Here is a 57,671-nt window from a genome sequence, read left to right as displayed (position 1 = left end):
GCGCCCGTCTCCCACTCGACCGTGCCGTCCGGGTCCTTCTTGACGTACTTGTACTGGAACGCGGTGTCGGCGGGCAGGGAGACCGTCGCGGACCACACCGGGTAGGACGCGGACGAGAGCGGCACCGCCGCGGCCGTGTTCCAGCTGCCCAGCGCCGGCAACGAGCCGACGACGTAGACGTTCTGGCCGTACCAGGTGGTGGCGTTGGCGTCGAAGGTCTCCGTGACGGTGGCGGCCGTGCCGTTGTAGCCGTCCGTCAGCGAGGCGCCGGCGCCTGAGCCGGTCGTCGCGGTGTGGTTGGGGCCGGGCTCCCAGGTGACGTTGCCCGAGGAGTCCTTCTCGACGTACTTGTACTGGATGGCGGTGGACGTCGGGAGGTTCACCGTGGTGGTCCAGGTCGAGCCGGACTGCGTCATCGGCAGCGCGGAGGCGGGGGCCCAGCTGCCCAGGCCGCTGATCGAGCCCACCAGGTAGACGGGGGCGCTGGTCGGCGCGCCGTTGACGGTGAAGGTCTCGGCCACGGTGCCCGACGGCTGCGTCGAGGTGGCTGTCGGGGTCGGGCTGGCCGTGGGGCCGGCCGTCGAGGTCGAGGTCGCCGTCGGGGTCGGCGAGGGGGACGTGGTGGAGGAGGTGGTCGCGTACAGCGCGACCGCGTCCTTGGCGGCGACCGAGACGGTCGCGTCGCCGCTCGCGTCCACGGTGACCGTCGGACCGGAGCAACTGCCCGTCGCCGCCGTGTAGTCGCCGTGGATGACATCGCAGTAGGTCCCGGCGGCCAGGCCCGTCTGGAAGGTCCTGGTCTGCGTGGCCGACTCGTTGTTGATGGCGATCCAGGCCTTGCTGCCGCGCGAGAAGGCGATCAGGTTGGAGCCGTCGTCGTACCAGTCGGCCACCGCCGCGCCCTGTGCGGCGTTGTGCCAGCCGACCATGTTGGCGACGCCCCGGATCCGGTCGGTGCAGGACCAGCCGTTCGCGCAGTCGGTGTTGGTGACGTAGCCGTTCGCGTCGGCCGGCGGCGAGTCGTCGGTGCTGTTCCAGGTGAAGCCGGAGTAGACCGAGGGCTGCACGCCGTAACCCCAGGCCAGCATGAACTCGTTGGCCAGGGTGAAGGTGGCGCCGTTCTTGTAGCTGAGGGTGCTGCCGTTGCGCTCGGTGTCGTGGTTGGTCACCATGGCGCCGTCGGCGGCGCTCGGCTCCAGGCCCCAGGACTGCCCGAAGGTCTTGAGGTTGGCGATGCTGCCGGTGAACTGGCTCTTCAGGTTGTCGGCGTAGTCGAAGCCGATGACGCTGCCGTTGCTCTCGAACGCGGCGGGCGCGAGGTTGCCGCTTCCGCCCGGGTAGACCTCCTGCAGCACGTAGGGGCGCTGGCCCCACAGCGTGTTGTTCAGGCGGGACTCGATGTTGGCCATGTCGGCCTGGTTGATGTGCTTGGCGGAGTCGACCCGGAAGCCGTCGACGCCGTAGCCGATCAGCTTGTTGAGGTAGCCGGCCTCCTTGCCGCGCACGTCGTCGGTCTCGGTGTAGAGGTCGGCCAGGTTCTCCAGGTCGCACTCCTGCACCTGGGTCTGGCTGTTCCAGTCGTTGATGGTCAGACCGGAGTTGGGGCAGTTGGCCGGGTAGCTGTGGAAGTCGGCAGAGGTGTAGGGGACTTCGGCGTAGCTGCGGGAGGAGACGTTGAAGCTGTCGCCTCCGTAGGAGTCGGTGCTGGTCTGGTCGGTGCCGGACATGTGGTTGAGCACCACGTCCGCGTAGACCTTGACCCCGGCGTTGTGACAGGTCGTCACCATGGCCTGGAACTGGGCCTCGGTGCCCATCCGGCTGTCCAGGTCGTAGCCGACGGGCTGGTAGATCTCCCACCAGGGGTGGGATCCGGAGAGGCGGATCGAGTCCTGCGGCGGCGCCACCTGGACCGCGCCGTAGCCCTTGGGGCCGAGGGTGCTCGTGCATTCGGCGGCCACCGAGGGCCAGTTCCACATGAACAGGTTGGCGATCACGTCGCCGCCGTCGGGCGCGCTGGCGTGGGCGGTGCCGCTGGTCAGTGCGAGCGGCGTCAGCGTCCCCGCGGCGAGCAGGACACTGGAGGCGAACAGGGTGCGCAAACGTCGGGATTGACGCGGCATCGGCGTCTCCGTGGGGGAGGGATGGGTGGGTGATGGTGCGGAGATGGTGCCGACGAGAGACTGTGCGCCCTTCAATTACTGACCGCCAAGACATCTGTGGAAACATTTTCAGCATCTTGCTGAAACATCTTGCGGACGTTTGCGGGCGCCAGTAGGTTCTGGCTCGCCCCACCGACGAGCCGCCCCTGGGAGGGACACGCGTGGCCATCAGACCTGAGCGATCACGATGGAGAGTCCTGCTCGTCACGGCAGCGCTGCTCAGCCCAGCCGTCGTCGGGTTCGGCCCGGCGGCCGTGGCCGCGGGTCCCGCCCTCGCCGCGGCCTTGCCGCCCGCTCCCTCGGACGCGTCCCTTGCCGCGACGCGGGACCGGCACGGGCTGAACAAGGAGCAGTTCTACTTCCTGCTGCCTGACCGCTTCGCCAACGGCGACCCGTCCAACGACACCGGCGGCATCACCGGCACGCGGCTGCAGAACGGCTACGACCCCACCGACTCGGGCTTCTACCACGGCGGTGACCTGGCCGGGATCATCCAGAAGCTGTCCTACATCAAGAAGCTGGGCACCACCGCGATCTGGATGGCGCCGATCTTCAAGAACAAGCCGGTGCAGGGCACCGGCAGCAACGCCTCGGCCGGCTACCACGGTTACTGGATCACCGACTTCACCCAGGTCGACCCGCACTTCGGAACCAACGCGCAGCTCAAGGAGCTGATCCAGAAGGCCCACGCGATGGGCATGAAGGTCTTCTTCGACGTCATCACCAACCACACCGCCGACGTCATCGACTACGCCGAGAAGACCTACGACTACCGCTCCACCGGCGCCTATCCGACGCTTGACGCGAACGGCCGCCCCGTCGACACCACGGCGATCGCGAACGCCAACGCCGCCGACGGGACGGCGAACTACCCCAGGCTGACCAAGGACTCGTTCCCCTACACGCCCGTCTTCGACCAGCCCGGCGACGCGACCGCCAAGACGCCCGCCTGGCTCAACGACGTGACGCTCTATCACAACCGCGGCAACACCACCTTCGCGGGCGAGAGCGCCACCGAGGGCGACTTCTCCGGTCTCGACGACCTCGACACCCAGGACCCGCGCGTCATCCAGGGGTTCGAGAAGATCTACGAGAACTGGGTCAAGCAGGACGACGTCGACGGCTTCCGGATCGACACGGTCAAGAACGTCAACATGGCGTTCTGGCAGCAGTGGGCGCCGGCGCTGCAGCAGTACGCCGAGCAGCAGGGCAACAAGAAGTTCTTCATGTTCGGCGAGGTCTACGACGCCGACACGACCGTCAACTCCTCCTACGTGACCCAGGGCAAGCTCGACGCGGCCCTCGGCTTCCCGTTCCAGAGCGCGGCCCGCGCCTACGCCTCCCAGGGCGGCTCCGCCCAGGCACTCTCGGCGCTCTACGCGGACGACTACAAGTACGCCTCCGCGAGCACCGACGCCTACGAGCAGCCGACCTTCCTCGGCAACCACGACATGGGCCGGATCGGGTACTTCCTCAAGACCGACAACCCGAACGCGAGCGACACCGAGCTGCTGAAGAAGGACCTGCTCGCCCAGCAGCTGCTCTTCCTGACGCGTGGTCAGCCGATCGTCTACTACGGCGACGAGCAGGGCTTCACCGGCGTCGGCGGCGACAAGGCGGCTCGGCAGGACATGTTCGCCTCCAAGGTCGCCGAGTACAACAGCGACACCGTCCTCGGCGGCACCAGCGGCCCGGCCGACCGCTACGGCACGAACGGGCCGGTCTACCAGGCGATCGAGCAGCTCGCCGCGCTGCGCAAGGCCAACCCGGCGCTGGCGAACGGCGCGCAGGTCGAGCGCTACGCGGCCGACGGCCCTGGGGTGTACGCCTTCTCCCGGATCGACGCCAAGCAGCAGGTCGAGTACCTGGTCGCGGTCAACAACGCGACCACCGACCAGAGCGTGAGCCTGCCGACGTACTCGGCGAACATGGGCTTCACGCCGATCTACGGCGCCGGTCAGGCCCACGCCGTCACCGGCGCGGACAGCAGGCTCAGCGTGACCGTCCCGGCCGAGTCGACGGTCGTTTACCAGGCGGACGCGCGCCTCGGTACGCCCGCGGCCGCGCCCACCGTCGCGCTGACCGCGCCTGCCGACGGCTCCTCCGGCACCGTCACCGTCAAGGCGGACGTCTCCGGTGGCGGCTTCGACCGGGTCGTCTTCGCCGCCTCCGTCGGCACCGGTGCCTGGAAGGTGCTGGGCGGCGCCGACCACGCGCCCTACGCCGTCACCCAGGACCTGAGCCGCGTCCCGGCCGGGACGACCGTCCGCTACAAGGCGGTCGTCGTCGACAACGCGGGCCGCACCGCCGACGCGACCGGCAGCACGCTCGTGGCCGCCGTCCCGCCGACGCCCAAGCCGACCGCGGTCTCGCGCGGCTACGCCGTCGTCCACTACCACCGCGCCGACGGGAACTACGCCGGCTGGAACCTGTACGCCTGGGGCGACATCGCCGACGGCGAAGGCACCACCTGGCCGGCCGGGCACCCGTTCGTCGGCCGTGACGCCTTCGGCGCCTTCGCCTACGTCAAGTTGAAGCAGGGCGCGACCAGCGTCGGCTTCATCGTGGAGAACAACGGCACCAAGGACACCCCCGCCGACCGGTCCATCGACATCTCGCAGACCGGCGAGGTGTGGGTCAACTCCGGTGACACCACGACCTACACCAGCAACCCCGGCGCCTCGGACACCGTGCCGGCCGGTCAGGTGGTCGTGCACTACCACCGCGCCGACGGGAACTACGCCGGCTGGGGCATGCACGTGTGGACCGGCGCCGCGAACCCCACCGGCTGGACCTCCCCGCTGCAGCCCTCGGGCACGGACGCCTTCGGCGATGTCTTCACCGTGCCGCTGGCGGCCGGCGCCACCTCGCTCAGCTACATCCTCCACAACGGCGACACCAAGGACCTGCCCGACGACCAGTCCCTGGTCTTCGGCCAGAACGGGCGCGAGGTCTGGATCCTGAACGCCACCCCCGGCTACCTGCTGCCCGAACCCACCGCCAACGCCGCCGACCTCGACCTGACCAAGGCCAAGGCGCAGTTCGTCGACGGCACCACCGTGGCGGTGCCCGCGAGTTGGGGCTTCGGCGCGAGCGTCCCGAACGGCTCCTCGGCGGAGCTGGTCTACTCGCCGACCGGCGCCATCGCCGTCAAGAACGGAGACACCACCGACCCCGGCTACTGGCTGCGCCTGCTGCCCGTCAGCGGCGGCCTGACGCCGGCCCAACTCGCCAAGCACCCGGAGCTCAAGGGATACGCCGCCTTCACCGTCGACCCGCGCGACGTCAAGCGCATCCCGCTCGCCCTGCGCTCGCAGCTGGTCATGACCGAACGAGAGGCCAACGGCGCCCTGCTGGCCGCGACGGGCGTGCAGCTGCCCGGCGCGCTCGACGCGATCTACGGCGCGGCGGCGGCGAAAGCCCCGCTCGGGCCCGTCTACGGACACGACGGCACCCCGTCGCTGTCCGTCTGGGCTCCGACGGCGCGTCAGGTCAGCCTGGAGCTCTACGACTCCGCGACGGCCACGACCGGGCGCGTCGTCCCGATGCGGCGTCAGGACGCCAGCGGCGTTTGGACCGTGCGCGGTGACAAGAGCTGGACCGGCAGGTTCTACCTCTACCGGGTCACCGTCTGGGCGCCCAGCGTCCAGCAGGTCGTGACCAACCACGTCACCGACCCCTACTCGGTCTCGCTCTCCACCGACGCCAAGCGCAGCCAGCTCGTCGACCTGAGCGACCCGTCGCTCGCGCCGAAGGGCTGGCGGCAGGACCGCTCGCCGAAGGCGATCAGCGCCGGACAGCAGGAGATCCAGGAGCTGCACGTCCGCGACTTCTCCGTCGCCGACGCCACCGTCCCGGCGGCCGAGCGCGGCACGTACCTGGCCTTCACCGACCTGAACTCGGCGGCCATGAAGCACCTGGCCCAGCTCGCCCGGCAGGGGCTGACCACCGTGCACATCCTGCCGGCCTTCGACTTCGCCTCCGTGCCGGACGCGAAGAGCGAACAGACCACCCCCGCCTGCGACCTGGCATCCTTCGCCGCCGACTCCGACCAGCAGCAGGCCTGCGTCGCGAAGCAGGCGGCCAGCGACGCCTACAACTGGGGCTACGACCCGCGCCACTACGACGTCCCCGAGGGCGCGTACAGCACCGACCCCAACGGCACCGCCCGCATCGAGCAGTTCCGCGCGATGGTCGCCGCACTGCACCGGATCGGCCTGCGCGTCGTCATGGACGTCGTCTACAACCACACCGCCGCGTCCGGCGAGAACGCCGACAGCGTGCTGGACCAGATCGTCCCCGGCTACTACCAGCGGCTCTCCGCCGACGGTGCCGTGACGACCGACTCCTGCTGCGCCGACACCGCGCCCGAACACGCCCTGATGAACCGGATCGTGGTCGACTCCACGCGGCTCTGGGCCACCCAGTACCACGTCGACGGCTTCCGCTTCGACCTGATGGGACTGGACCCGAAGGCCACCATGCTCGACGTCAAGGCGGGCCTCGCGGCCACCGGGCGGCACGAGTTCCTCTACGGCGAGGGCTGGAACTTCGGCGTCGTCGCCAACGACGCCCGGTTCGTGCAGGCCACCCAGGCCAACATGGCCGGCACCGGTATCGCCACCTTCAACGACCGGCTCCGCGACGCGGCGCGCGGCGGCGGTCCCTTCGACACCAACCCGCACCTGCAGGGCTTCGCCTCGGGACTGTTCACCGACCCGAACGGGGACGCGGTCAACGGCAGCGCGGCGGACCAGAAGGCGCGGCTGCTGAACCAGATGGACCAGATCAAGGTCGGCCTGACCGGCGACCTGGCCGCCTACTCGTTCACGGACAGCGCCGGAAAGACCGTCACCGGCTCGGAGATCGACTACAACGGCTCCCCGACCGGCTACACGGCCGCGCCCGGCGAGGCGATCACCTACGTCGACGCCCACGACAACCTGGACCTCTACGACGCGCTCGCCTACAAGCTCCCGGCCGGGACGTCCATGGCCGACCGGGTCCGTATGCAGGCGCTGGCCCTCGCCACCACCGAGCTCTCCCAGGGTCCCGGCTTCTCCGTGGCCGGCTCGGACCTGCTGCGCAGCAAGTCGCTCGACGCCAACTCCTACGACAGCGGCGACTGGTTCAACGCGATCCAGTGGCAGTGCGCCAACGGCAACGGTTTCGGGCGCGGACTGCCCGCGGCGGGCTCCAACTCCGCGTTCTGGCCCTTTGCCAAGCCGTTGCTGGCCCAGCCGTCGCTGGTCGCGGACTGCTCGGCCCAGCAGCAGGCCTCCGCGCTCTACCAGCAGTTCCTGAAGATCAAGGCCTCCACGCCGCTGTTCTCGCTGGGCACGGCGGCCGCGGTCCAGCAGCGGCTGAGCTTCCCGCTCTCCGGCACGGCGGGCGAGACGCCCGGCGTGATCACCCTGCACCTGGACGGCAGCGGCCTGTCCACCTACCGGTCCGTCACGGTCGTCTTCAACGCGACCCCGAGCGCACAGCAGCAGACGCTGACCGGCCTGGTCGGCACCGCCCAGCGGTTGGCCCCGGCCCAGGCCGACGGCGCCGACCCGGTCGTCAAGACGTCCACCTTCGACTCCGCCACGGGTACTTTCACCATCCCCGCGAGGACCGTGGCGGTCTACGTCCAGCAGTGAGGGCGTAGCCCGCAGGGGCGGCCCCGGAACCTGACTCCGGAGGCCGCCCCTCAGGCATGCCGGCTCACCAGGTGGGCGAAGACCACCACGTTGCCCAGGTACCCCTGGCCGGCGCGGTAGCCGCCGCCGCAGGTGATCAGGCGGAGCGCGGCGATGGGGGTGGGCCCGTAGACGTCGTTGTCCGGGAACGCGGCCTTGGGGTAGACCTGCACCCGGTCGACCAGGAACACCGCCGTGCGGCGGTCGGCGCGCTCCACGTCCACGGTGTCGCCCTGCGACAGCGCGCCGAGGCCGTAGAAGACGGCGGGGCCGTGGCCGTTGTCGACATGGCCCGCGATGATCGCGGGCCCGGCGCTGCCGGGCACGGTGCCGTCCGCGTACCATCCCGCCAGGTTCCGGCGGGACTCCGGCGGCGGGACGAGGTGCCCGCTGCGGTCCAGGGCAAGCGCGGTGAGCGGCGCGTCCACGCCGATGGACGGGATGCGCACGCGCAACGGCAGTGCCGCCGGCAGCGGGGGAGCGGGACGGTCCTGATCCGCGTACCAGTAGACGCCGTTGGCGCTCACGGCGGCGCTCTCGTCGGGCTGCGGCGGGCCGCCGCCGAGGCCCCGGCCGGCGATCACCAGGCCGAGCACCAGCACGGCCTTGGCGGCGAGCCGGATGCTACCGCCCATGCACCGCTCCTCCCCGCGCCGGTCTCAGCCCGCGTTGCCGCGGCGGCGACTGAGGAAGAGCGCGCCGCCCGCGAGTCCGGCCAGGCCCAGCCCGACCGCCACCTGCGTGGTGCTGCCCGGGTCGATGCTGCCGCCGACGCCGGTGTGCACCGGCCCGTGCGGGTGGTGGTCGTCCTCGTGCCGGCCGTGCACCTCGACGGTGCTGCGGAAGGTGGACAGCGAGGTGTTGGACTGCAGGCAGGCGCCCGAGACGCTGTAGGTGCCGGGCCTCACGTCCTGACTGATCGTCGCCGCCCCGGAGAAGAAGCCCGGCTGACCCGGCATGGGGTGCACGTGGACCGCTGTCACGAAGGCCATGGACGAGACCATGGTCGGGTTGGGCGTGCCGAAGAACGAGGCGCTGCAGTTGACCACCAGCCCGACGGTCCGGCCCGGGGTGACCTCCTCCGGGCTGACCGAGATGTCCGCGCCGTTCACACCGCCGGCCGGCGCGGCGGGGCGGGCCGCCGCGACTGCGGGCGGGGCGAGCACGAGCAGCGGACCGCAGCCGAGCGCGAGCGCGGCACCGAGCGTGACGGCGGCCGTCCGTGGGGTCCTGTGCGGCATGCGGGGCATCCGGCACCTCCGGGGCGTCGGGTGCGGACCTCGGGCAACGTGCCCGGGTACGGGGGACACACCGCGACTGTCTCGGCTGGGAGTCTCACCGTCCGTGTGCGACTTGTAGCGTTCCGGTCATACAATTAATTCGAAAGCAGTAGCGGGGCGCCGTCACCCGGGAACAACCGCTGCGGCCTGCGGGTTCGTCCCGGCATGAAGGCAATCGTGTACGAGCGCAGCGGTGGTTCCGAGGTCCTCTCCCTGACCGAGCGTCCGGTGCCCGAGCCCGGGCCGGGCGAGGTGCGGGTTCGGGTGGCGTTCTCGGGCGTCAACCCGACGGACTGGAAGTCCCGCGCCAACGCCCAGCCGGCCACCGGCGTGCGGCAGGTGCCCAACCAGGACGGGTCCGGCGTCGTGGACGCGGTCGGCGCGGGCGTGGACGCCGCGCGCGTCGGCGAGCGGGTGTGGATCTGGGAGGCCGCGTGGCAGCGCGCGGACGGTACGGCACAGGAGTACGTCGTGCTGCCGGCCCGTCAGGCCGTCCCGCTGCCCGAGCACGCCTCGCTGGAGCTCGGCGCGAGCCTCGGCATCCCCGCGATGACCGCGCACCGCGCCCTCACCCTCGCCGAGGACAGCCCCGGGCGCCTCGCCCCGGGCGCGCTGGCCGGCCGCACCGTCCTGGTCGCCGGCGGCGCGGGCGCGGTCGGCAACGCCGCGATCCAGCTCGGGCGCTGGGCCGGCGCGACGGTGCTCACCACCGTCAGCAGCGCGGAGAAGGCCAAGCTCGCCCAGGCCGCGGGCGCGCACCACGTCGTCGACTACCGCGCACAGGACGCCGCGTCGGTTATCCGCGAGCTCGCCCCGCAGGGCGTCGACCTCGTGGTCGAGGTCGCCCCCACGGCCAATGTCGCCCTGGACCTCGCGGTCCTGGCCACCGGCGGCACGGTCGCCTTCTACGCGGACGGCAGCGGCCCTGAACTGACCGTCCCGGTCCGGGACTCCATGGCCCGCAACCTGCGGTGGCTGGGCGTCCTCGTCTACACCATCCCCGACGCGGCCAAGCTGGCCGCGGTCGCGGCGATCACCGCCGCGGTGGCGGACGGCGCGCTCCGCAGCGGCGCCGACGCGGGCCTCCCCTGGCACCGCTACCCGCTGACGCGGACGGCCGAGGCCCACGACGCCGTCGAGGGCGGCGCGGTCGGCAAGGTCCTGATCGAGCTGTAGTTCCCCGCGCCCTACGCGCGCTCCGCCGCGCTGCGTTCGACGCAGAACTCGTTGCCCTCCGGGTCGGCGAGGACGGCCCAGCCGGTGCCGTCGGGGTTGCGGAGGTCGGAGACGAGGGTCGCGCCGAGGGCGAGGAGGCGGGTGACCTCCTCGTCCCGGAGGCGGTCCTGGGGCTGGAGGTCGAAGTGGAGCCGGTTCTTGCCGGACTTCACCTCCGGCACCGTGACGAAGAGCAGCCCCGCCCCCTCGATGAGGGCCATCGGGTCGCCCGGATGATCATCCTCGTGCAGGGGCAGGCTCAGCACCTGGGACCAGAAGGTCGCGAGGGCGTAGGGGTCGAGGCTGTCGATCGTCACATGGCGCACCACAGAGGTCATGTAAGCGATTGTGGGCCAGCGGCTCCGCCGTCTCAGCTGAATTCCGCGTTGAAGCGGGACAGCAGTCGCGCCAGCGACGACAGGTCCTGCTCCTCCCAGGTCGACAGCCGGGTCAGGAAGGTCTCCCGGCGCTGGGTCCGCGCCGCGTGCATCCGGGCCTGGCCCTCCGGGGTGAGCTGCAGCAGGTGCGCTCGGCCGTCCTCGGGGTCGGGGCGGCGGGTGACCAGACCGAGGCTCTCCAGGCAGGTCAGCTGGCGTCCCGCCGTGGCCTTGCCGATGTGGAAGTACGCGGCCAGCTCGCTGGGACGGCCCGCGCCGACCTCCTCGAGCCGCGCCAGGAAGGCGTAGTGGCCCGGCTCCAGGCCCGGGTGGACGGTCTCGGCGAGCTCGTGGGAGAGCGCCCGCCCGCGGCGGAACAGCACACCGAGCTCCTGCTCGATCTCCTCGATCGCCTTGCTCACCGCGCCGACCGCCCTTCGCCCGTCATTCCAGTGTGGTGCGGCGTGCTTCAGTTCGCCGCGCTGACAGTATCGTCCGCCGTCGCGGGCGTGTTCGACGCCACGGGGGTGCTGGCCCCGGTGCGCAGCGGGACCTCCTTGATGAACAGGATCGCCAGGGTGGCCAGCGCCGCGAACGGCGCGGCGTAGAGGAACACGTCGCCGATCCCGTGACCGAAGGACTCCTCGACCACGCCCCGGACCGGCGCGGGCAGCGCCGAGAGCTTCGGGACGCCGCCGTCGGACGCGGCGCCGCGGACGCCGAGCCGGGCCAGGCCGTCGCCGGTGTAGCGGGCGACCTTGGTGGCCATCACCGAGCCGAGCGCGGAGACGCCGACCGCACCGCCGAGGGTCCGCATGAAGGCCACGACCGCGCTGGCCGCGCCCATCTCCTCGGGGCGGACCTGGTTCTGCACGGACAGGACGAGGTTCTGCATCGTCATGCCGAGGCCGGAGCCGACCAGGAACATGTACAGCGCCAGCAGCCAGTAGTCGGTGTGCGCGCGGGCGGTGCCCAGCAGCGCCACACCGGTGACGGTCAGTACGCCGCCCAGGACCAGGATCGCCTTCCAGCGGCCGGTCCGGGTGATGATCCGGCCGGAGAGCATCGAGACGAGGGCCAGGCCGAGGATCATCGGCAGCGTCATGATGCCCGCCTTCGTGGGCGAGTTGTCGCGGGCCAGCTGGAAGAACTGGCTGAGGAAGGTGGTGCCGGAGTACATCGCGACGCCGATCAGCAGTGAGCCGGTGACGGCCAGCGAGACGGTGCGCGTGCGGAACAGGTGCAGCGGGATGATCGGCTCGCTCGCCCGCGTCTCCGCGAAGAGGAACACCGCGCTCAGGAGCACGGAGCCGCCGACCATGACGCCGGTCTGCCAGGAGAGCCAGTGGTACTTGTCGCCGGCGAAGGAGACCCAGACCAGCAGGAGCGAGACCGCGGCGGTGACCAGTGCGGCGCCCAGCCAGTCGACCTTGACCCGGCGCTTGACCACCGGCAGGTGCAGCGTCTTCTGCAGCACGACCAGCGCGGCGACGGCGAACGGCACGCCGACGTAGAAGCACCAGCGCCAGCCGAGCCAGGAGGTGTCCACGATCGCGCCGCCGATCAACGGGCCGCCGATGGTGCCGAGGGCGAAGACGCCGCCCATGTAGCCGGAGTACCGGCCGCGCTCGCGCGGCGGGACCATGATCGCCAGGATGGTCTGGGTCAGCGCGGTGAGCGCGCCCGCGCCGACGCCCTGCACCGCTCGGGCGGCGATCAGCATGCCGGCGTTCTGGGAGAGCCCGGCGACGGCCGAGCCGACGACGTAGATGACCAGGCCGATCTGGATGAGCAGCTTCTTGCTCATCAGGTCGGCGAGCTTGCCCCAGATCGGGGTGGAGACCGTCATCGCGAGCAGCGTCGCGGTGATCACCCAGGTGTAGGCGGTCTGACTGGCGTGCAGGTCGGAGATGATGGTCGGCAGTGCGTTGGAGACGATCGTCGACGACAGGATCGCGACGAACAGGCCCAGGAGCAGGCCGGTGAGCGCCTCCATGATCTGCCGGTGACTCATTGGCTCGCCCGTTGCCACGGGGTGGCGGGTTGCCGCGTGCTTGCCCACGGTGTCCTGCTCCTTTCCTTTGATTGCCTGAGGCAACTATATGCCTGTTGCTTGCTCAATGCAACCAGTTGTCGGGAAGGAGGGCCGGCCTACTGGCCGAGCTGCAGGTAGGCGCGCTTGACGGCGTGTTCGAGCTGGGCCGGGTCGTAGGGCCAGTCACCGGACTTGAGGGCCTCGTCGACGGGGACCCCGGCGGCGTGCAGGGAGCGGCACCGGTCGGCCAGGGCGGCGATGGCGTCCCGCTGGGCGCGGACGAAGGAGGCGTCCGAGGCGTCGCCGTGGCCGGGGACGAAGCGCGTGTCGGGACCGGCCAGGGCGAGCGCCGCGTCCAGGGTGGGGGCCCACTCGAGCGGGAAGGAGTCCGGGCCGAAGGCCGGATCGCCGCTCTGCTCCAGCAGGTCGCCCATCAGCAGGACGTCCGCGTCCGGGACGTGCAGGACGAGGTCGCCGTCGGTGTGGCCGCGACCGATCCGGCGCATCCGGACCACGCGCCCGTCGCCGAGGTCCAGGTCGTGCGCGCCCCGGACGGCGTTCTCCGGGACGTACTCCTCCAGCTCGGCCATCTTGGCCGCCCACACCTCGTTCCGGGCGGCGAGGCGCTGCTTGAACGCCGCCGCCTCCGGGTCGTCCTTGGCGCGGCGCGTCTCGGCGACCATCTCCGCGCTGCCCCAGAACTCGGCCGGCGGCACCTGCCGGGGCGCGGCGAACTCCGCGTTGCCCCAGACGTGGTCCCAGTGGATGTGGGTGTTGACCACCCAGCGCACCGGGGCCGAGGAGATCTCCCGCAGGTGCTCACGCAGCTCGCGGGCCTCCGCGAGGCTGCAGCGGGTGTCGACGACCATCAGGCCCTCGCGGCCCGCGACGACCGTCACGGTCACGTCGACCGGCTGGTAGCGGCGCTGGAAGACGCGGTCGCCGACCTCGACCCAGCCCTTGCCCGTGCCTGTCATCCCGTCAGTCCCCCTCGACGATCGGAAAGCGCTTCGGCGTCACTGTAGCGAGGAAGATCACGGCGAGGGCGGCGGCCGCCGCCGCGCCCAGGTAGACATGGCCGACGGCGCTCGCGAGGGCGTGGCGCAGGTAGTCCGTGGCCGCACCGTTCAGGCCGCCGCCGTGCAGCAGCGCGGACGCGGTCTTGTCGAGGCCCTGCGGCAGCTCTCCGCGCAGCGCGGGCGGTGCGGAGTGGAGCCGGCTCGTCAGCGTCGCGTTGGCGATGACGGCGAAGAGCACCCCGCCGACGCTCTGGCCGACCTGGCGACAGAACAGCACCGAGGCCGTCGCCGTGCCGCGTTCGTGCCACGGGACGCTGCTCTGCACGCCGATGATCAGCGGCAGCTGGAACAGCCCGAGGCCCGCGCCGAGCAGCAGCATCAGCAGTGCAGGCTCCCAGGCCGGGCCCCGGTAGGGGAGGAACGGGAAGGCGGCCAGCAGCAGCGTCCCGATGCAGGAACCGATCAGCGCGGTGTCGCGGAAGCCGATGCGGCGGTAGATCCGGTTGGACAGCGCGGCCGAGGTCGGCCAGCTCAACGTCCAGACCGAGAGCACGAAGCCGGCCATGACGGGGGAGAGGCCGAGCACCGACTGCGCGTACGTCGGCAGGAACACCATCGGGGCGATCATCAGCACGCCCAGGCAGCCCAGGGTGAGGTTGACCCCGGCGATGACCCGCCGCCGCCAAACCCAGCCGGGCATGATCGGCTCCTCGGCGCGGCGCTCCAGCAGGAAGGTGACCACGCCCGCGACGAGCGAGCCCGCGAACAGCGCGACGCTCGGCGCGGAGAGCCACGGCCAGGCCACCCCGCCCTGGACCAGCGCGAAGAGCAGCAGGCCGGTGGTGACGAAGAGGCCGACCGCGCCCGCCCAGTCGATCCGCGTCCGGCCGCGCTCCTCGACCTGCGCCTCGCGCAGATGCCGCTTGAGCAGCACCAGCGCGACCACGCCGACGGGCAGGTTGATCAGGAAGATCCAGCGCCAGCTCGCGTAGCCCGCGAGCAGCCCACCGAGGGCGGGGCCGAGCACGGCCGAGGACGCCCACACCGTGGAGAGCGCCGCCTGGATCTTCGGCCGCCGCTCCAGCGGGTAGAGGTCGGCGGCCAGGGTCTGCACCGTCCCCTGGATCGCACCCCCGCCCAGGCCCTGCACCACCCGGAACGCGATCAGCGCGCCCATGGACCACGCCCCGGCGCAGAGCAGCGAGCCGAGCAGGAACACGGCGGAGCCGATCAGCAGCACCGGCTTGCGCCCGCGCGAGTCGGCCAGCTTGCCGTAGATGGGCAGGGTGACGGTCACCGCGAGCAGGTAGCCGGAGAAGAGCCAGGAGAAGAAGCTGAAGCCGCCCAGCTCGCCGACGATCTGGGGCACGGCCGTCGACACGCAGGCGGAGTCGAGCGCCACCAGCGCCATCGACAGCATCAGCGCGGCGACGACGAGACGGCGGCGCGTCGCGGTCGTGGCGGGGGCGGCGGTGGCCGCCGGTGCGGCGTCGGGTGGCGCCGCGGTCTCCCCTCCCTCGCAGCTGCTCCCGGTCCCGCTGCCCGTGGACATGGCCGACCACCCCTCCCTGCTCCGGCTCCCCGCCGGAACCACCCTCTCACGGGGCCGGCGGGGTGCTGCCAGGGGTTTTACGGACCGGACGGCCGAGACCGACCGCCCGGTGCGGGGCCGTCAGTCCACGGGGGCGCGTTGGGCGGCGACCCGCGGCGCGTCCTCCCCCGTGTCCGTCGCCACCGCGGTCGCGACCCGCTCGGAGGTCGCGGCGAGGGCGTAGTCGGGAACCGGGGTGGGTCCCTCCCGCCGGAGCAGGCGGCCAAGCCGCCCGCCGAGACGCTGCAGCGGCCCGGTGAGCAGGCGGCCGAGGAGCACCACCGTGCCGCCGGCCAGGCAGTCGAGCAGGTAGTGGTTGGCGGTGCCCATCACCACGACCAGGATCAGCGCCGGGTAGAGCAGGCCGAGGATCCGGACCCAGCGGCGCCGCGCGTGACGGTGGATCAGCAGACCGCACCAGAGTGCCCAGCCGAAGTGCAGGCTCGGCATGGCGGCGAAGTCGTTGGTCATCGCCCCCAGACCCTCGGGCGCGCTGCCGCTGCCGCCCCACCAGCCGACGTCGGCGTGCTGCGCCATCACGTCGAGGAACGCGTCGGGGTCGCTCAGCAGCCGCGGCGGCGCGGTCGGGAAGAGCACGAAGCCGACCAGTCCGAGGGCGGTCGCCAGCACCAGCCAGGTGCGGGCGAAGGCGTAGTGGGCCCGGCGGCTGCGGAACATCCAGATCAGCACGAGCGGCGTGACCGCGTAGTGCAGGCTCGCGTAGATGAAGTCGGCCGGGATCCCGAGCCAGGAGTGCGCGGAGAAGAGGCGGTTCAGCCAGTGCTCGGGCTCGGCGTGCAGGTGCCGTTCCGCGCGCAGCAGCATTTCGCCGTGTTCGCGGGCGACTGATTCTTTTCCGTGCACAAGCAGGCGGCTGCCGTCGTAAGCTGCGTACACGAGCAGTACCAGTTCGAGACCCCACTGCCGCGGCTTCCAGTGGCGGATCCGCGAGAGCAGCCCGGGGCGGTCCGGCGGTGTCCTCCCCGGGGGTTCGGGCGAGGGCCGGTGCTCGACTGGTGCCACGGTGCCTGCCATATGCCGAGCTCCCCCCGCCTGTTCATCTCATGGACACTGCATACCGTACGCCGTACGTTAGCTCTTCGCGCAACCCGGCCCCCAGATCGGGCAGACTGACTGCACCATGAATCACTTCGCCCTGCCCGGCGGCGCCGGACTCGATCTTGTTCGCTTCCCGGTCGATCCCAGGGACAGCCTTCGCGCATGGGACGCATCGGACGAATATCTCCTCGGTCACTTGGCTGAGGCTGAAGGCCCGCTCGACGCGCACCGGGGCGGGGACCTGGTGATCCTCGGCGACCGTTGGGGTGGGCTGGCCACGGCCCTCGCCGACCACGCGCCGGTCCAGATCACCGACTCGTACCTCGCCCAGCGCGCCACGGCGGAGAACCTCGCCCGCAACGGCCGCCCGGCGGACGCGGTGCGGCTGCGCTCCACCCGCGACGACCCACCGGCGCGCGTGGACGTGCTGCTGGTCCGGGTGCCGAAGAGCCTGGCCCTGCTGGAGGACCAGCTGCTGCGGCTGGCGCCGGCCGTCCATCCCGGCACGGTCGTCGTCGGCACCGGCATGGTGAAGGAGATCCACACCTCGACGCTGCAACTGTTCGAGCGCATCCTGGGCCCGACCCGCACGTCGCTGGCGCAGCGCAAGGCCCGGCTGATCTTCTGCGCGCCGGACCCGGAGGTCCTCGCCGCGCGCCCGGCCAACCCGTGGCCGCAGCGGTACCCCTTCCCGTCCGACGTCCCCGGCGCAGGCGTCCTGCTGGCCGGACGCACCGTCACCAACCACGCGGGCGTCTTCTCCGCGGAGCGGCTGGACATCGGCACGCGCTTCTTCCTGGAACACCTGCCGGTCGCCGCCGACGGTCACCACGTCGTCGACCTAGGCTGCGGCAACGGCGTCCTAGGCCTCGCGGCGGCCCTGGCCGCGCCGGGCGCGGAGGTCACCTTCCTGGACGAGTCCTTCGGCGCGGTCGCCTCCGCGGAGGAGACCTTCCGCGCGAACGCCGACCCGGCGACCAAGGCGCGGTTCGTCGTGGCCGACGGCGCGGGCGGCCTGCCGCCGGGCTCGGCGGACCTGATCCTCAACAACCCGCCGTTCCACAGCTACCAGGCCTCCACGGACGCCACCGCCCACCGGATGTTCGCCGACGCGAAGCGCGCGCTCCGCCCCGGCGGCGAACTCTGGGTCGTCGGCAACCGCCACCTCGGCTACCACGTCCGCCTCCAGCGCCTCTTCGGCAACTGCCGCACGGTTGCAGGCAGCCCGAAGTTCGTCATCCTCCGCGCGCTGAAGCGCTGACGCTTCTGGGGCGCAGTTCCCCGCGCCCCAGAAGGGGCTGCTGACGTGGTGTCATGTGCGGGATATCCTCGGGTCTGCGGGGGCCAGGGGAGGGGGCGCGGTGAGCGCGTTGCTGCTCGGGTGTGAGGTCGAAGACCTGACGCGGTTCCGGATGTCCGTCTCCCCGCTGCGCAATCTCGTCGACGCCCTGCACGACGGTCCGCGCGCCGACGGCGGTGTCGCCCGGGCGCGGTGGTGGGCGTCGGCGCGGCGGAACATTCCCGCGCGTGCCCTGCCGCTGGTCGAGATGATCAACGCGCACCCGCGTTTCGTGCCGCTCCCACTGGTGCCGCTCGGCGCGGGGGACCGGCTGGACGAGGAGCTGGACGCGCTGGAGGCGACCGCGGCCGAACGCATCGGCGTGGAGGTCGGGTTGTACCTGGACCGCGCCGGACTGGCCGCGCCGCCGGGCGACCTGCTGCGGCTGCAGGACGGCGGGCGGCGCGAGGTGCAGCGGTTGGCGAGCGCGTTGCGCGCACTCTTCGCCGCGACGATGGGGGACAGCTGGGACACCATGCGGAGCCTGCTGCGGCGCGACGCCGCGACCCTGCGGGAGCGCGCGGATCGGCTGGGGCTCGGGGCCGCCGCCGGCTCGCTCTACGACGGGATGCGCTGGCTGGGCGCGGAGCGGGCGCTGGAGGTGCGGCTGGCCGGGTTCCCCGCGGGCGCGCGGTTCGAGCTGGGTGGACGCGGGCTGGTGCTGATGCCGAGCCTCTTCGGGCTGGACCAGGCGCTGCCGGTGCTGGACCCGCTGCGACAGCCGACGCTCTGCTACCCGGCCCGTGCGCCGCAGGTCGTGCCGCGGCAGGCGGGGGACGGGCTGGGCGCGCTCATCGGCGCGGGCCGCGCCCGCGCGCTGCGCGCGATCGGGGGCGGCTGCACCACGGGGGAGCTGGCGACGCGCCTCGGGGTGACCGCGCCGACCGCGTCCCAGCACGCCACGGCGCTGCGCAACGCCGACCTGATCGTCAGCGTGCGCGAGGGGCAGCGGGTGCGGCACCTGCTCACCGATCTCGGTGACGCGCTCGTCGGCGCCAACCCCGCCGGACGCGGCGGCTTTTAGGCCCAGCCCCTAAAGGCTGGCGTGCGTTCCGCCACGGTGCGACGCTGCTGCCGCGTCCACCACCCCAGACCTTGTGTCCTGCGGGCGGAGGCGCGGTCCGGCACCGGGGAACGGACCTCGCCTCCGCCCGCCTCCTCCGCGGCGTGACGCACGTCTCGCGGGCGCGGTTTTGCACCTTGTTGCATAACCGGGTCGCCGCGCCCTACGTTGTGAGGCGATACCGGACGTGTGCGAGGAGACGCCGTGACCGCCTACCCCCACCTGCTGAGCCCCCTCGACCTGGGCTTCACCACCCTGCCGAACCGCGTGCTGATGGGTTCCCTGCACGTGGGCCTGGAGGAGGCGCCGGACGGCTTCGCGCGGATGGCCGAGTTCTACGCGACCCGCGTGCGCGGCGGCGTCGGCCTGATCGTCACCGGTGGCATCTCCCCGAACGACGCCGGGCGCCCCTTCGAGGGCGGCGCCAAGATGAGCACCGAGGAGGAGGCGGCCGAGCACCGTGTCATCACCGACGCCGTCCACGCCGCGGGCGGGAGGATCGCGATGCAGATCCTCCACTTCGGCCGCTACGCCTACCACCCGCAGCTCGTCGCGCCGAGCGCGATCCAGGCGCCGATCAGCCCCTTCGTGCCCAACGAGCTGAGCGACGCCGAGGTCGAGCAGACCGTCGAGGACTTCGCCCGCAGTGCGGAGCTTGCCAAGCTGGCCGGATACGACGGCGTCGAGATCATGGGCTCCGAGGGCTACCTGATCAACGAGTTCATCGCGGCCCCCACCAACCGGCGCACCGACCGCTGGGGCGGCAGCTACGAGAACCGGATGCGCTTCCCGGTCGAGATCGTGCGCCGCGTGCGCGAGCGCGTCGGCACCGACTTCATCATCGTCTACCGGCTCTCCATGCTGGACCTGGTCCCCGGCGGCTCCACCTTCGAGGAGGTCGTGCAGCTCGGCAAGGCCGTCGAGGCGGCGGGCGCGACCATCATCAACACCGGCATCGGCTGGCACGAGGCGCGCATCCCCACCATCGCCACCTCCGTGCCGCGCGGCGCCTACACCTGGGTGACCAAGAAGCTGATGGGCGCGGTCTCCGTCCCGCTGGTCACCAGCAACCGCATCAACACCCCCGAGCTGGCCGAGGAGTTGCTCGCCTCCGGTGTGGCCGACATGGTCTCCATGGCCCGCCCGCTGCTGGCCGACCCGGAGTTCGTCAACAAGGCCGCTGCGGGCGCCGCGCAGGGCATCAACACCTGCATCGGCTGCAACCAGGCCTGCCTGGACCACACGTTCAGCCTCAAGATCGCCTCCTGTCTGGTCAACCCGCGCGCCTGCCACGAGACCGAGCTGGTGCTCTCGCCGACGCGGCTGCGCAAGCGCGTCGCCGTCGTCGGCGCCGGCCCCGCGGGTCTGGCCTGCGCGGTCTCCGCCGCCGAGCGCGGCCACGCCGTCACCCTCTTCGACGCCGCCGACGCCATCGGCGGCCAGCTCAACCTGGCCCGCCGGGTGCCGGGCAAGGAGGAGTTCGACGAGACGCTGCGCTACTTCCGGTACCAGCTCGACTCCTTGGGCGTCGAGGTCAAGCTCTCCACCCCGGTCGACGCGGACGCGCTGACCGAGGCCGGCTTCGACGAGATCGTCCTCGCCACCGGCGTCACCCCGCGCACTCCCGAGATCGAGGGCGTGGAGCACGCGAGCGTGGTCAGCTACGTCGACGTGCTGAACGGCTCGGCCACGGTCGGCGAGCGCGTCGCGATCCTCGGCGCGGGCGGCATCGGCTTCGACGTCGCCGAGTTCCTCACCGACCCCGGTGAGCAGGCCAGCCTGGATCCGGCCGTCTTCTTCGCCCAGTGGGGCGTCGACACCGAGCACACCACCCCCGGTGGCCTGGCGAAGCCGGTCCGCAGCGCCTCCCCGCGCCGGGTGACGCTGCTGCAGCGCAAGACCAGCAAGGTCGGCGCCGGGCTCGGCAAGACCACCGGCTGGATCCACCGCGCCGAGCTCAAGCACCGCGGCGTGGAGACCGTCGCGGGCGCGGCCTACCGCCGCATCGACGACGCGGGCCTGCACGTCACCGTGGACGACGAGGAGCGCCTGCTCGAGGTCGACACCGTCGTGCTCTGCACCGGCCAGGAGCCGCGCCGCGACCTGCACACCGAGCTGGCCGACCGCGGCGTCAAGGCCCACCTCATCGGCGGCGCGGACGTCGCCGCGGAGCTGGACGCCAAGCGCGCCATCGACCAGGGCACCCGCCTGGCCGCGACGTTCTGAGGCGGTCCGTTCGGCAGGCTCGTCCGGCATCATGGCCCTGCAAGGAGGGGGTCAGGGTGCCGGACGAGATGACGGTCCAGGGAGTGCGCTATCTGCTGGGCCTGATCGACGCCGAGGACGCCGCGCCGATCCGGGAGCGGCTGGGCGTCACAGGAGACGGCCCGGTGGGGCCGACGGCGCTCCACCACCAGGGCCGCATGATCCGTGATCTGCTGCGCGACGAGGGCTCGGTCTGGCGTTGGATCCTGGCCGAGGGCGAACCCCGGGCCCAGGTCATGCTGATCGCCAGCAGCCTGCTGCCGGTCGGGCTCCGCCACGACCTGCTGGGCGTGGAGCGCGGCGTCCGGGACCTGACGGGTCCTGAGCTCGCGTATCGACTCCGGTACGCGGAAGGCCGGGGCCGGTTGGGCAAGGCGCGGCGGATTGTCGCCCAACTGCGGGGTACGGACTGGCCAGTGGTGGCCCAGGCGCACGCCGACGAGCCGCTGCCGGGCATCGCCCGCTGGGCGGTCGCCGAACGGATCGACTGCCCGCCCGAGTTGCGGGCGTCCTTCGGCGAACACCCCAAGTTCCGGAACCGGTTGCGCGCCGTTGGCCTCTACGACTCGCCGGCAGATTGGGTGCTGACGTCCCCTTACCGGGCGGCCGACGTCCTGCCGTTGTACGGGCTGGGCACCTGGGCGTTCCCCTTGCACCTCGCCGAGGCGGAGCGAGCCCTTGCGCCCTTGGTGCGGGCGTCGTTGGGGACGGATGTGGCGGCCTGGGGCGAACTCGGGCGCGTGCTGCCGGAGTTCGACGGCACTCTGCCGGCGCTGCTGGCCGCGGTCGGTGACGCTGCCCGGGGGTCGGATTCGAACCGACGTGACCGCCTGAGCTAGGCGCGCGCCTGCCTCTGCGCTACGCCCGGACAACGCCGAAGCGATCATAGGACGGACCCCGCGTCCCTTGGTGGGGCGCGGGGTCCGGTGGTTCAGCGGTTGGGCGGGGTCAGCCCTTGCGGGTGTTGATCTCGTCGGTGAGCTGGGGCAGGACCGCGAACAGGTCGCCCACGACGCCGAAGTCGGCGAGCTCGAAGATCGGCGCCTCGGGGTCCTTGTTGACCACCACGATGGTCTTGGAGGTCTGCATGCCCGCGCGGTGCTGGATCGCACCGGAGATACCGTTGGCGATGTACAGCTGCGGGGAGACCTGCTTGCCGGTCTGGCCGACCTGGTTGGAGTGCGGGTACCAGCCCGCGTCCACCGCGGCACGCGAGGCGCCCACGGCCGCACCCAGCGAGTCCGCCAGGGCCTCGACCACGGAGAAACCGTCCGCCGCACCCACCCCACGACCGCCCGAGACCACGATCGCGGCCTCGGTCAGCTCCGGACGCCCGGACGACACCCGCGGGGTCCGCGAGGTCACCTTCGTGCCCGACGCGGCCGCGGAGAACTCCACGGCCACGCTCTCGACGGCGCCGGCGGCCGGGGCCGCCTCCGGGCTGGTCGCGTTCGGCTTGACCGTGATCACCGGGGTGCCGTGCGACACCCGCGACTGCACCGTGAAGGAGGCCGCGAACACCGACTGCGTCGCCACCGGACCACCCTCGGAGGAGGCCAGGTCGACGGCGTCGGTGATCACACCGGAGCCCAGGCGCAGCGCCAGGCGGGCCGCGATCTCCTTGCCCTCACCCGAGGAGGTGACCAGCACCGCCGCCGGGTTCACGCTGCCCGCGATCTGCTGCAGCGCGTCGACCTTCGGTACCACCAGGAAGTCCGCGAACTGCGCGGCGTCGGCGGTGATGACGCGCTCGGCGCCGTACTCGCCGGCCTTCGCCGCGATACCCGCGGCGGCGTCGCCCGCACCCAGCACCACCGCGACCGGGGTGCCCAGGCGACGGGCCAGGGTCAGCAGTTCCAGGGCGGGCTTGCGCACAACGCCGTCCGCGTGGTCCACCAGGACCAGAATCTCAGCCATGATCTATTGCTCCTGATGGATGGACTAGATGAACTTCTGGGCGGCCAGGAACGCGGCGAGCTGCTTGCCGCCCTCGCCCTCGTCCTTCACGATCGTGCCCTGCGTGCGGGCCGGACGCGCCGCCGCGCTGTCCACGGCCGTCCACGCACCGGCCAGACCCACCTGCTCCGCCTCGATCCCGAGGTCGTCCAGGTCCAGGGACTGCACCGGCTTCTTCTTCGCCGCCATGATCCCCTTGAACGAGGGGTAGCGGGCCTCACCCGACTGGTCCGTCACGCTCACGACCGCCGGCAGCTGCGCCTGCAGGTACTCGGTCGCCGCGTCGCCGTCCCGGCGACCGGTCACCACGCCACCCTCGACCGCCACCTCGGACAGCAGCGTCACCTGCGGCACACCCAGACGCTCCGCCAGCAACGCCGGCACCACACCCATCGTGCCGTCCGTCGACGCCATACCGCACACCACCAGGTCGAACCCGGCCTGCTCGACCGCCTTCGCCAGCACCAGCGACGTGCCCAGCGCGTCCGTCCCGTGCAGATCGTCGTCGTTCACGTGCACGGCCTTGTCCGCACCCATCGACAACGCCTTACGCAGCGCGTCCTTCGCGTCGTCCGGACCCACCGTCACCACGGTCACCTCGGCATCACCCGACGCCTCCGCGATCCGCAGCGCCTGCTCCACGCCGTACTCGTCCAGCTCCGACAACAGGCCGTCGACCCCGTCACGGTCGGTCGTGAAATCCTCCCCGAACCGACGGTCACCGGTCGCGTCCGGCACATACTTCACACAGACAACGATCCTCAAGCTCACGACCTGTCTCCTACCTCATGACTCAGTGAACTGGCCACCGCAGCGTCCGAACGGCGCGGCCGGTTACTCGCACCATAAGGGTACTGAGTGCCATCTGCCAAGGCACTGAGTGCCATGGATTAGGTCACTGCGGCGTCGAGGAGCGGTCCGAGTTCGTCCACGACCGTGGTCAGGGCCTGGATGTCGCGTTCCGCGCGGGCGATCAGCAGCGCTCCTTCGAGGGAGCTGACCATGAGGGTCGCGAGTGCCGCGCTCCGCGTCGCGGGGACGCCGAGCTCGACGAGGGCGCCGGTGAGTGGTTCGCGCCAGCAGTCGAAGGCCTGCGCGGCGGCGGTGCGCGCGGTGTCGGTGGTGTCGGCGCAGTCCACCGTCACGGCGGCGACGGGGCAGCCGTAGGCGAAGTCGGTGGCCAGGCACTCCTCGGTCCACTGCGCGACGAGCGCGGCGAAGAGCAGGCTCGGGCGGCGGTCGTCCGCGGGGAGCGCGGCCAGGCAGCGGGTGACCCGGCGGGCCGCGTACCGGCCGGCCCAGGTGACCGCCTCACCGATCAACTGCTCCTTGCCGCCCGGGAAGTAGTGCTGTAGCGAGCCGCGCGGGGCGTCGGCGTGGGCGGCGACGTCGCGCATGCCGGTGGCGCCGACGCCGTCGCGTCGGATCAGCTGCGCGGCGCTGAACACCATGCGCTCACGCGGCGAGTAGCTGCGCGTCCCCTGCTCGGTCATGGCTCCAGCCTATAGAGGGCGGGAAGTTCGGGGATCGCGAAGATCCCCGTGAGCCCGTCGCGGTGGGCGGTCCTGCTCACGGGCGTCAGGCCGCGGCCGACGGCGGTCAGCAGCCGGCCGCGCCCGTGCTCCACCTCCGCGACGATCCGCGTCACCCCGCGCCGCGCGGCGCGGGCGACCAGCGCAGCGGCCAGCGCCCGGCCGAGGCCGCGGCGCTGCCAGGCGTCGGCGACGAGCAGGGCGAGCTCGGCGGTGTGCCCGTCGTGCGGTCCGTAGGGGACAGCAAGGCTTCCGAGCGCGACGAGCTCACGCCCGGCTCCGGCACGCACGGTCAGCGCGTCGTGGATCTCGGGCGGCCCCGCCAGCAGCTCGTCCAGGTGCCGCGCGGGAAAGGCGGGCAGCCGGGCCCGGAATCGGTGCTGGACGCTCTCGCCCGAGCAGGCCGCGAAGAGCTGGTGCACGTCGGCGCGGTCGCCGGGGTGGATCTCCGCGATGTGCCAGGCGGTGAGGGTGGTCGCGGGAAGCTCTATGACGGTGGTCATAGAATCCAGAGTATGACGCCGGTCATAGATGTGCCAGGGGCGGCGCGCGGAGACCGGGCGACGACGGCGCGGGTGGGGCCGGGGCCCGCCGCGGGCGACGACGGCCCGGGGCGGGGCGAGTGACCGGGCGCCCTACCGGCGGCCGCCGCGCCGGAACGCGCGACGGCGCGCAGGACGGGGGAGTCCTGCGCGCCGTCGGGGCGGGCGTGGGGTGCGAAGTGGGGTCAGTTCCGCTGGGCGGCCACGCGGTCGCGGAGGCCGGTGAGGATCTTCGCGGCCTGGGGCAGGCCCGCCTGTTCGCAGCGGGTGATGCCGGCGGTGAGGCGCTGGAGCGCGGCGTCGCGGCGGCCGAGGGGGCCGGCCTCGACGATCGCGGCCAGGCGTAGTGACTCGGCGCGCGGCTCCTCCGCCTCGCGGCCCACCGCCGCGTAGAGGGCGATCGACTCCTCGAACGCGGCCAGCGCCTCCTCCGGCCGTTGCGCCTCGGCGTAGGCGCGGCCGCGCTCGTAGTGGGCCGAGCCGGTGACGAACCACGGGTTCACGTCGTGGCCCGCGGCCACCGCGTCCGCCCCCACGCGTTCGGACTCGGCGATCCGGGCGAGCGCCTCCTCCAGGGCGTCCGCGCCGTCCGCCTCCATCCGTTGGCGGGCGAACTCGCGCAGCGTCGCCGCCATCTGGTCGGGGCGCGGCGCGACCGCGTGGGAGGCCAGTGCCCGCTCCAACGCGGCGCGGGCGGCGTCCGGCAGGCCGGCCTCGCCCAGGGCGACGGTGGCCTCGCAGGCGGCCATCGTGTGGACGTCCTGGTCCTCCCAGTCGGCGACGGCGTCCGCGAGCCGGAGGAACTCCTCGGCGGCGTCGCGGTGTTCGTCCAGCGCTTCCAGGCCGCGGGCGAGGTCCAGCTGCAACTGGGCCCGCAGCCGTCCCCAACCGCCCGACGGGGACGTGGTCGTGTCCAGCCCGGTCGCGTCGGCGTCGGCCACGGCCGACTCCAGCACCGCCACCGCGTCCGCGGTGCGGCCCGAACGGCGGAGCAGGTTGGCCAGGTTGAGCCGGACGGTGGTCGCCTGCTCGGGGTCGCCGCCGCGGTCGAAGCGGGACGCGGCCTCGGTCAGGGCCCGGATGGCTCCGTGCTGGTCGCCGGACATCGCGCAGGCCTGGCCCAGCATCGAGTGGGCCGGGCCGTAGGGGAACGACGGGTCCGGCCAGCGGGCCGCCTCGCCGAGGGCACGGTGGAACGCCTCCACGGCCTGCTGCGGCCGCTGCTGCTGCACCCGGATCTGGCCCAGCAGCACCAGGGCCCGCGGCGCCCGCCACGGCTGCTGCACCTCCTCCAGCAGGCGCAGTGCCTCCTGCAGTGCCGCGTCCGCCTCGTCGAGGCGTCCCTGGCGGGCCGCCACGTCGGCGCGGTACTGCAGGGCGAGCGAGACCCGGTGCCGCAGCCCGAACTCGGCTGCCGCCTGCAGGAAGGCGGTGTTCTCGGCCTCGAAGCGTGCCGCAGCTTGCTCCATGGGCGAAACCGGCAGGGCCGGGCTGGGCGGGGCAGGCACGTCTGCCTCGCCTGGATTGCTCGCATTGCTCGCGGCCGACGGCTGCGCGGCCGCGGCTGCTGCCGTCCGCGGGCCGGGCGCCTCTTCGGCTGCCTCCGCGCCCTGCGTGGCGCGGTAGAGGGCGTGGTGGGCCGCGTAGGTACGGCTCTGCAGGACAGTCAGCAGGCTGTCCGAGTCGGCCTCGGGGTCCGTCGCCCGCAGCGAGACGGCTGCGTCGCGCAGCCGGTCCAGGGCCGCCCAGTCCGTGGCGCCGTCCTCGGGCTCGGCGTCCACGACGGCCAGCCGGGCCTGCGCCGCGATGCGGCGGTCCTCGCGGCCCGCCTCGGCGAAGTGGGCGACGGCGCGCTCCATCTCGGCGCGGGCGGTGGCCCGGTCGCGGTTCTCCATGGCGTCGGAGGCGCGCTGCTGCGCGACCTCCGCCCGCAGCAGCGCCAGCGGGCCCAGCTCGGCGTCGTCGGGGAGGACGAAGCCCTCGGCCTCGATCCGCTCCGCGACGCGCAGCCACAGCGCGTCCGCGTCCGGATGGCCGGCCCGGTACAACTCCCGTGCCCTGCAAACCAGTTCGACCAGGTTCTGCGGGGCCTCGGCGGCGGCCGGGCGGACCGGGGCGGGGGCCGGGGTGCGCGCGCCGGACTGCTCCGGCAGGCCGGGAACCCGCACTCCCAGCGCCAACGGCTCGGCCAGCAGCGGCTGCTGGGCCAGCCGGGCGCGCAGCCTGGCGCCGACGCCGTCGGTGCCGTTACGGGCGTCGAACCGTGCCGCCAGCTCCGCGTTCTGCGCATGGACATGGGCCAGCAGCGACGCCACCGTCCAGTTCTCGCCGGGCGGGCCGCTGACGGGCAGCGCGCCGTGGCCGTCGGCGTCCAGACGGGTGAGCAGCAGCTCCACGCCGCCACGGAAGTTGAGCAGTCCGAGCGGGTTGCCCTCGGTGGCCCACAGGTCGCGGTTCTCGGCCAGGATCTCCAGGCCGCGCGCCTCGTTGCGGGTCAGCGTGCAGAACTCCAGGTGCAGACCGACCTCGGTGGTCTGGGCGGACTTGCCACGGGAGAAGCGGTAGCCGACCAGGTGGCTGGAGCGCGCCTCGTCGAGGCGGCCCGCGCGGACGAACGGCAGCAGCGCATGGGCGTGGCTGGACCACGGCTCCTCACTGCAGGTGCTCTCGCCGTCCAGCACCGGCTTCCAGATCTCCAGCGCCCGCGCGTCGTCGCCCCGGTGGGCGTGGAAGTCGGCGCGGCTGCGCAGCTCGCAGGCGACGCAGTCGCTGTAGCGGGTGCGCGGCCGGCCCGCCCACAGCTCGAACGCGTCCGCCACGGCGTCGCCGCCGGGACCGTCCAGATGCCAGGCCAGGTAGAAGCGTTGCGCGTAGTACGGCTGCAGGCCGAGCTCCGCCTTGGTGTAGCGGGACCTCATCTCCTCGTCCCAGCGGCGCACCGCCGCGAGCGGCACCTCGGGCAGCCCGCGCAGCGCCGAGGCGACCCACTTGAAGCGCCAGAACAGCTGCGTGCGGGCCCACTCGTTGAACGCCTCGGGCTTGGTGTCCCACAGCTTCAGCACCTTGGCGAAGACCACCGGCGACTTCCGCTGTTCGGCGTCGTAGGTGTACGCCTCCTGCAGGTCGAACAGGGCGACGACCAGCAGCTGCGGATCGTCCAGCCGACCGGCCTCGGAGAGCTGCTCGGCCGCCTCCGCCAGCTCCTCGGCGGTGACGGTGCGCTGCTTGCCGTAGGGGCGCTCGTCGTTGGCGCGCAGCGCCTGGACCAGCTCCTCGGCGGTGTCCACGCTCACGACGCGTCCTCCGTCCCGGGGCCCTGGGCCTCGTGACCGAGCATGGCGTGGTCGAGCAGGCTGATGAAGGACCGGTTGAGCAGCGCGCTCTCGCTGGCCCGCAGCGGACGGCGGGTCAGCAGCACCGCCTGCCCGTACAGCGCCTCGACGGCCGTAACCGCCAGCTCCCGATGGGTGATCGTGGCGGCCCGGCGCACCAGCGGGTTCAGGTGGTTGAGCACCAGCTGCGCGCGCGGCACCTCGGCACGCAGCGAGCCGAGGATGTCCGCCCACAGGCCGTCCGTCTCCTGGGCCAGCTGCGCGCGGGAGCGCTCGTGCCGTGCCTCGCGGTTGTCCAGCAGCAGCGCGGGCGCGTTGGTCGGGTGGAAGCTGCGCAGCGCCACGTCGCAGTCGAAGCGCCCGACGACCTCGCGCGCGATCGCGAGGAACGCGGACGCGGCCAGCTCGGCGGCCGGGTCGACGGAGTCGAGGTGCGCGGTGACGGTGCCCGGGTCGAGGTCCGCCACCGAGGAGCCCGGACGGATCTCCGGCAGCCGGTGCACCAGGTCGCGGTCGTAGGTGTAGCCGCCGTTGATCACGCCCAGCCCGGCGGCGCCGGCGACCGGTGCGACCTGGCGGAACTCCTCGACGGTGCGGGTGACCAGGATGACGGGGTGGGTGCGCGCGAACTCGTCCAGGGTCACGTTGCCGTCCGTCGTCTCGAACGGCAGCCACGGGAGCAGCATCTTCAGCAGCTCGTCGTCGTACCGGGCCAGCGACTTGACGGCCAGGTGGTGCACGCCGATGAACCGGTGCAGCAGCGCCGGGTCGGTGGCGGAGAGCCCCGTCAGCCACTCGCGGATCCGCGCGCCGAGCGCGTCGCGGACCGCGGCCAGCGTCTCGTCCGCGTACAGGCCCTCGCGCGACGCGGTCGGGCGCAGCGCGTCGGTGTCGACGACGCAGCGGACGAAGAAGGCCCACTCCGGCAGGAGTTCGTCCGCCTGGTCGGAGAGCAGCATGCCCTTGAGGTGCACCCGGTGCCCGGCCCGGCGCGAGGGCGGCGCGGCGTCCGGCAGCACGTAGGCGACGCCGCGCAGCCCGACCACGGGCAGCTCCAGCTCGATCGTGTCGAGCGGGACGAAGTCGAAGGTGTCGCGGCAGAACTCCGTGTACGCGTCGCGGCGCGCGAGCGGCGAGGCGTGCTGCGCCGCCCACGGCGGCGTCCGGTTGATCCGCACCGTGCCGCCGTGCGCGTCCTGCACGGTGACGTCGAAGCGCAGCAGGCTGCCGAAGTCCCGGGCGAGGGAGACCACCTGGCCGTGTTCGGTCCACTCGCGCGCGTCGGCGCGCGGGGCCAGCGTGACGGTCGTGCCGGGCTCCGGCCGGACGGCGGAGGGCAGCGTGCGGATCGTGTAGCGGCCGTCGGAGTGGCCGCGCCACTCGATGACCGGCGCGTCCTTGCTCTTCGCGGAGCGGGTTACGACGGTGATCTCGTCGGCGACCACGAAGCAGGCGAGCAGTCCGATGCCGAACTGCCCGATGAAGTCGCCGCGCGCGGACGCCAGGCCGGCGCCGTCGATGCCGCCGTCCGCGCCGCGCTTGGAGCTGCGGCCGATGGTGGCGAGGAAGGTGTGCACGTCCTCCTCGGTGAGGCCGACGCCGGTGTCCGTCACCGTGAGGGTGTCGGCGGCGCGCACGGTGATGGCGGCCGGGGCGTCCGCGTCGAGCAGGCGCCGCGCGGAGATCGCGTCGACGGCGTTCTGCAGCAGCTCGCGCAGGTAGACGCGGGGGGACGAGTAGAGGTGGTGGGAGAGCAGGTCCACCAGGCCGCGCAGGTCGACCTGGAAGGTGTGCGCGGCGGCGTCGGCCTGGTCGCCCGTGGGGCTGCTGGAGCGTTCGAAGAGAGGCACCGTGGTGGGTCTTTCGTGGTCGCTTGGTCGAGGGTTCAGGCCGCGCAGCGGGCGCGGTGGGTGCGGAAGGAGAGCGCCGGGTCGCCGCCGAGGAACGCCCAGGGCGTGTCGGTGACCGTGCCGTTCAGCGCCTCGAACAGCGGCCGTGCGAGGTGCCGCTGACCGGAGAGCGAGAAGGCCATGGCGAAGGTGTTGTGCACCGCCTTCCAGCTGCGCTCGGGCCGGTACTCCGGGTGGAAGACGGACCGCTGCGCGGCGTCCTGCAGCTCGGCCATGACGTTCGGCCCGCCCATGTAGGCGCGCCCCTGCGCGCCGCCGCCCAGATCCAGCCAGCGTTCCAGGTGCGCCCGCGCCACCAGCTCGCCCAGCGGACTGCCCGGGGCCGCGGCCAGCATCGACTCGCGCGCGAACGCGTGCATCTCCTCGTGCGAGCCGCCCCACTTGGCGCAGACCTGCTGCAGCCGCTGCCGGTGCGAGGCCGGATGCCCCGGGGAACGCCGCAGCGCCGCCTCGAAGCGGTAGCGCGCCACGTCCTGGTCCAGCGACGCCCCCCGCGCGCTCATCTGCAGGAAGTACCACGGGCCCAGCCACGTCGGCTCCCGCTCGGCCACCTCCAGCAGCTGCTCCTCCGCGACGCCCAGGCGCTGCAGGAACACGTCCCACTGCTCCTGCGTCACGTTCCGCGCGCGGGCGCCGGTGCGCGCCTCCCAGGCCCAGTTGATCTGCCGGGCGCCGGAGAGCAGCAGCGCCAACGAGTCGTCGCCGGCCTGCGGCGCCCACTCCTCGACCCCGGCCACCTCGGCCGCGACCGCGACCAGCTGTGTCTGCTCCGCCTGGTCGGCGGTGGCGAGCAGGCTCGCCCGCAGGGCCGGCCAGTCGCGCGCCTCGGCCTGCGCGATCACGCCGCGCAGCAGCGGATCCCCGAACGCGGGATCCAGCACGGGCGTGGCCTCCAGGCCGCCGCCCGCGCTCCGTTCCCCCTCGGCGGCGCCCTTGCGCCGCCGTCCGAACAACCCCATCGTGCGTGGACCCCCCTCGGTCTCGTCCGTCGCGGGAGTTCCTATCACGTGGCGCCGACAGGGTCGTGGCCGACCCGTCCGCGCGTGCGTCAGTCCACCGTGAGGACGAAGAAGAGAAAGCTCGGCGCCGTCGACAGGGCCTCGAACTCCTCGGGGAACAGGTCCCGGGCCGCCTCGACGGGGTGGGGTTCGCTGATCACGGAGATGCGGAAGCCGGCCGCGGTGAAGGCGTCCGTCATCGCGCGCAGCGGCCGGTTCCAGAAGCTCATGGGGACGGTCCGGCCGCCCATGGTCCACTCCTCCGACCACTGGTAGGTCGCCTGGTAGTCGACCCTGTTCCCGCTCATACGGTGCATCGCGAAGATGGCGAAGGGGTGGTCGACGGACACGATCAGCCGGCCGCCGGGCGTCAGCACCCGGCGGAACTCCGCCAGCGTCGGTCCCCAGTCCTCCAGGTAGTGCAGCACCAGGGAGGCGACGACGTCGTCGAACATCCCGTCGCCGAAGGGGAGGGGGTCCCGAAGGTCCGCCACCCGCAGCTCCACCGTGTCGCCGAGCCGCCGCCGGGCCAGCCCCAGCATCCCGGCACTGGCGTCGACGCCGGTCACGACGGCGCCGCGGTCCCGGAGTTCGGCGAGGAGCGGGCCGGAGCCGCAGCCTGCGTCGAGGATCTGGCGGCCGGTCACCTCCCCGGCCAGGGCCAGCGTCGCGGGCCGCTCGTAGTAGGCGTTCGCCAGGCCGGACTCGTTCGCGGCATCGTACCCCTCGGCGAGGACGTCATAGTCGTTGACGGTAGGCATGCGGAGCATCCTGCCCGACCGGCGACCGTGCCGCGGCGGCTTGTTCCAGACCTGTGACAACGGCGAGGGGCCTCGCGGTGGTGTGCCGCGGGGCCCCTCGTTGCGTGATGCTGCGTCAGCCCAGCTGGGCCAGGGCCTCGTTGAGGGTCTTCGACGGGCGCATGACCGCCGCGGCCTTGGCCGGGTCCGGCTGGTAGTAGCCGCCGATCTCGACCGGCTTGCCCTGGACGGCGTTCAGCTCGGCGACGATGGTCGACTCCTGCTCGGTGAGGGTCTTGGCCAGCGGGGCGAAGGCCTCGGCGAGCGCGGCGTCGTCGGTCTGCTTGGCCAGCTCCTGGGCCCAGTACATGGCCAGGTAGAAGTGGCTGCCGCGGTTGTCGATGCCGCCGACGCGACGGGTCGGCGACTTGTCCTCGTTGAGGAAGGTGCCGGTGGCGCGGTCCAGGGTGTCGGCCAGGATCTTGGCGCGGGCGTTGCCCGTGGCGCCGGCCAGGTGCTCGAAGGAGGCGGCCAGGGCGAAGAACTCGCCGAGGCTGTCCCAGCGCAGGTAGTCCTCCTTGAGGAGCTGCTGCACGTGCTTCGGGGCGGAGCCGCCCGCGCCCGTCTCGAAGAGGCCGCCGCCGGCGATCAGCGGGACGATCGAGAGCATCTTGGCGCTGGTGCCCAGCTCCAGGATCGGGAACAGGTCGGTCAGGTAGTCGCGCAGCACGTTGCCGGTGACGGAGATGGTGTCCTCGCCGCGGCGGATGCGCTCCAGCGAGAAGGCCGTGGCCTCGACCGGGGACATGATCTCGATCTGCAGGCCCTCCGTGTCGTGCTCCGGCAGGTACTGCTTGACCTTGGCGATCAGGTTCGCGTCGTGGGCGCGGGTCTCGTCCAGCCAGAAGACGGCCGGGGAGCCGGTGGCGCGGGCGCGGGAGACGGCCAGCTTGACCCAGTCGCGGATCGGCAGGTCCTTGGTCTGGCAGGCGCGGAAGATGTCGCCCTTGGCGACGTTCTGCTCCAGCACGACCTCGCCCTCGGTGTCGACCAGGCGGACCACGCCGTCGGCGGCGATCTCGAAGGTCTTGTCGTGGGAGCCGTACTCCTCGGCGGCCTGGGCCATCAGGCCCACGTTCGGGACGGAGCCCATGGTGGCCGGGTCGAAGGCGCCGTGGGCGCGGCAGTCGTCGATGACGACCTGGTAGACGCCCGCGTAGCTGCTGTCCGGAAGGACGGCCAGGGTGTCGGCCTCCTTGCCGTCCGGGCCCCACATGTGGCCGGAGGTGCGGATCATGGCCGGCATCGAGGCGTCGACGATGACGTCGGACGGCACGTGCAGGTTGGTGATGCCGCGGTCGGAGTCGACCATGGCCAGCGCCGGGCCCTCGGCGATCTCGGCGTCGAAGGAGGCCTTGATGGCGTCGCCCTCGGGCAGCGCGGACAGGCCCGCCAGGATGGAACCGAGGCCGTTGTTCGGGTTCAGCCCTGCGGCGGCCAGGGTGGCGCCGTACTGGGCGAAGGTCTTCGGGAAGAAGGCGCGCACGACGTGGCCGAAGATGATCGGGTCGGAGACCTTCATCATGGTGGCCTTCAGGTGCACCGAGAACAGCACGCCCTCGGCCTTGGCGCGGGCGACCTGCGCGGCCAGGAACTCGCGCAGCGCGCCGACGCGCATCACGGACGCGTCGACGACCTCGCCGGCCAGCACCTTGACGGCCGGGCGCAGCACGGTGACGGTGCCGTCGTTCGCGACCAGCTCGATGCGCAGGGTGTCGTCCTTGGCGAGGACCGCGGACTTCTCGCTGTGGCGGAAGTCGTTGACGCCCATGGTGGCGACGTTGGTCTTGGACTCCGAGGTCCACGCGCCCATGCGGTGCGGGTGGGTCTTGGCGTAGTTCTTGACCGAGAGCGGGGCGCGGCGGTCGGAGTTGCCCTCACGCAGGACCGGGTTCACGGCGGAACCCTTGATCTTGTCGTAGCGGGCCTTGACGTCCTTCTCCTCGTCCGTCTTCGGCTCGTCCGGGTAGTCCGGCAGCGCGTAGCCCTGCGCCTGCAGCTCGGCGATGGCGGCCTTGAGCTGCGGGATCGACGCGGAGACGTTCGGCAGCTTGATGATGTTGGCGGCCGGGGTCTTGGCCAGCTCGCCGAGCTCGGTCAGCGCGTCCGGGATCCGCTGCGCCTCGGTCAGACGCTCGGGGAAGACGGAGATGATGCGCCCGGCGAGGGAGATGTCACGGGTCTCCACGGTGACGCCGGCCGTCGAGGCGTACGCCTGGATCACCGGCAGCAGCGAATAGGTCGCCAGCGCCGGGGCCTCGTCGGTGTGCGTGTAGATGATGGTCGAGTCAGTCACCGGGTACTCCCGCTTTCGCGTCTACCTTCACGTGTGGAACGTCTCGACATCAAGATACATGCTTCCGCCTACGGCTTCCTCGGCGGCAGCCGCAGGACGGCGGTGCCGCGCTCCAGGTCGACCCCGGTCCGTGGCGGCGCCCCGGAGGCGTGGTCGTCGTCGCGCAGCGTGAGCTGCTCCTGCTTGTGCTCCAACTGGACGCGCTTGTTGCCGTTGAAGAAGGCCTGCAGCTCCTCCGCGGCCATGATGCCGAAGCCGCCCGCGCTGCCTCCCGGTCTGCGCGCGTCTTTGGCGGCGAAGCGGCGGGCGAGCCGACGGGGGTGGCCGTAGTGGACGATCACATGGCGCAGCGCCGCGAAGAACAGCGGAACGGCCACCAGCGCGGACGTGATCAGCAAGCCGAGAGCCATGCAGGAGGAACGCGCTGTCGCGTCGGGCCGTTCCGGCTCGGCTTCGCCGGTACTGGCGTGACGAGATGACGAGCCGTCATGCTGGGCGCATGCCGATCACCGTGGACCAGGCCGAGAAGCTGCTCGCCGAGAACTTCGCCCCCTGGGTGCTCGATCTCGGCCTCGGGGTGGAGGAGGCGGGCGAGGCCCACGCGGTCCTGCGCCTGCCCTGGTCCACGCGCCTCGCCCGCGAGGGCGGCGCGCTCTCCGGCCAGGCGCTGATGGCCGCGGCCGACACGGCGACGGTGATCGCCGTCGCCTCGGCCCGCGGCGGCTTCGTCCCGATGACGACGGTCCAGCTCTCCACGTCCTTCCAGCGCCCGGTCGTGGGCGCGGACGTGCTGGTGACCGCGCGGCTCAGCAAGCTGGGCCGCAGCCTGGCCTTCGCGGACGTCGCCATGACGGCGGACGGCGCGCTGGCGGCCCAGGCCACGACGGTCTACGCGCTGCTGGGCTGAGCGCAGTCCTTCTCGCTCAGCCCTTCGAGCAGCCCTTCTCGCGCGGCTCCTCTTACGCGGCCCCGCCGTCGGGACCCTGGCGGCGGACGTCCTGGACGTGGCGCAGGGCGTCGCGGAGGTCGCCGAGCCAGGTCTCGGCGTTGTCGCCGACCTGGCGGACGCACCACGCGAGCGCGTCGCTGCGGCTGCGGGCGACGCCCGCGGCGACGAGGGTGTCCAGCACCTGGCGTTCCGGCTGGCGCAGGCGCGTCATCGCCGGGACGGCGAGGTGGGTGAACATCAGCCGGCGGCCCTCGTGGCGGACGCCCCAGGACACCTTCTTGCCGAAGCGCTCCTCGGCGGCGCCGGCCACCCGCATGCGCGCGGCCCGTGTGTCCTCGCGATAGGCGGCGACCACGTCGTCGACGGACGCCGCCTCGCCAGCCTCCGCGTCGGCCGGAAGCGGGCCGACGACCGTGATCTCCTCACGGTCGACCACCACCTCCGGCGTCTCCCCGAACAATCCCTCGGGCAGGTGCGCCGCGAACCACTCGGCGACGGACTCCCCGGTCGTGCTCTTCTTGGTCATGCTTCGATGATTACACCATTACAAGATTTCGCAAGGGCATTGCGGCGCGGGTGCGGCGCGCAGCCGACATGCCGGGCGGACGGCCGCCACCTACCCTGGCCCTATGGGAGCCATGGGGACCGTGGCCGCCGGATACACGGTCGAGCTGGAGCCGGAGGTCCGGGCCTGGCTTGAGCTGCTGCCCGGGCGGCTGTTCCGGCGTGTCGAGACCTACGCCGAGGTCCTGGCCGAGCTCGGACCCGACACGCCCTCGCCGTACGCGCGTTCCCTGCGCGACGGCGTCGCCGAGCTGCGGCCGTCGCTGGATGGTGTGGCGACCAGGGTCACCTACTGGATCGACGAGGACGAGCGCCGGATCGTGCTGCTCACCGTCTTCCGCAAGACCCGCACCCACGAGCAGGCGCAGATCGAGCGCGCGGTGCGCGCCAAGCTGGAGTGCCAGTCCACCCACGCCGCCGCGCACGGGATCTTCGTCCGGGAGGGGGATGGTGGCACGTGATGAACGCGATGAAGGGGCACACCCGCTGGAAGCTCCCGGCGGAACGCCGCCGCGCGGACGGACACCGCGAGTCGCTGGAGCTGGAGCAGGAGCGCCAGGAGCACCGGCTGACCATGGCCCTGGCCCGGGTCGTCCACGACCGGCGCGTCGCGCTCGGCCTCTCCGTCGCCGAACTCGCCTCCCGGATCGGCCTGTCCCGCACCATGGTGGAACGCATCGAGGGCGCTGACGTGATCGTGACGCTCGCCCTGCTCACCCGGCTCGCCTCCGGGCTCGACGCCTCGCTGCGCTTCGCCGTCGACGCGCACGGCGCGACGGTGGCGCTGGTGGCGCAGGAGCCGCTGCACGTATGACGTGCCGTCACATTCCGGCCCGCAGCGTGCGCAGGGTGAACCCCGCACCGGCGGGGTCGAGTTCGCGGGTGGCGTGCTTGAACAGGTACTCCGCGCGCTCGTAGGAGAGCCGGCGGCGGCCGGTCCGCGGGCACAGGTCAGCGCCATCGGCCGGAGTGCGGGCGGGCGCCGGGCGGCGGGCGCTGAGGAAGAGCGGGCCACGCTCCCGCTCGGCGGCCAACTCGGCGACCAGGGGCGTCGTTTCGGGGTGCCAGCAGACGAAGACCGCGCCGCTGCGCGCACGGTCGTGCGCCAGGTCCAGATCCTCGACGCCCAGCGCCAGCACCGCGGCGACCGTGGCGCCGGACTCGTGCAGCACCCGCCACAGCGCGCGGTCACGGGCCGGCACGCCCGGATCGCGCAGCAGCGAGCGCAGGTCACGACGGGGCGGCGGGGCCGGGCGGGCGGCGGGTGAGGCGGCCGGGCGGCGCGGCAGACCGGCGGCCAGCTCCTCGTGTCCGGCCCAGGCGGCGAAGGAGCGCAGCGCGGCGCGGTGCCGGTTCCAGGTCGCGGCCGCCGCGTCACCCCAGGCCGTGGCGAACACCCGCACCACCTGGTCCGCCGTCACCGCGCCGAGCGGCGCGGTCTCGCCGAGACCGGCCCGCAGGCGGCGGAGCGTCTGCGCGTAGGAGCGGCGGCTGGACGCGTCCAGGGCGGCCTCGGCGAGGAAGGCCTCCGCCGCCGCGCCCAAATCCGGTCCGGTGACCGCGATGCCGAGTGCTGCGGCGCGGCGCAACAGGAAGGCGCGTTCGGCCTCGTTGCGGGCCAGCCCGGCCGCGCGGCGGAACTCCGCCTGCGCCTCGGCCCTGCGGCCCAGCCGCAGCAGCAGGTCGGCGCGGACGCTCGGCAGCAGATGGCTGTCCTGCAGCGTGGGGTCCGGATGCAGCGCGTCGACCAGGTCCAGCCCGGCCTGCGGGCCCTCGGCCCGCCCCACCGCCACGGCCCGGTTGAGCTGCACCACGGGTGTCGGCAGCAGATGGGCCAACGCCTGGTAGAGGGCGGCGATCTGCGCCCAGTCGGTCTCCTCGGCCGTGCGCGCCTGGGCGTGGCAGACGGCGATCGCGGCCTGCAGCAGATACGGGCCGGGCGGCCCGGGGCGTGCGCCGGCGAGCAGGTCACGGGCGCGCAGCATCGCCTCGAAGCCGCGGCGGATCAGCAGCGGATCCCAGCGACCCCGGTTCTGCTCGTGCAGCGGGACCGGCTCCCCGTCGGGGCCGGTCCGGGCGGCCTGCCGGGAGGCCTGCAACTCCATCAGCGCGACCAGCGCGTGCGCCTCCGGCTCCAGCGGGGCGAGCCGGGCCAGCAGCCGGCCCAGCCGGAGCGCGGTCAGGCAGAGGTCGGGCCGGATCAGGTCCTCGCCGGAGGTGGCCGCGTAGCCCTCGTTGAAGACCAGGTAGATCACCTCGAGGGCGGCGCCGATCCGTTCGCGCAGTTCCTCGGGCGCGGGTCTGCCGGTGAAGTCGACGCGCTGGTCCGCGAGGACGCGCTTGCCCTCGGCGATCCGGCGGGTGACCGTCGTCGTGTCCAGCAGCAGCGCTCGCGCGATCTCCTCCGGCGTGAGGCCGCCCAGCAGCCGCAGCGTCAGCGCGATCCGCGCCTGTGTGGGCAGGGCCGGGTGGCAGGTGAGCAGCAGCAGGCGCAGCACGTCGGCCGACTCGTCGGTGTCGTCGCCCGGGGCCGGCTCGGCGGCCGCATGCATGGGCTCAGCCAACTCCCGGGCGAGTTCCGCGTGTTTGCGTTCCTCGCGTTCGGCGCGGCGGATCCGGTCCACCGCGCGCCGTTTGGCGATCGTGGTAAGCCAGGCGGCCGGGTTGGCCGGGACGCCGGTGGCCGGCCACTGCTCGAGTGCGGCCACCAGGGCGTCCTGCGCCAGCTCCTCGGCCGCGCCCACGTCCCGCACGATCCGCACCAGCGCGGCGGTGATCCGCGCCGACTCCAGCCGCCACACGGCCGACACGACCGCGTGCACGTCGGGCGTGTCCCGGCCGGACGGGCCGGGGGCCGGGGGGCTGCGGTCCGGCGCCGGGGCGGCCGCGTCGCCGCCGCCCCGCGCACCCGTCGGCCCGGTCACGGTCCGAAGATCTGCTGGACGAGGCTCTCGCCGTCGCCCACGATCCGGCGGAAGCGCCGGGCCAGCTCGATCGCCTGCTCCTTGGAGTCGACCTCCACCAGCGCGAAGCCGACCACCGCCTCCTTGGTCTCCGCGAACGGGCCGTCGGTCACGGTCAGCTCGTCGCCCCGGGAGACCAGCCGCACGCCCTCCTGGGCGAGCCCGCCGGTCGCCAGCAGGACACCGGCGGCGGTCATCTCCTCGACGAACGCGGCCATCTCGACGAAGAGCTTCTCGTCCGGCGCGGGGGTGGTCTCGGTGTTGCGGGCCGTCATCAGGTAGCGCATCGTCCTGCTCCTTCGTTCTCCGGTCGCCGCTCCCTGCGGCGCCTTCTGCCCCTACGTCGAACCAGCCGATGTGACAGGGAACGCCTGTCTGACCTGAGGATATCCGGTATCGGAGCTTTTCGACCGTGTTGGGGTAGCCGGATCCGGGAGCGTGCACGTAGCCTTGGGCCTACCCGAGAGCCGCAGGGGAGCGCGCGAATGGCACTACTGAAACTGGCAGCGATCCTTCTGGCGGGCGGGGCCACCCTCGTCCCCGCCGCGACCGCGACCACGTCCACGACCTCCGGCGCGCACCAGTCCGCTGCTTCCGCGTCGAGCACCTCGACGTCGGTCCTGCTGGACTGCGCGGGCGCGCCGCAGACGCGGCCGGGGACGTACATGCTGGCCTGCGGCGACGGCAACAACTACCTGACCGGCGTGCAGTGGTCGACGTGGTCGGCCGACTCCGCGACGGCGAAGGCGACCGACCAGGCCAACGACTGCACGCCGTACTGCGCGGTGGGCCACTTCCACGGCTACCCGGTCGACGTGCGCCTCGACGAGCCGGTCCCGTGGACGGGCCACCCGGGCGAGCAGCGCTTCTCCCGGCTGACGCTCGACTACCCGGGCGCCCGCCCGCCCGGCATGCCGGCCCACTTCGTCTGGCCCCTCCCGAAGCCCGCGAACGCCGTGGCCGGAACCTGAGCCTGTCAGGGGCGCGAGGCTCTGCTGATATGCGGCTCCTCCCCCACCCTTCGGGCGGGAGGTGCCCCCAGCGTGGGCGCGACAAGCCACCCACGAGCGGATGGTCCTCAATGCGCAGGGCCATCCGCACACCGTGGTTGCTCGCGCAGAGCCTCGCGCCGCTAACGGCGCGCGTGTGCGCGGATGATCTGGGCGTAGCGGTGGCCGCTGGTCTTGATCGTGCGGCGCTGGGTGGCGTAGTCGACGTGGACCAGGCCGAAGCGCTTCGCGTAGCCGTAGGCCCACTCGAAGTTGTCCAGCAGGGACCAGTAGTAGAACGCCGAGACCGGCGCGCCCGCTGCCGCCGCGCGGGCGCACGCCGCGACGTGCTGTTCCAGGTACGCCGCGCGGTCGACGTCGTCGACGCGGCCGTCGGAGCCCGGGACGTCCTCGTAGGCCGCGCCGTTCTCGGTCACCATCAGGTCCCGCGCGCCGTACTCGTGGGTGACGCGCAGCAGCAACTGCTCCAGGCCCGGGGCGTGGACCTCCCACGGCATGGCCGTTTTCGGCCCCGGGCCGGGGAGTTGGCGGAAGCCGGGGACGGGGTTGCCGGGGTCGTCCGCCACGATCTGGCGGAAGTAGTAGTTGACGCCCAGCCAGTCCAGCGGCTGCGCGATGGTCTTCAGGTCCTGGTCCTGCGCCGGCAGTTCGACGCCGTAGAGGGCGAGCATGTCCTCGGGGTAGCCGAGGCCGAAGATCGGGTCCAGCCACCACCGGTTGATGTGCCCGTCCGCGCGGCGGGCCGCCGCGAGATCCGCCTCGGTGTCCGAGGCCGGCTCGATCGGGCTGAGGTTGTTGGTGATGCCGACGCGGATCGCGCCCGGCGCGGCGGCGCGCAGCGCCTGGGCCGCGAGGCCGTGACCGAGGTGCAGGTGGAAGGAGGCGCGCACGGCCGCGGTGAGATCCGTCAGGCCGGGCGCCATCTTGCCCTCCAGATGGCCGATCCAGGCGCTGCACAGCGGCTCGTTCAGGGTCGCCCAGTCGGTGACCCGGTCACCGAGGCGCGCGCCGACGATCGCCGCGTACTCCGCGAAGGCCTCCGCCGTCTCCCGCGCGGGCCAGCCGCCGCGGTCCTGGAGGGCCTGGGGCAGGTCCCAGTGGTAGAGCGTGGCGTTGGGGCGGATGCCTGCCTCCAGCAGGCCGTCGACGAAGCGGTCGTAGTGGTCCAGCCCGGCCCGGTTCACCGCGCCGGTGCCGTCGGGCAGGATCCGCGGCCAGGCCAGCGAGAAGCGGTAGGTGGTCAGGCCCAGCAGCCGCATCAGCTCGATGTCCTCGCGCCAGCGGCGGTAGCTGTCGGTGGCCACGTCGCCGGTGTCGCCGCCCGCGACGGCGCCGGGCACCCGGCAGAAGGTGTCCCAGATGGACGGGGACCGGCCGTCCTCGGCCACGGCTCCCTCGATCTGGTAGGCGGAGGTGGCCGCCCCCCAGAGGAACGCGGGGCCGAAGGCGGAGGTGTCGGGCGCAGGCATGGTTCTCCTCAGCTCACGGTGCGGGTGAAGAACAGCGAAGGTCGGTGGGGGTGTGGCTACTTGACCGAACCGGCGGTCAGCCCGGCGACGAGGTAGCGCTGCAGCAGCAGGAACGCGACCACCACGGGGACGCTGACGACCAGCGAGGCCGCCATGATCTGGTTCCAGTACACGTCGTTCTGCGAGGCGTAGTTGCGCAGGCCCACGGCCAGCGTGCGGGTGGAGTCGTCGGTCATCACCGAGGCGAAGAGCACCTCGCCCCACGCGGTCATGAAGGAGTAGACCGCCACGGTGACGATGCCGGGCAGCGCGGCCGGGACGATGACCCGGACCAGCGCGCCGATCGGGCCGTTCCCGTCCACCTTGGCCGCCTCGTCCAGCTCCCTGGGGATGGAGTCGAAGTAGCCGACCAGCATCCAGATCGAGAAGGGCAGCGTGAAGGTCAGGTAGGTGACGATCAGCCCGAGCCAGGAGCCGTTGAGCTGGACGCCGGTCGCGGTGCCGATGTTGACGTAGATCAGGAAGAGCGGCAGCAGGAAGAGGATGCCGGGGAACATCTGCGTCGACAGCACGGTCACGCTGAACAACTGGCGGCCGGGGAAGCGGTGCCGGCTCACCGCGTACGCGGCGAGGATCGCGATGACCACCGAGATCGCCGTCGAACAGGACGAGACGACCAGGCTGTTGACGAAGTAGTGGCCCAGCGGCACCGTGCTCCAGATGTCCACGTAGGGACGGAGGGTGAGGTGCGTCGGCAGCCAGCTGAACCCGGCCTGCACGTCCCGCAGGGGCTTGAGCGAACTGCTGAGCATGACCCACAGCGGCAGGAAGGTGAAGACGCCCAGCAGGGTCAGCACGATCCGCCGGGTCCAGACGAACGAGGCGGGCGGCGCCAGCGGGCTGCGCGGCGGCCTAGGCATCCGACTTCCCCCTCCGGTTGGTGAGCAGCAGGTACACCGCGGTGACCAGGAGCAGGAAGAGCAGCAGCAGCACGGACATCGCCGAGCCGGAGCCGAAGTTCCAGTTCTGGAAGGAGGTGTCGTAGATCTGCACCGAGATCAGGTTCGCCTGCGGCGGCGGCACGTTGCCGAAGAGCGTGAAGGGCGTGTTGAAGTCGTTGAAGTTCCACAGGAACAGCACCAGGACCAACACCTGGTTCACCGATCGCAGTTGCGGCAGCGTGATGGAACGGATGCGCTGCCAGGTGCCGGCCCCGTCCAACGCGGCCGCCTCGTAGAGGTCACCCGGGATGTTCTGCAGGCCCGCGGTGACGACCAGGAAGGCGAACGGCCAGGTGCGCCAGACGGCGGTGATCAGCAGCGCCCAGAAGGAGTTGCCGCCGATCAGCCAGAACGGCGCCGTCTTGAACAGGTGCAGGTCGTGCACCAGCAGCGTGTTCACCAGGCCGGTGTCGCGCTGGAACATGAACTCCCAGGTGATCGCCGCGGTGTAGGCGGGCAGCGCGTACGGCACCAGGAAGTAGGTGCGCAGCAGCCCGCGTCCGCGGAACGGGTCCTGCATCAGCACCGCCGCGCCGGTGCCCAGCAGCCAGGAGAGGCCGACCGTGAGCACCGTGAACGCGCAGGTGATCCAGAAGGACTGGAGCAGCTGCCTGCCGATCGCGCCGTTGAAGTCCAGCGCGAAGCGGTAGTTGTCCCAGCCCGCCGCCGGGGCCGCGCCCCAGTTGCGGATGAAGAACTCCGTCAGGTGCTTGAAGCTCATGTAGATGCCGGTGAGCATCGGCACCACGTGCACCAGCAGTTCGAAGACGACCGCCGGCAGGAGGAGCAGGTACGGAAGTCCGGCGCGGCGCACCCGGGCCCAGTTGCGGGCCGGGTGCGCGGCCACCGGGGTGCGCGGCTCAGCCACCGGCCTGGAGCTGCTGCTGCGCCTGGTCCAGCTGGGCGGCGACGCTCTGGTCGGTGACGGGCTTGCCACCGGCGGCGTCCGCGAACAGGTTCTTCAGCGCGGTGCCGATCACTGTCTCGAACTGGCTCTCCGTGGCCACCGCCGGCATCGGCGCGGCCGTGGTGGACAGCACGCTCTGCAGGGTCTTGACGGTGTCGGTCTGGAACGCCGGATCGGTGTAGGCGTCGGAGACCGAGGGCAGCGAGCTGTAGGCCTTGTTCAGGTCGGTCTGGGTCTGCTTGCTGACCATGAACTTCATGAACTTCAGGGCCGCGTCCTTGTTCTTCGTGTTGGCGAAGACCGAGAGGTTGATGCCCGCGACGATCGAGTCGACGTGCGAGGGCCCGGACGGCTGGGCCGCGTTGAACGGGACCGGCGCGACCCCGTACTGGCTCGGCTGCATGCCGTACTGGGCGAGCGTCGCGTCGGCCGACTGCCACAGCAGCATCGCGGCCTTGCCGGTCGCGAAGTCCTTCACCGCCTCGGTGCCGTTGGAGTACTCGGCGTCGCTCGGGTTGGCGATCTTGTCCGCCGCCATGAAGTCGACGTACTGCTTGATGCCGGCCACGTTCTGCGGGGTGTCGAAGGTGGGCTTGCCGGAGGAGTCGTAGAAGCTGCCGCCCTGCTGCTTGCTGAAGGTGAAGGCGTGGTGGGCGTTCTCCGGCGTCTGCGCGCCCTCGACGGAGACGCCCCACTGGCCGCTCTTGGTCAGCTTCTTGCCGTCGGCGACGAACTCGTCCCAGGTGGTGGGCGGTTGCGCGATGCCGGCCGCCTGGAACATGGCCTTGTTGTAGTACAGCGCGTAGGACATCGAGTAGATCGGCACGCCGACCGGCGGCTGTCCGGGCGCGCCGGTCGCGGCCAGGGCGCCGGGCAGGAAGCGGCCGGTGCCGTCGATCTGCTTCATCACGTCGTCGCTGATCGGCAGGAACGCGCCGGTGGCCTGGAGCGAGGCCGACCAGGTGTTGCCGATGTTCACCAGGTCCGGCCCCTGGCCGGAGCTGGTCGCGGCGAGGATCCGGTTGAGCAGGTCGTTCCAGCCGATGACCTCCAGCTTGACCTTGATCCCGGTCGCTTTCGTGAACGCGTTGAGCTCGGGGGTGAGCACCTTGACATCCTGGGCTATGGAGCCGCCCTGGTCGCTGGCCCAGTAGGTGAGCGTGGTCCCGGCTCCCGAGCCGCCGCCGCTGCCCGACCCCGAGCCGCCGGAGGAGGAACAGGCGGAGGCGAGCAGAGCGGTGGCGACGGCGAGGGTCAGCAGTGCCGGTCTGGAGGCGCGCATGGAGGGAGCCTTTCGCGGGGTGGGTTCGGGGGAAGGCTTTGCTCATGACTTAGTTCGAGACGTGATTTAACCTGTGAGATAATCAACCGTCAACAGATCCGACGGCGGTGGCCCAGTAGGGTGCCGACCGGGGCAGAGCTTGGAGGATGGGCGGGGATGACCGACGAGGGCCGCAGAAACGTCCGTGACCTGCGGCGCGCCAACCGTGCGCGGCTGTTGAGACAGCTGTACTTCCACGGCCCGCTCAGCCGGCAGGATCTCATCCAGGCCACCGGGCTCAGCTCTGCCTCGGTCAGCAACGTCGTGGCGGACCTGCTGGACGCCGGTCTGGTCGTGGAGGCCGGCGCCGTCGAGTCCGAGGGCGGACGCCCGCGCATCCTGCTGCGCGTCGACACCTCCTGCTTCGAGGTCATCGGCATCGACGTCGGCGAAACCCGGATCCGGCTGGAGCGCTTCGACCTCGGCCTCGGCGAGCTCGCCGCGCTGGACCTGCCCGTGCTCGACGGCACGCTCGACCCGGAAGCCGTGGTCCCCGCGATCGCGGCCGGGCTGGCCGAGTTGAGCGCGGGCGCGACGGCGCCGCTGCTCGGCGTCGGGATCGGCGTCCCCGGCATCGTGCAGCACCAGCCCTACGCGGTGATCCACGGCCAGACCGTGGGCTGGGACGCGTTCCCGCTGGAGGAACGGCTGCGCGCGCACACCAGGCTGCCGCTCTTCATCGACAACGGCGCGACCACCATGGCCCAGGCCGAGATGTGGTTCGGCGCCGGACGGGACGTGGACAGCGCCGTCTTCCTGCTGCTCGGTTCCGGCGCGGGCGCGTCCGTGATCGCCGACGGCGCGCCGTTCCGCGGCTCGACCACCAGCGCGGGGGAGTGGGGCCACCTCAACGTCCAGTATCAGGGCCGCCGTTGCCGCTGCGGCGCGCGGGGCTGCCTGGAGGCCTACGTCGGTGCGGAGGCCATCATCGCCCGGTATGCGGAGGCCGAGGGCTCGGCGAAGATCGTGGCCGCCGACGAGGAGGAGACGCTGCGTCAGATCCTGGCACTGGCCGAGGAGTCGGGGCCGGCCGGGGACGCCGCACGGGACGTGCTCGACGAGACGGCGGTGCGGGTCGGCGTCGGGATCGCCAACGTCGTCAACTTCCTGAATCCGCAGCGGGTCATCATCGGCGGCTGGGCCGGCCTCGCGCTCGCGCCGAGCCTGCTGCCGCGCATCCGAGAGGTGGTGCGCGACCACGCGCTGCGGCTGCCGTACTCGCTGACCTCGGTCGACCTCGGCGCGCTGGGCGCGGACGCGGTGGCCAGGGGTGCGGCCACGCTGCCGGTCGCGCGGCTGCTGGAGGCGGGCGCGTAGCCCAGCCCGTCCTGACGGAGAAGCTGTGGAGCTTCAACTCCTGTATTGACACCGGCTCGACAGGCCTCCACGATGCACACCGGAGAGCGCTCAGAGAGCGCTCTCTCGTTCCACGGCAAACCGTGCACCACTCCCACCCACCGTGCTAGGAGTGCCATGAGATCTGTCGCGTACCTTCCCGCAGGCCGCCGTTCGCGTGGCCGACCGCTGCCCGCCCTGATCGCTGTCCTCGCCCTGCTCCTCGCCGCGCTCGCGGCCCAGGCCGGGGTCGCCTCCCGTGCGGCAGCCGCGAGTTGTGGCACCACCGACCTCGCGCTAAACCGGCCGGCGACCGCCTCGTCGCTGGAGAACAGCAGCTTCCCCGCGTCCAACGCCGTCGACGGCAACACCGGGACCCGTTGGTCCTCGGCCTTCGCCGATCCGCAGTGGCTGCAGGTGGACCTCGGTTCGACCCAGACCGTCTGCCAGGTCGTGCTGAACTGGGAGACCGCCTCCGGCAAGGCCTACCAGATCCAGACCTCGAACGACGCCACCAACTGGACCACCGTCTACTCGACCACGTCCGGCCCGGGTGGCACGGAGACGCTGAACGTCTCGGGCTCCGGCCGGTACATCCGGATGTACGGGACGCAGCGCAACACCCAGTGGGGCTACAGCCTCTGGGAGTTCTCCGTCTACGGCTCCGGGTCCGGCGGCGGCACCCCGCCCCCGCCGACCGGCGGCAGCCTCGGCTCCAACGTCATCGTCTTCGACCCGAGCATGTCGCAGTCCTCGATCCAGAGCCAGCTCAACTCGATCGCCAACGCCCAGGGCGGCAACGAGTTCGGCACCGCGCGCTACGCGATCCTGTTCAAGCCGGGCACCTACGGCTCGACCGCCAATCCGCTGATCTTCTCCGTCGGCTTCTACGAGAGCGTGGCCGGTCTGGGCAAGAACCCCGGCGACACGGTCATCAACGGCACGGTCGACGTCTACAACCAGTGCAACGGCGGCGTGCAGACCCAGTGTTACGCCACCACCAACTTCTGGCGCTCGCTCACCAACCTGACCGTCAACGTCACCGGCATGACCGGCTGCTACGCGGGCGACGACTTCTGGGCCGTCTCCCAGGCCGCGCCGCTGCGCCGGGTCCACATCAACGGCAACCTGAGCCTGATGGACTACTGCACCGGCTCCCCGGACTGGGCCAGCGGCGGCTTCGTCGCCGACTCGCAGTTCACCGGCGGCACCGTCACCAACGGCTCGCAGCAGCAGTTCTTCACCCGGAACTCCAGCCTGGACGGCTGGAGCAACGCCGTGTGGAACCAGGTCTTCTGCGGCGACCCGGGCGCGCCCGCGCAGAGCTTCGCGTCCAACTCCGGTGACAGCGGCGGTCCCAACTCCTACACCACGCTGGCCACCTGCCCGGTCACCCGGGAGGCGCCCTACCTCTACCTGGACTCCGGCGGCAACTACCAGGTCTTCGTGCCGTCCACGCAGACCAACTCCTCCGGCCCGACCTGGCTGAACGGCGGCACGCCGGGTGTCTCGCTGCCGCTGTCCACCTTCTTCGTGGTCCAGCCCAGCGCGACGACCGACCAGATCAACGCGGCGCTGGCCGCCGGCGACAACCTGCTCTTCACGCCCGGCGTCTACCAGGCGCCCAGCACGATCAACGTCACCAACCCGGACACGAAGATCGTCGGCCTCGGCTTCCCGACCCTGGTGCCGAGCAACGGCAACACCACGCTGAACATCGCCGACGTGGACGGCGTCAACGTCACCGGGGTCATCTTCGACGCGGGCCCGGTGAACTCGTCCACGCTGGTGACGGTCGGCACGGCCGGCTCCGGCGTGAGCCACGCCGCGGACCCGGTCACGCTCGACGACGTCTTCTTCCGCATCGGCGGCGCGACGGCGGGCTCGGCGACCACGGCGCTGGTCGACAACAGCAACAACTCCCTCATCGACGACGCGTGGATCTGGCGCGCCGACCACGGCGCGGGCGCCGGCGGTTGGACCGGCGACCAGAGCGACACCGGTCTCGTCGTCAACGGGAACAACGTGCTGGCGACCGGCCTGGCCGTCGAGCACTTCCAGAAGAACGAGACGGTCTGGAACGGCCAGGGCGGCGAGGTCGTCTTCTTCCAGAACGAGAACCCGTACGAGGTGCCGAACCAGGCTTCCTGGATGTCGAGTTCGACGCAGAAGGGCTACCCCGCCCTCTACGTCGCGCCCGGTGTCACCAGCTTCCAGGGCTACGGCATGGGCAGCTACTCGTACTTCGACCAGGGGCAGGACATCCACAGCTCGATGGCCTTCCAGGCCCCGAACAACGCGGGCGTCCAGTTCCACGACCTGCTGACCGTGTTCCTCAACGGCAGTGGCGGGATCGACTCGGTGATCAACGGAACCGGCGCCGCCGTCAGCTCCACCTTCGGCGGCCCGAGCGACGTCGTCAGCTACCCGTGACGACGCCGCTCCGGTGAATCGCTCCGCGCGCGGCCCACGCCTCCCCGTCAGCCGCGCGCGGGGCGCCACATCGTGGTGACGACATGCCCGTCGGGCATGACCAGCTCGCCGTTCGGCACGAAGCCGAGGGCGGCGTACCGCTTGTCGTTGGCGGCGGGGTTGCTCGACTCGAGGTAGGCGGGCATCCGCAGCTCGTCGATCCGGACCAGGCTCTCGCGCAGCAGCGCCACACCGAGGCCCTGGCCGCGGTGGTCGTCGTGGGTGCCGAGCAGGCTGAGGTAGAAGTGCGGCTCCTTCGGCCGGGCAGCCTCCATCGGCTCCAGGACGGCCAGGATCCCGGCGGCGGTCGCCTCGTCGGTGATCTCCCGGAGGAAGCCCGCGAAGCCGTCCGCCTCGGCCTCGGTGAGCTCCTCGCCGCCCGGCGGGATCCACACCGCCGCGGCCTCGACGTTCCCGGTCACCAGCAGCCACGGGTAGCGCAGTGCGGACGTTGCGAGCAGCCGCCACAGCGCGCCGGCTTGTGCGGCGCGCCGACCGGGGTCAGGAAAGGCCGGGCCCCACACCGGATCCCGGAAGAACGCGGTGGTCAGGGTGGCGACGACGGCGTCGACGTCGTCGGCTCCGGCGGTGCGGACGTTCAGCGGTCGGTCCTGGCTGCTCATCCGCCCACGATAAGCGCGGCCCGGTGGGGGAGCGAGCCCTTATCGTGGGCGGCCATGGCCATGTTCGTGCACCTCACCTCCGCCGCGGACGAGCGGCGTGTCCGCCGGGCCGGTCTGCGCGCCGCGAGCCGCGGCCAGGACGGCGCGCGGGGCGTCCACTGCTTCCCGGTGCTCCCCTCGTACACGTTGACCCATCAGTGGCTGGGCGAGATCGCGCGGTTCGGCACGCGCGGCGGGCTGGTCGCGGTCCAGGTGCGCCTCGACGACGCGCAGCCGGTGCTCGTGGGCCACTACCGCGACCGTGCGCGGGGCGCGCAGGCCGCGGTTCCGGCGGCGGAGGCGGTGCGGCGCGTCGCCGCGCTGGACGACCCGCGCGGATGGGAGGTCTTCGTCCCGCGCGCGGTCCGCGCCGCGGAGATCCACCGGATCCGTCGCGCCCCGCGGGCGCTCGGCTGGCGTCACGTCCCGGACGCGCACGGGAGCCGCCCCTGCACCTGCTGCGGCTGCCGCCAACCCGGCACCTACGGATCCCGCCGTCTCCGCACCCGCCTTCCGCACCCCCTCGACGGTCCGCCCCCGCCGGTCCCGGCGCTGCTGGCCCGCCTCTCCGCCGACGCGGATTCGGCCTCCCTCAAGGACACCCTGCACTGGTTCGGCCTCCGCCGCCGCGGCCCCGTCCCCGCGCTGGCCCCGCTCGCCGACCACCCGGATCCGGAGGTCCGGGAGGCGCTTGTCTCGGCGGTCTCGGGCTGGTCGACTCCCGGCACCCTGGACCTCCTGGCCGCCCTCGCCCGCGACCCGTCACCCGACGTCCGCGAATCCCTGGTCTGGGCCCTCTCCCACCACCCGGGCCCGCGCGGCGCATTCCTGCTGGACAGCCTCGCCGCCGACCCCTCCCCTGCCGTCCGGGAGGCGGTCGCGCTCGTCCGGGAGGACGAGGAGCCCTGAGGGCGCGGCTGTTGTCAGTGGCCTCTGCGACGATGCGCGGGTGAGTGGCGAACGGGGTCGGCTGGTCGGGTTGGTGGCGGGTGTCGAGCCCGGGGACGAGGTGGAGCGGGCTCATGTCGAGGCCGTCGTGGCATGGGTCGGCAGCGGGGCGCCGTTGTACCGGGCGGGGCGGTCGGACGTGCCGCCGATGCACCTGGTGAGCTACTTCGTGGTGCTGGACGAGGAGCGGGGTGAGCTGCTGCTCGGGGCGCACCGCAAGGCCGGGCTGTGGTTGCCGGCGGGTGGGCACGTCGAGCCGGGGGAGGAGCCGTGGGCGTGCACGGTGTGGGAGTGCCGTGAGGAGTTGGGCATCGAGGCCGTCGCGGCGGGCGTGGCAGGGGAGCGGCCGTTCTTCGTGACGGTGACGGAGACGAGGGACCGCGGGCACACGGACGTGTCTCTCTGGTACCTGCTCAGCGCCGAGGCGTCCGCTGTCGGCTGGTACGACGAGCGGGAGTTCTCGGCGCTGCGCTGGCTGACGATCGAGCAGGTGCTGCGCGAACCGCTGGTGACGCTCGATCCGCACATGCACCGGTTCGCCCGCAAGCTGCGGCGGGCCTTGAGCGGTGGCGCGGCCCCGGGCTCAGTCGGCGACGAGCTCGACGCGGATCGGGTCGCCGTCGCGGACGGTGGCGAGGGTCCTGGGGTCGGTGTCGAGGGTGCCGAGGAGGTTGCAGGGGCTGGCGAGGCGGCATTCGTCGCCCCGTGAGATCGGGGTGGGGCCGAACGGCAGGGCGATGCTGTCGCCGTCGGTCCAGAAGGCGACCGTGCCCGGGTCGACGACCTGGCGGGCGTCCGGCTCCACGGGGCGGCTGACGGGGGTGCGGAAGTAGACCTCCTGGCCCCAGGTGTTCGCCGTCGACTGGATCGGGAGGGCGGCCCGGAGGGCCTCGGTGGTCGGCGTGGAGCCGAGCGTGGCCGTCGCGGTGCCGGCCGGCCAGATGAAGCGAATCTGCATGGCAGCAGGGAAGCGTGGCCTTCAACAATTTGTCAATGCTGTCTCGCGATACCGTCACCGCATGGCTGAGACCCGGTTGACCACGTCCTCCTATCTCGTGCTGGGAATCATCGACCAGCTGGGCGAGGCGAGCCCGTACGACGTGAAGATCGAGGCTGCTCAGACCGTCGCGCCGTTCTGGGCGGTGCCGCACGCGCAGGTGTACGCACAGTGCGACCGGCTGCTCGCGGCCGGCCTGCTCTCCGAGGTGCGGCAGGAGGGCGGGCGCAACCGCCGGGTGATGCGGCTGACCGAGGCGGGCCGGCGGGCGCTGGCGGGGTGGCTCGCCGACTCCGCGTTCGTGCCGGTGGAGGCGCGTGAACGCGGCATCCTCAAGCTCTGGTTCGGCGCCCGGCCGGAGGTGCACGCGCCGGTCCAGGTCGAGGAGCACGAGCGCACGCTCGCGGAGTACGAGGGCCTGGCCGACTCCGTGGGTGAGCTGATCACGCGTGGCCAGCGTGAGGCGCTGGAGTTCGGGATCCGCTACGAGCGGATGATGGTCGAGTTCTGGCGGTGGGTGGCGAGCCGCGCCTCCGAGTGACGACGCTCTTCTGACTCACCGGTAACAAGCTCTTGACCCCTCCCTGGTTCCGCCTTACCTTCCTGATAATCCATGAAGGACTATCGACCAGACGTGAGGGGCCGCCGTGAACCGTCCGAGGGTCAGCGTCGGGATCGGCTGGGGCCGGGTGGCGGCGCTCGTCGTGGTGGCGGTCGGCGTCGGGTACGCGCCGATCGCGATGACGGAGCTCTGGCCCTACGCCCACCCCGGCGCCCCCGCCATCGGCGAGTCGTTCCTCGCGCACCTCACCAACCCCCGCTACGTCGCGGACGCGGTCGCCAACCGGCTCGGGCCCTACCGGCACAGCCTCGCGGCGCTGGTCGTCCACTCCGTGCTGGGCGGACTGCTGTTGCTGCTCGGCCCGCTCCAACTCCTCACCGCCGTACGGCGCAGGGCGCGGCTGCACCGCGCGCTCGGGGTGGTCTTCGCGGTCACCGTCTACGTGTCGATGGCCGGCGCCGCGGTCTACCTGCTGCGCACGGCGCCGCGCGACGCGTTCAGCGGGCCCGCCTTCTGGATCGTCCTCGGGGCGATCCTCGTCGGCACGGTGTTCAGCGTCACCGCCGGGATCGTCGCGGCGGTGCAGCGGATGCCGGAGATCCACCAGCGGTGGATGCTGCTCTGCTACGGCTTCCTGATGACCGCTCCGCTGCTGCGCTTCGAGTGGGGCGCGCTCCCGGTGTTCTTCCCCGGGCTCTCGATGGCGCAGATCAACCAGATCGCGGTCATGCACCTCGGCTCGGTCGTCGCCTTCGGCGCGCTGCTGGCCTCGCGGCGGCTGGACCACCGGGCGGAACTGCCCGGCATGAACGGGAGCTGGCTGCCGTGGTGGGTGCTGCTGGCCGCCGCCGCGGCGGGCGCGGCGGCGCTGGGATGGATCACGGACGCCTTCTTGGCGGCGGGCGGGGCGCAGAACCACCGGCTGCTGCTCGGCTACCTGCTGCCCTTCGCCCTGACCGCCGCCGTCATGCTTGCGCGGCTCCGCCGCGCCGTCCGGGACGGGCGCCCCTGGGCGGCCGAGGAGTGGCGGATCCACCTGGTCGGCCTGAGCCTGGCCCCGGTCTTCTCCGTCCTCTGCGTCCTCCCCTTCGAGCGCGCCCTCGACCTCGACCGCGTCACCGCCCTGAGCGCCGCCACCGCGATCGGTTGCGGCGTCCTCGCCTTCTGGGCGACGGCGACGACGGGCCTGCGCGCGCTGGTCGCCCGCGAGCTGGCGAAGCGTCAGCAGTCGTCCCCGCCCGCCGCACTCGCTCCGGTGGAGGCGAAGCCGGTCGGATAGGCGGGGACCGACGGACGACGGTCAGACCGTCTCCAGCTCCAGCCCGAACGGCAGGGCCTCGGTGTGCAGCACACCGAGGCTCTGCGTGGCCCGGGTCAGGGCCACGTACAGCTCGTTCGCGCCGAAGCCGGCGGGCTCGACCACCAGGACGGAGTCGAACTCCAGCCCCTTGGCCTGCCCCGGGGCGAGCAGGACGACTGGGGAGGTCAGGTCCGGCGCGGCGCCCGAGGCGGCCTCCGGCAGGGCGGGGGTGAGGGCGTCGAGCAGGGACGCCGGTGCGATGACCGCCAGACGGCGTTCGGGAGAGGCGAGTTCGCCGACCGCCTTGGCCAACGCCGCCGGCAGCTCGTCCGGCGCGTCGACCTCCCGCGCCCACGGGCGGACGCCGGTCGAGCGCACCGAGCGAGGCGGCGTGAAGGACGGGTCCGAGGCGCGGTGGACGGCCGCCGCGGCGTCCATGATCTCGGACGGGGTGCGGTAGTTGACGTCCAGGACGACGCGCTGCCACCGGTCCTGGACGTGCGGGGTCAACGCCGCGTCCCAACTGCCGCAGCCGCCGGGCTCGCTGGTCTGGGCCGGGTCGCCGACCAGGGTCATCGAGCGGGTCGGGCAGCGACGCATCAGCAGGCGCCAGGCCATCGCGGAGACCTCCTGGGCCTCGTCCACGATGACGTGGCCGAAGGCCCAGGTGCGATCGGCCGCGGCGCGCTCCGCCGCCGTGCGGTGGTCGATCTCCTCCTGACGGTCCGCCAGTCGCTCGGCGTCGATGAGGTCGTGGGCGGCCAGGTACTCGGCGTCCTCGTCGTCGCGGTCCTCGAACTCCTGCGTGCGCGAGCCGTAGGAGAGGTCCAGCACGCCCTGCGCGTAGGCGATCTGCTCCTGCCGCAGCGCCTCCTCCGCCGCGCGGCGCGCGGAGTCGTCCTCGCCGAGCAGCTCCGCCGCCTCGTCCAGCAGCGGGACGTCCGCCGGCGTCCACTCCCAACGCGCGGGCCGCTCCGGGCGGGAGTCGTGGACGCGGCGGATGGCGGCCGCGTCGGCGTCGGGGAGGTGCGTCGGCTCCTCCAGGAAGTCGGCCAGGAACTGCTCCGGGGTCAGCTGCGGCCACAGCTCGTCGATCGCGGCGTGGACGCCGGAGCTGGCGGCGACGGCCTTGCCGATCAGCGCCTGGTCGTCCGGGCCGAGCAGGTTCGGGCCGCCGTAGGGGTCGTGGCCGAGCCGGGCGACGAGCTGCTCGGTGAGCGCGTCGATGACCGCGAACGCGAAGTGCGGGCGGGCCAGGTTGTGCGGCAGCTGCGTGGCGCGGGCACGCTCACGCGCGGCGGCGGCGATCGCCCGATCCAGGATCAGCACGCCGTCGTCGTGCTCGATCACCAGGGCCGGGTCCGGCAGGGCCTGCCGGTCGCGCAGCTGCGCGGCGAGCGCGTCGGCCATGGCGGCGTCGCCCTTGACCGCGGCGGCGGCCGGCGTGTCGGTGCCGATCGCGCGCACGCCGGGGAACAGCTCGGCCGGCGTGGCCAGCAGCACGCCGGTCTCGCCGAGCGAGGGGAGCACCTGGCCGATGTAGGCGAGGAAGGCCGGGTTCGGGCCCACGATCAACACCGCGCGCCGGGCCAGCAGCTCGCGCTGGGCGTAGAGCAGGTAGGCGGCGCGGTGCAGGGCCACGGCCGTCTTGCCGGTGCCGGGACCGCCCTCCACCACGAGCACGCCCTGGTGCGGGGCGCGGATGAGCCGGTCCTGGTCGGCCTGAATGGTCTGCACGATGTCGTGCATGCGCCCGGTACGGGCGGCGTCGAGCGCGGCGAGGAGCACCGCGTCGGCGTCGGAGCCCTCGAAGCCGGAGCGCTCGGCGTCGGTCAGGTCCAGGATCTCGTCGTGCAGGCCGGTGACGCGGTTGCGCTCGGTGGTGAGGTGACGCCGACGGCGCAGGCCCATCGGTTCGTAGCCGGTGGCGAGGTAGAAGGGCCGGGCGATGTCGGCACGCCAGTCGACGACGAGCGGAGTACGTTCCGCGTCGTCGGCGCGGATGCCGAGCCGGCCGATGTGGTGGTCGGCGCCGTCGCGGAACCAGAGCCGGCCGAAACAGAGGCCGTGTTCACCTGACGCGTAGGCCGCGAGCAGACCGGAGTTCTCGGCGACCAGCACGTCGCGTTCGAGCCGCGTCTGAGCGTTGGTCACCTCCTGCCCCAGCGCGGCCTGGACGGCGGCCTCGGCCCGCGTCTCCAGCACGGCGAGGCGTGTGCGGAGCAGGTCGATGAATTCCTGTTCCTGGCGAATTCCGTCGTTTGACAAAGCCGCTCCCGCTCGGATATAGTGAACCCATAAAGATTCCTTGCTCGTTGTGCTGTCGAGCAGAGGAATCTCTCAATATACGAGGGAATTCGCCGGGATGCAATCCCGGCTTTTTGCTTTTCCGGCTCAGGTGGTGAGCAGCACGCCCGCGTAGGAGACGGCCGCGATCAGGGCCCAGGAAGCCAGCCCGACGAGCAGCGCCCGGCGCCCGGTGCGCAGCAGGTTCCGTACGTCCACGGTGCTGCCGAGGGCGAAGAGCGCCGCCGCGGTCAGCAGTTCGTCGACGGTTCCCGCGGTGTTCACGAAACCGGCGGGGAGCACGCCGGTGCTGCGAATCGCGACGCACGCCAGGAAACCGACCAGGAAGAGCGGCAGCGGCGCCGGACGCTTCTCGCCCGCCGCCCGGCCGCCGCGCCGGGACCGCGCCAGCGCTACGCCGGTGACCAGCGGCGCGAGCAGCGCCACCCGCATCAGTTTGACCACGACCGCCTGGCCGAGTGCGGCGGCGCCGGCGGTCTGCCCGATCGCCACCACCTGGCCCACGTCGTGCACGCTCGCTCCCGTCCAGCGCCCGAACTGCAGGTCGGTCAGCCCGAGAGGGTGATGCAGCAGCGGCAGCACGGCGATCGCGAGGGTGCCGCAGAGCGTCACCAGGGCGACGGCGGTGACGGTGTCGCGCTCCTCGCTCTCGGTCACGCCGTTCATCGCGGCGACGGCGGAGGCCCCGCAGATGGAGAAGCCGGTCGCGATCAGCAGCGGCTGGTCGCCAGGTAGTCCGGCCCTGCGGCCGAGCCACCGCGTGCCGAAGAACGTCGCCGCGACGACCAGGCAGACCAGGACGAGGCTCGGCCACCCGAGCGAGAGGATGTCGCTGAGCGCGAGCTTGAACCCGAGCAGCACGACGGCCACGCGCATCACCCGCTTCGCGGCGACGCCGAGCCCGGGGCGGGTCGCGACGGGAAGCAGGCCCGCGCCGCGCATCCGCAGGTTCCCGACCAGGACGCCGAGCGCGACCGCGGCGGTCATCGGCGAGACGGCCGGCGCCAGGTGGTTCACCCCGGCGGCGACGGCGGTGGCCCCGGCGGCCATGACCAGCCCCGGCGCGATCCGCCGCACCGCGCCGCGAGCGGTGTCCGGGGACGGCGAGCCGTCGGGCCGGGCCAGAACCTGTCCGTTGCGCGCGGGGATGATCGTCACCGGTCCACTCTTGGGCGCGTGGCGGAGGGGCGGTAGCCGGAAAGCCGCGCCCACGTCATAGGGTTTCCCTATGACGGGAACGGCAGGGGCGGATCGGCACGGCGGCGCGGACAACGGTGGGCTGCCCGCGTCGCGGCGGTTGCCCGATCTGGAGACGTTGGAGCTGCTCGTGGCCGTCGCGGACACCGGCAGCATCGGGCGGGCCGCCGCGCGCCAGCAGATCACGCAGCCCGCGGCCAGCGCGCGGCTGCGCACGCTCGAGCGCAAGCTCGCGCTGCAGCTGCTGGACCGGTCCCGGCGCGGGTCGCGGCTCACCCCGGCCGGGCTGGTCGTCACGGACTGGGCGCGCGGGGTGCTGGACCAGGCGCACGTGCTGGCCGAGGCGCTGGCCGCGCTCCAGGCCCAGCAGCGCGGCGAGCTACGGCTCGCCGCGAGCCTCACCCTCGCCGAACAGCTGCTGCCCGGCTGGCTGGTGAGCCTGCGTCAGGCCAGCCCGGCGACGCACGTCGGGCTGCGCGTCACCAACAGCCACCAGGTGATCGAGGCGTTGCGGCACGGCGAGGCCGATCTCGGGTTCATCGAGGGCCCGTTCCTGCCCCGGGACCTGCGCTCGATGGCCGTGGGCCGTGACCGGTTGGCCGTGGTGACGGCGCCGGACCACGCGTGGGCGCGGCGTGGTACCCCCGTGTCCGGCGCCGAGCTGGCGGAGACGCCGCTGCTGCTGCGTGAACCGGGCTCGGGCACCCGGGAGACGCTGGAGCGCGCGCTGCGGCCGTGGGTCGGGCCCTCCGTGCCGGTGCTGGAGTTGGGCGCGACCGGGCCGCTGCGCAGCGCTGCCGCGCAGGGCGCGGCGCCCGCCGTCCTCTCCCTGCTCGCCGTCGCCGACGACCTGGCGGCCGGCCGGCTGGTCGAGGTGCCGGTGGCCGAGGAGGTCGAGCTCAGCCGCGTCCTGCGCGCGGTCTGGCGCGCCGGGACCGAGCTCTCCCCCCAGGCCCGTCTGCTCCTCGACGTGGCGCGCCGGGCGGCGCGCACGCGGTGAGGCGTACCCGAGCCGAGGCCTACGGCACCTGCTGCACCTAAAGGGTGTTGCACAATCCGGTGGGCGGGCAGGCTGGGGTGCGGTCTGAGCTGGGGTTTCATGTGGCGAGGGCGAGGTTGTGCATGTGGGCGACGGCTTGGACCGCGTGGTGGAGGCCGTCGCCGCGGACACGGCAGTCGCGCAGGATCTTGTAGGTCTTCATCCGGGCGAAGGCATGCTCGACACGGGCGCGGACCCGTCGGTGTTCGGCGTGTT

Annotated in this window: 47 protein-coding genes, 1 tRNA gene and 1 pseudogene (1 of these 49 running past the window's edge); 16 read left to right on the top strand and 33 right to left on the bottom strand. The window is 72.4% G+C overall.

Annotation, left to right across the window (positions count from 1 at the left end; genetic code table 11):
* Positions 1–2,120 carry the 5' portion of a carbohydrate-binding module family 20 domain-containing protein gene (locus DN069_RS20015; RefSeq protein ID WP_111502693.1) on the bottom strand. The gene continues 361 nt to the left of window position 1, outside the view, so the window shows 2,120 of its 2,481 coding nt (coding positions 1–2,120); its start codon is at positions 2,118–2,120; the stop codon falls past the left edge of the window.
* Positions 2,121–2,320: 200 nt separating this feature from the next.
* Here DN069_RS20015 and pulA point away from each other — a divergent pair, with 200 nt between their 5' ends.
* The gene (gene pulA / locus DN069_RS20010) at positions 2,321–7,804 is read left to right on the top strand and encodes a pullulanase-type alpha-1,6-glucosidase (protein ID WP_243639477.1); all 5,484 of its coding nucleotides are present in this window, start codon (positions 2,321–2,323) and stop codon (positions 7,802–7,804) included.
* A gap of 50 nt (positions 7,805–7,854) precedes the next feature.
* Here the strand turns inward: pulA and DN069_RS20005 are convergent, their stop codons facing one another.
* Together DN069_RS20005 and DN069_RS20000 are read right to left on the bottom strand one after the other, a co-directional pair.
* Complete coding sequence (locus DN069_RS20005) at positions 7,855–8,478, bottom strand: class F sortase (RefSeq protein WP_111502689.1); 624 nt, start codon at positions 8,476–8,478, stop codon at positions 7,855–7,857.
* A gap of 24 nt (positions 8,479–8,502) precedes the next feature.
* Positions 8,503–9,084, bottom strand: coding sequence for a hypothetical protein (locus DN069_RS20000; RefSeq protein WP_111502687.1), 582 nt, complete (start codon positions 9,082–9,084; stop codon positions 8,503–8,505).
* A gap of 204 nt (positions 9,085–9,288) precedes the next feature.
* Here DN069_RS20000 and DN069_RS19995 point away from each other — a divergent pair, with 204 nt between their 5' ends.
* A complete protein-coding gene (locus DN069_RS19995; RefSeq protein WP_111502685.1) occupies positions 9,289–10,299 on the top strand; it encodes an NADPH:quinone reductase in 1,011 nt (336 codons plus the stop codon).
* Between the two features lie 11 nt (positions 10,300–10,310).
* On the opposite strand, the gene DN069_RS39445 is transcribed toward DN069_RS19995, so the two are convergent.
* From DN069_RS39445 to DN069_RS19965, 6 genes are all read right to left on the bottom strand, one after another.
* On the bottom strand, positions 10,311–10,676 hold the full coding sequence (locus DN069_RS39445) for a VOC family protein (RefSeq protein WP_133259979.1): 366 nt from the start codon (positions 10,674–10,676) through the stop codon (positions 10,311–10,313).
* A 32-nt stretch (positions 10,677–10,708) separates the two neighbouring features.
* Positions 10,709–11,137, bottom strand: a complete 429-nt coding sequence (locus DN069_RS19985) for a MarR family winged helix-turn-helix transcriptional regulator (protein ID WP_207892204.1) — start codon at positions 11,135–11,137, stop codon at positions 10,709–10,711.
* 47 nt (positions 11,138–11,184) lie between these two features.
* Positions 11,185–12,729 (bottom strand): MDR family MFS transporter, encoded by a 1,545-nt coding sequence (locus tag DN069_RS19980; protein ID WP_111502681.1) that lies wholly within the window; start codon positions 12,727–12,729, stop codon positions 11,185–11,187.
* A gap of 137 nt (positions 12,730–12,866) precedes the next feature.
* Complete coding sequence (locus DN069_RS19975) at positions 12,867–13,727, bottom strand: MBL fold metallo-hydrolase (RefSeq protein ID WP_111502679.1); 861 nt, start codon at positions 13,725–13,727, stop codon at positions 12,867–12,869.
* Positions 13,728–13,731: 4 nt separating this feature from the next.
* Entirely contained in the window at positions 13,732–15,321 is a 1,590-nt protein-coding gene (locus DN069_RS19970; protein ID WP_111502677.1) for an MFS transporter, read from the bottom strand.
* 120 nt (positions 15,322–15,441) lie between these two features.
* On the bottom strand, positions 15,442–16,395 hold the full coding sequence (locus tag DN069_RS19965; RefSeq protein WP_111502675.1) for a phosphatase PAP2 family protein: 954 nt from the start codon (positions 16,393–16,395) through the stop codon (positions 15,442–15,444).
* 106 nt (positions 16,396–16,501) lie between these two features.
* Here DN069_RS19965 and DN069_RS19960 point away from each other — a divergent pair, with 106 nt between their 5' ends.
* The 3 genes from DN069_RS19960 (at position 16,502) to DN069_RS42420 (ending at position 21,047) form a co-directional block, all read left to right on the top strand.
* A complete protein-coding gene (locus tag DN069_RS19960) occupies positions 16,502–17,680 on the top strand; it encodes a methyltransferase (RefSeq protein ID WP_111502673.1) in 1,179 nt (392 codons plus the stop codon).
* A 100-nt stretch (positions 17,681–17,780) separates the two neighbouring features.
* The gene (locus tag DN069_RS19955) at positions 17,781–18,782 is read left to right on the top strand and encodes an ArsR/SmtB family transcription factor (protein WP_111502671.1); all 1,002 of its coding nucleotides are present in this window, start codon (positions 17,781–17,783) and stop codon (positions 18,780–18,782) included.
* A 243-nt stretch (positions 18,783–19,025) separates the two neighbouring features.
* Positions 19,026–21,047, top strand: a complete 2,022-nt coding sequence (locus DN069_RS42420) for an NADPH-dependent 2,4-dienoyl-CoA reductase (RefSeq protein WP_111502669.1) — start codon at positions 19,026–19,028, stop codon at positions 21,045–21,047.
* 29 nt (positions 21,048–21,076) lie between these two features.
* Here the strand turns inward: DN069_RS42420 and DN069_RS19945 are convergent, their stop codons facing one another.
* From DN069_RS19945 to DN069_RS19890, 12 genes are all read right to left on the bottom strand, one after another.
* The gene (locus DN069_RS19945) at positions 21,077–21,610 is read right to left on the bottom strand and encodes a hypothetical protein (RefSeq protein ID WP_111502667.1); all 534 of its coding nucleotides are present in this window, start codon (positions 21,608–21,610) and stop codon (positions 21,077–21,079) included.
* 272 nt (positions 21,611–21,882) lie between these two features.
* Positions 21,883–21,956, bottom strand: a tRNA-OTHER gene (locus DN069_RS19940).
* Between the two features lie 78 nt (positions 21,957–22,034).
* Positions 22,035–23,003: an electron transfer flavoprotein subunit alpha/FixB family protein gene (locus DN069_RS19935; RefSeq protein WP_111502665.1), complete on the bottom strand. Its 969-nt coding sequence runs from the start codon at positions 23,001–23,003 to the stop codon at positions 22,035–22,037.
* Positions 23,004–23,027: 24 nt separating this feature from the next.
* The gene (locus tag DN069_RS19930) at positions 23,028–23,813 is read right to left on the bottom strand and encodes an electron transfer flavoprotein subunit beta/FixA family protein (RefSeq protein ID WP_111502663.1); all 786 of its coding nucleotides are present in this window, start codon (positions 23,811–23,813) and stop codon (positions 23,028–23,030) included.
* 119 nt (positions 23,814–23,932) lie between these two features.
* Positions 23,933–24,535, bottom strand: a complete 603-nt coding sequence (locus tag DN069_RS19925) for an LmrA/YxaF family transcription factor (RefSeq protein ID WP_111502661.1) — start codon at positions 24,533–24,535, stop codon at positions 23,933–23,935.
* Complete coding sequence (locus DN069_RS19920; protein ID WP_111502659.1) at positions 24,532–25,077, bottom strand: GNAT family N-acetyltransferase; 546 nt, start codon at positions 25,075–25,077, stop codon at positions 24,532–24,534. Before DN069_RS19920 ends, DN069_RS19925 begins: the two co-directional genes overlap by 4 nt.
* A gap of 224 nt (positions 25,078–25,301) precedes the next feature.
* The gene (locus DN069_RS19915) at positions 25,302–28,409 is read right to left on the bottom strand and encodes a hypothetical protein (RefSeq protein WP_111502657.1); all 3,108 of its coding nucleotides are present in this window, start codon (positions 28,407–28,409) and stop codon (positions 25,302–25,304) included.
* Positions 28,406–30,298: an HSP90 family protein gene (locus tag DN069_RS19910; protein ID WP_111502655.1), complete on the bottom strand. Its 1,893-nt coding sequence runs from the start codon at positions 30,296–30,298 to the stop codon at positions 28,406–28,408. Before DN069_RS19910 ends, DN069_RS19915 begins: the two co-directional genes overlap by 4 nt.
* A gap of 35 nt (positions 30,299–30,333) precedes the next feature.
* Positions 30,334–31,317: a hypothetical protein gene (locus DN069_RS19905; RefSeq protein ID WP_243639475.1), complete on the bottom strand. Its 984-nt coding sequence runs from the start codon at positions 31,315–31,317 to the stop codon at positions 30,334–30,336.
* Between the two features lie 89 nt (positions 31,318–31,406).
* Complete coding sequence (locus DN069_RS19900) at positions 31,407–32,126, bottom strand: class I SAM-dependent methyltransferase (protein ID WP_207892203.1); 720 nt, start codon at positions 32,124–32,126, stop codon at positions 31,407–31,409.
* Between the two features lie 106 nt (positions 32,127–32,232).
* Positions 32,233–34,452, bottom strand: a complete 2,220-nt coding sequence (locus DN069_RS19895; protein ID WP_111502651.1) for an NADP-dependent isocitrate dehydrogenase — start codon at positions 34,450–34,452, stop codon at positions 32,233–32,235.
* Positions 34,453–34,520: 68 nt separating this feature from the next.
* Positions 34,521–34,862, bottom strand: a complete 342-nt coding sequence (locus DN069_RS19890) for a DUF6191 domain-containing protein (RefSeq protein WP_111502649.1) — start codon at positions 34,860–34,862, stop codon at positions 34,521–34,523.
* 89 nt (positions 34,863–34,951) lie between these two features.
* Between DN069_RS19890 and DN069_RS19885 the strand changes: the two genes are divergently transcribed.
* On the top strand, positions 34,952–35,359 hold the full coding sequence (locus DN069_RS19885) for a PaaI family thioesterase (protein WP_111502647.1): 408 nt from the start codon (positions 34,952–34,954) through the stop codon (positions 35,357–35,359).
* A gap of 52 nt (positions 35,360–35,411) precedes the next feature.
* Here the strand turns inward: DN069_RS19885 and DN069_RS19880 are convergent, their stop codons facing one another.
* The gene (locus DN069_RS19880; protein WP_111502645.1) at positions 35,412–35,927 is read right to left on the bottom strand and encodes a hypothetical protein; all 516 of its coding nucleotides are present in this window, start codon (positions 35,925–35,927) and stop codon (positions 35,412–35,414) included.
* Positions 35,928–36,030: 103 nt separating this feature from the next.
* On the opposite strand from DN069_RS19880, the gene DN069_RS19875 reads away from it, so the two are divergent.
* Positions 36,031–36,426, top strand: a complete 396-nt coding sequence (locus tag DN069_RS19875) for a type II toxin-antitoxin system RelE/ParE family toxin (RefSeq protein WP_243639473.1) — start codon at positions 36,031–36,033, stop codon at positions 36,424–36,426.
* Positions 36,426–36,779 carry a helix-turn-helix domain-containing protein gene (locus tag DN069_RS19870; RefSeq protein WP_243639471.1) on the top strand — a complete coding sequence of 118 codons (354 nt, stop codon included), beginning with the start codon at positions 36,426–36,428 and terminating at the stop codon, positions 36,777–36,779. Before DN069_RS19875 ends, DN069_RS19870 begins: the two co-directional genes overlap by 1 nt.
* A 7-nt stretch (positions 36,780–36,786) precedes the next feature.
* Here DN069_RS19870 and DN069_RS19865 read toward each other — a convergent pair whose 3' ends face one another.
* Both DN069_RS19865 and DN069_RS19860 read right to left on the bottom strand, forming a co-directional pair.
* Positions 36,787–38,889, bottom strand: a complete 2,103-nt coding sequence (locus DN069_RS19865) for a sigma-70 family RNA polymerase sigma factor (RefSeq protein ID WP_111502643.1) — start codon at positions 38,887–38,889, stop codon at positions 36,787–36,789.
* Positions 38,886–39,215 carry a YciI family protein gene (locus DN069_RS19860; RefSeq protein WP_111502641.1) on the bottom strand — a complete coding sequence of 110 codons (330 nt, stop codon included), beginning with the start codon at positions 39,213–39,215 and terminating at the stop codon, positions 38,886–38,888. Before DN069_RS19860 ends, DN069_RS19865 begins: the two co-directional genes overlap by 4 nt.
* A 198-nt stretch (positions 39,216–39,413) precedes the next feature.
* Between DN069_RS19860 and DN069_RS19855 the strand changes: the two genes are divergently transcribed.
* Entirely contained in the window at positions 39,414–39,899 is a 486-nt protein-coding gene (locus DN069_RS19855) for a hypothetical protein (protein WP_111502639.1), read from the top strand.
* 161 nt (positions 39,900–40,060) lie between these two features.
* Here the strand turns inward: DN069_RS19855 and DN069_RS19850 are convergent, their stop codons facing one another.
* The 4 genes from DN069_RS19850 to DN069_RS19835 are packed head-to-tail and all read right to left on the bottom strand — an operon-like array spanning position 40,061 to position 44,597.
* Entirely contained in the window at positions 40,061–41,407 is a 1,347-nt protein-coding gene (locus DN069_RS19850) for a GH1 family beta-glucosidase (protein WP_111502637.1), read from the bottom strand.
* A 56-nt stretch (positions 41,408–41,463) separates the two neighbouring features.
* Complete coding sequence (locus DN069_RS19845; protein WP_111502635.1) at positions 41,464–42,327, bottom strand: carbohydrate ABC transporter permease; 864 nt, start codon at positions 42,325–42,327, stop codon at positions 41,464–41,466.
* Positions 42,320–43,276: a carbohydrate ABC transporter permease gene (locus DN069_RS19840; protein ID WP_243639468.1), complete on the bottom strand. Its 957-nt coding sequence runs from the start codon at positions 43,274–43,276 to the stop codon at positions 42,320–42,322. Before DN069_RS19840 ends, DN069_RS19845 begins: the two co-directional genes overlap by 8 nt.
* On the bottom strand, positions 43,269–44,597 hold the full coding sequence (locus tag DN069_RS19835; RefSeq protein WP_111502633.1) for an ABC transporter substrate-binding protein: 1,329 nt from the start codon (positions 44,595–44,597) through the stop codon (positions 43,269–43,271). Before DN069_RS19835 ends, DN069_RS19840 begins: the two co-directional genes overlap by 8 nt.
* A gap of 156 nt (positions 44,598–44,753) precedes the next feature.
* Between DN069_RS19835 and DN069_RS19830 the strand changes: the two genes are divergently transcribed.
* Both DN069_RS19830 and DN069_RS19825 read left to right on the top strand, forming a co-directional pair.
* Positions 44,754–45,953, top strand: a complete 1,200-nt coding sequence (locus DN069_RS19830; protein ID WP_111502631.1) for an ROK family transcriptional regulator — start codon at positions 44,754–44,756, stop codon at positions 45,951–45,953.
* 156 nt (positions 45,954–46,109) lie between these two features.
* The gene (locus DN069_RS19825) at positions 46,110–48,404 is read left to right on the top strand and encodes a discoidin domain-containing protein (RefSeq protein ID WP_111502629.1); all 2,295 of its coding nucleotides are present in this window, start codon (positions 46,110–46,112) and stop codon (positions 48,402–48,404) included.
* A 47-nt stretch (positions 48,405–48,451) separates the two neighbouring features.
* Here the strand turns inward: DN069_RS19825 and DN069_RS19820 are convergent, their stop codons facing one another.
* A complete protein-coding gene (locus DN069_RS19820) occupies positions 48,452–49,066 on the bottom strand; it encodes a GNAT family N-acetyltransferase (protein ID WP_111502627.1) in 615 nt (204 codons plus the stop codon).
* A gap of 54 nt (positions 49,067–49,120) precedes the next feature.
* On the opposite strand from DN069_RS19820, the gene DN069_RS19815 reads away from it, so the two are divergent.
* Positions 49,121–50,014 carry a HEAT repeat domain-containing protein gene (locus tag DN069_RS19815; RefSeq protein WP_207892202.1) on the top strand — a complete coding sequence of 298 codons (894 nt, stop codon included), beginning with the start codon at positions 49,121–49,123 and terminating at the stop codon, positions 50,012–50,014.
* 187 nt (positions 50,015–50,201) lie between these two features.
* Positions 50,202–50,561, top strand: a pseudogene (locus DN069_RS41690) (NUDIX domain-containing protein); the annotation flags it as partial.
* A gap of 75 nt (positions 50,562–50,636) precedes the next feature.
* Here the strand turns inward: DN069_RS41690 and DN069_RS19805 are convergent.
* Positions 50,637–51,011, bottom strand: coding sequence for a cyclophilin-like fold protein (locus tag DN069_RS19805; protein ID WP_111502625.1), 375 nt, complete (start codon positions 51,009–51,011; stop codon positions 50,637–50,639).
* A 61-nt stretch (positions 51,012–51,072) separates the two neighbouring features.
* Between DN069_RS19805 and DN069_RS19800 the strand changes: the two genes are divergently transcribed.
* Positions 51,073–51,591 (top strand): PadR family transcriptional regulator, encoded by a 519-nt coding sequence (locus tag DN069_RS19800; protein WP_111502623.1) that lies wholly within the window; start codon positions 51,073–51,075, stop codon positions 51,589–51,591.
* Positions 51,592–51,697: 106 nt separating this feature from the next.
* Positions 51,698–52,891, top strand: a complete 1,194-nt coding sequence (locus DN069_RS19795) for a DUF2306 domain-containing protein (protein ID WP_243639466.1) — start codon at positions 51,698–51,700, stop codon at positions 52,889–52,891.
* 21 nt (positions 52,892–52,912) lie between these two features.
* On the opposite strand, the gene DN069_RS19790 is transcribed toward DN069_RS19795, so the two are convergent.
* The gene (locus DN069_RS19790) at positions 52,913–55,165 is read right to left on the bottom strand and encodes a HelD family protein (protein ID WP_111502711.1); all 2,253 of its coding nucleotides are present in this window, start codon (positions 55,163–55,165) and stop codon (positions 52,913–52,915) included.
* A gap of 141 nt (positions 55,166–55,306) precedes the next feature.
* On the bottom strand, positions 55,307–56,377 hold the full coding sequence (locus tag DN069_RS19785) for a YeiH family protein (RefSeq protein WP_243639464.1): 1,071 nt from the start codon (positions 56,375–56,377) through the stop codon (positions 55,307–55,309).
* 70 nt (positions 56,378–56,447) lie between these two features.
* Here DN069_RS19785 and DN069_RS19780 point away from each other — a divergent pair, with 70 nt between their 5' ends.
* Complete coding sequence (locus DN069_RS19780) at positions 56,448–57,416, top strand: LysR substrate-binding domain-containing protein (RefSeq protein WP_111502621.1); 969 nt, start codon at positions 56,448–56,450, stop codon at positions 57,414–57,416.
* Between the two features lie 97 nt (positions 57,417–57,513).
* Here DN069_RS19780 and DN069_RS19775 read toward each other — a convergent pair.
* Positions 57,514–57,671, bottom strand: a 158-nt coding sequence (locus DN069_RS19775; protein WP_165845555.1) for a transposase family protein, incomplete at its 5' end; no start/stop codon positions are given.

The sequence above is a fragment of the Streptacidiphilus pinicola genome, assembly GCF_003258295.1.
Classification (GTDB): Bacteria; Actinomycetota; Actinomycetes; order Streptomycetales; family Streptomycetaceae; genus Streptacidiphilus; species Streptacidiphilus pinicola.
This window is presented reverse-complemented; position numbering and strand designations above follow the sequence as displayed.

Coding starts and splice junctions, on each gene's coding strand:
- DN069_RS19960 (WP_111502673.1), top strand. CDS start 16,502: ATGAATCACTTCGCCCTGCCCGGCGGCGCCGGACTCGATCTTGTTCGC.
- DN069_RS19925 (WP_111502661.1), bottom strand. CDS start 24,535: ATGACCGAGCAGGGGACGCGCAGCTACTCGCCGCGTGAGCGCATGGTG.
- DN069_RS19875 (WP_243639473.1), top strand. CDS start 36,031: ATGGGAGCCATGGGGACCGTGGCCGCCGGATACACGGTCGAGCTGGAG.
- DN069_RS19815 (WP_207892202.1), top strand. CDS start 49,121: ATGGCCATGTTCGTGCACCTCACCTCCGCCGCGGACGAGCGGCGTGTC.
- DN069_RS20005 (WP_111502689.1), bottom strand. CDS start 8,478: ATGGGCGGTAGCATCCGGCTCGCCGCCAAGGCCGTGCTGGTGCTCGGC.
- DN069_RS19920 (WP_111502659.1), bottom strand. CDS start 25,077: ATGACCACCGTCATAGAGCTTCCCGCGACCACCCTCACCGCCTGGCAC.
- DN069_RS19870 (WP_243639471.1), top strand. CDS start 36,426: ATGAACGCGATGAAGGGGCACACCCGCTGGAAGCTCCCGGCGGAACGC.
- DN069_RS19995 (WP_111502685.1), top strand. CDS start 9,289: ATGAAGGCAATCGTGTACGAGCGCAGCGGTGGTTCCGAGGTCCTCTCC.
- DN069_RS19780 (WP_111502621.1), top strand. CDS start 56,448: ATGACGGGAACGGCAGGGGCGGATCGGCACGGCGGCGCGGACAACGGT.
- DN069_RS19975 (WP_111502679.1), bottom strand. CDS start 13,727: ATGACAGGCACGGGCAAGGGCTGGGTCGAGGTCGGCGACCGCGTCTTC.
- DN069_RS19900 (WP_207892203.1), bottom strand. CDS start 32,126: ATGCTCCGCATGCCTACCGTCAACGACTATGACGTCCTCGCCGAGGGG.
- DN069_RS19880 (WP_111502645.1), bottom strand. CDS start 35,927: ATGACCAAGAAGAGCACGACCGGGGAGTCCGTCGCCGAGTGGTTCGCG.
- DN069_RS19845 (WP_111502635.1), bottom strand. CDS start 42,327: ATGCCTAGGCCGCCGCGCAGCCCGCTGGCGCCGCCCGCCTCGTTCGTC.
- DN069_RS19825 (WP_111502629.1), top strand. CDS start 46,110: ATGAGATCTGTCGCGTACCTTCCCGCAGGCCGCCGTTCGCGTGGCCGA.
- DN069_RS19890 (WP_111502649.1), bottom strand. CDS start 34,862: ATGGCTCTCGGCTTGCTGATCACGTCCGCGCTGGTGGCCGTTCCGCTG.
- DN069_RS19830 (WP_111502631.1), top strand. CDS start 44,754: ATGACCGACGAGGGCCGCAGAAACGTCCGTGACCTGCGGCGCGCCAAC.
- DN069_RS19970 (WP_111502677.1), bottom strand. CDS start 15,321: ATGTCCACGGGCAGCGGGACCGGGAGCAGCTGCGAGGGAGGGGAGACC.
- DN069_RS39445 (WP_133259979.1), bottom strand. CDS start 10,676: ATGACCTCTGTGGTGCGCCATGTGACGATCGACAGCCTCGACCCCTAC.
- DN069_RS19800 (WP_111502623.1), top strand. CDS start 51,073: ATGGCTGAGACCCGGTTGACCACGTCCTCCTATCTCGTGCTGGGAATC.
- DN069_RS19820 (WP_111502627.1), bottom strand. CDS start 49,066: ATGAGCAGCCAGGACCGACCGCTGAACGTCCGCACCGCCGGAGCCGAC.
- DN069_RS19905 (WP_243639475.1), bottom strand. CDS start 31,317: ATGGGGTTGTTCGGACGGCGGCGCAAGGGCGCCGCCGAGGGGGAACGG.
- DN069_RS19855 (WP_111502639.1), top strand. CDS start 39,414: ATGGCACTACTGAAACTGGCAGCGATCCTTCTGGCGGGCGGGGCCACC.
- DN069_RS19980 (WP_111502681.1), bottom strand. CDS start 12,729: ATGAGTCACCGGCAGATCATGGAGGCGCTCACCGGCCTGCTCCTGGGC.
- DN069_RS19805 (WP_111502625.1), bottom strand. CDS start 51,011: ATGCAGATTCGCTTCATCTGGCCGGCCGGCACCGCGACGGCCACGCTC.
- DN069_RS19935 (WP_111502665.1), bottom strand. CDS start 23,003: ATGGCTGAGATTCTGGTCCTGGTGGACCACGCGGACGGCGTTGTGCGC.
- DN069_RS19965 (WP_111502675.1), bottom strand. CDS start 16,395: ATGGCAGGCACCGTGGCACCAGTCGAGCACCGGCCCTCGCCCGAACCC.
- DN069_RS20000 (WP_111502687.1), bottom strand. CDS start 9,084: ATGCCGCACAGGACCCCACGGACGGCCGCCGTCACGCTCGGTGCCGCG.
- DN069_RS19835 (WP_111502633.1), bottom strand. CDS start 44,597: ATGCGCGCCTCCAGACCGGCACTGCTGACCCTCGCCGTCGCCACCGCT.
- DN069_RS19850 (WP_111502637.1), bottom strand. CDS start 41,407: ATGCCTGCGCCCGACACCTCCGCCTTCGGCCCCGCGTTCCTCTGGGGG.
- DN069_RS19885 (WP_111502647.1), top strand. CDS start 34,952: ATGCCGATCACCGTGGACCAGGCCGAGAAGCTGCTCGCCGAGAACTTC.
- DN069_RS19860 (WP_111502641.1), bottom strand. CDS start 39,215: ATGCGCTACCTGATGACGGCCCGCAACACCGAGACCACCCCCGCGCCG.